A 56,009-nucleotide genomic window follows, 5' to 3' on the forward strand; every position below is an offset into this window, starting at 1 on the left:
CGACTCATCCACTACGTTATCAATTTCATCCCCGGCCTGACGAGCGGGCTGGCCCTGCTGAATATCCAGCGCCAGCGCCATTTTAAATTCGTTATATCCCTTACAGCCGAGCGTCCGGCACAGGCGCGTCACGCTGGCCTCGCTGGTCTGACTTTCGCGCGCCAGCTCGGTGATCGTCAGGTACAGCACACGGGAAGGATCGCTGAGAACAAACTCCCCCAGTTTCTGTTGCGTAGGGCTATACCCGGAAGCCTCCTGGCGTAACTTCAGCAGCAGGTTTTCATGGTCTGACATGCTAGATCCTTAATGCGTTTCTCTGCCGACTAGTGTGGCGGAAAGCAGGGGAGGGATGCCAGTGATTTCGAAAAAGTATGATCCGCCTCCTGGTTTTTGATGATAATTTTCACTTTTGTTTATTCATATGGTAAAAATTTTCATCATTACACCAGGGGATGAAAAAAATGATGCAAATGTTCAGCGGAGCGTCTTCCGGCGGATGGTTTGAAAAAGCGCAGCGCTTCGGCAAATCCTTTATGTTGCCCATCGCCGTTTTGCCGGCTGCGGGGCTTTTACTGGGAATTGGCGGAGCGCTGTCGAATCCCAATACCCTCACGGCCTATCCTTTCCTAAACGTTGGCTGGCTTCAGGCCATCTTCACCATCATGAGCAGTGCGGGTTCGATTGTGTTTGCGAACCTTTCCGTGCTGTTCGCCGTTGGGGTTGCCGTCGGGTTAGCTAAAAATGATAAAGGCACGGCGGGTCTGGCGGCTCTGCTCGCGTTTCTGGTAATGAACGCCACCATCAACGCCCTGCTGATCCTGACCGGAAAGCTGGCCTCAGAAAATCCGGGGGCAGTGGGGCAGGGGATGACGCTGGGCATTCAGACGCTGGAAACCGGCGTGTTTGGCGGCGTGGTGATTGGCCTTGTGACCTGCGCGCTGCACCATCGGTTTAACAAAATCGCGCTTCCGCAATTTCTGGGCTTCTTTGGCGGCTCGCGCTTTGTGCCGATTATCAGCTCGCTGGCGGCGATACTCGTCGGGGCCCTCATGACCGTCGTCTGGCCGCATTTCCAGAAGCTGATCTTTGGCCTCGGCGGACTGGTGGATGCCACCGGCTATCTGGGCACCCTGCTGTACGGCTTCATCCTGCGCATGCTTGGCCCGTTTGGCCTGCACCACATCTTTTATTTGCCGTTCTGGACCACCGCGCTCGGCGGCAGTGAAATCGTCAACGGTCATCTGGTAGAGGGCACGCAGCGGATCTTCTTCGCCCAGCTCGCCGACCCGAGCACGCAGCACTTCTATGAGGGCACGTCGCGCTTCATGTCCGGGCGCTTTATTACGATGATGTTTGGCCTGCTCGGCGCCTGCCTTGCGATGTACCACACGGCAAAACCAGAGAATAAAAAGCGCGTAGCGGGGCTGCTGCTTTCAGCGGCGTTAACCTCTTTCCTGACGGGCATTACCGAACCCATCGAGTTCTCATTCCTGTTTATCGCGCCGGTGCTTTACGTCATTCATGCGCTGTTTGACGGACTGGCATTTATGCTCGCGCACGTGCTGCACATCACCATCGGACAGACGTTCTCCGGCGGCTTCATTGACTTCGTGCTGTTCGGCATTCTTCAGGGGGAGGCTAAAACCAACTGGATGTTCGTCCCGCTGGTGGGCGTGCCGTGGTTCTTCCTTTACTACTTCACCTTCCGCTATCTGATCAACCGCTTTGATTTCGCCACGCCGGGCCGTGAAAAGGAGGCGGTGGCTGACGCGAATACCTTGCCGCAAAGCGAGCGCGCCGCGGCGGTGATCGCCGGGCTTGGCGGCAGAGAAAACCTGGATGACGTTGATTGCTGCGCCACGCGCCTTCGCGTCACGGTAAGGGATGGCAGCAAAGTCAATGAAGCGGCACTGAAGGCAACCGGCGCTCGCGGCGTCATCGTGCGCGGTAACGGGGTTCAGGTCATTTATGGCCCGCACGTCACAATTATCAAAAACGAAGTGGAAGAGATTTTATCGTAATGAAAACCGTACTGGATACCCTGAAGGGAAAGCTGGTCGTCTCCTGTCAGGCGCTGGAAAACGAACCCTTACACAGCCCGTTTATTATGTCCCGAATGGCGCTGGCGGCTGCGCAGGGCGGTGCCGCCGGGATCCGCGCCAACAGCGTGGTGGACATCAAGGCCATCAAAGGGCTGGTCTCGCTGCCGGTCATCGGCATTATCAAGCGGGACTACCCGGGGAGCGAGGTGTTTATCACCGCGACGATGAAGGAGGTGGATGAGCTGATGGCGGTCGCGCCGGAGCTCATCGCGCTGGATGCCACCGCCCGCAGGCGTCCCGGCGGGGAGTCTCTGGAAGCGCTGATTGCGCAGGTTCGCGCCCGTTACCCTTCGCTGCTGCTGATGGCAGATATTTCCTCCGTGCAGGAGGCCGTGACCGCGCAGGCGCTTGGGTTTGACTGCATCGGGACCACGCTTTACGGCTATACGGCGGAAACGGCGGGCCATTCGCTTCCGGAGAATGACTGCGCGTTCCTGAAAGCGGTGCTGGCAGCCGTTTCGGTTCCGGTGATTGCCGAAGGCAACGTGGACACCCCCGAGCGTGCGGCAAGATGCCTGGCGCTTGGAGCGCATACGGTCGTTGTCGGGGGCGCGATCACCCGCCCACAGCAAATTACCGGGCGTTTTATGGCGGCGATAGGCGCGCAAAGCACCGATGGAGCATGACCATCCGGCGGGGATCTGCGATACTTATCGTTTATCCCCTTAACTGAGATGACTATGCAGTACCCGATTAACGAGATGTTCCAGACCCTGCAAGGCGAGGGTTACTTTACCGGCGTTCCCGCTATTTTCATTCGCCTGCAGGGATGCCCGGTTGGCTGTGCCTGGTGTGACACCAAACATACGTGGGATAAACTCGCCGATCGGGAAGTGTCGCTGTTTAGTATCCTGGCGAAAACCAAAGAGAGCGATAAGTGGGGCGCGGGCAGTGCAGAAGATCTGCTTGCCATTATTGGTCGCCAGGGCTGGACGGCGCGTCACGTGGTGATCACCGGTGGGGAACCGTGCATTCACGATCTGATGCCGCTAACCGACCTGCTCGAGAAAAACGGCTATAGCTGCCAGATCGAAACCAGCGGCACCCATGAAGTGCGCTGCTCCCACACAACCTGGGTAACGGTGTCGCCAAAGGTGAACATGCGCGGCGGCTATGACGTGCTGTCTCAGGCGCTGGAGCGTGCTGATGAGATTAAGCATCCCGTGGGTCGCGTGCGCGATATCGAAGCGCTGGATGAACTGCTGGCGACGCTGAAGGACGAAAAGCAGCGGGTTATCGCTTTACAGCCGATCAGCCAGAAGGACGATGCAACCCGCCTGTGCATTGAAACCTGCATCGCCCGCAACTGGCGGCTGTCGATGCAGACGCACAAATATCTGAACATTGCCTGATACTGCCTGGCCCCGCCTATCGCGGGGCTTTTGATGGTGGCAGTAAGGCCCAGGTCACTACGGCCGACCCAAGGCAAATCGCACTGTTGAACAGTAAGGCATACTGCGCGGCGCTGGCCGTTCCCACCGGCAGCCATAGCGCGTACAGCGATGCGGTGACCGCGATCCCCATCGCTCCGCCCAGGGAACTGCCCATCTTATAGATCCCTGAAGCCACACCCACCTTGTTTTCAGGGGCATTCATCACCGCCGTGTCCGTTGAGGGCGTGGCGTAACACCCGAGCCCCAGCCCGAATAAAATATTGCTCAGAAAAACGGTGACAATGTAGACCTCTTTGCTTAAGAAGGTGCATGAAATCAGCGTAATACCCGTTGCGGTCAGCAGCGGTCCGGTCATCATCGGCAGCCTGGCGCCATAGCGCTGAAGCAGTTTTTCACCCACCCGGATCATCGCCAGCACGGTTACCAGATACCCCAGCGTCATCATGCCGGTCTGTAGCGGCGACAGATGATGGCCTTGCTGCAGCCAGATGCTGGCGATCATCATGGTGCCAATGCAGCCGTTGAGCAGGAAATTAGAGAATACCGAGGCGCTGTAGGCCCGGTTTTTAAACAGGGCAAAGTCGATCAGCGCCGCATCGCCTTTGCGTCGTCCGGTAATGACAAAGCACATCAACGCAGTCACGGCTCCACACAGCACGAGAAGCGATAAGCTACTGCTCCAGCCCCAGGCGTGTCCTTTGCTTATAAACAGATTGAATAGCACCAGCATAACGACAAAGCTCGCCAGGCCGCTGATATCCAGCTTGTGTTGACCTGCATCAGGGCTGCGGCTTTCCGGGGTGGCGCGGATAAGCAGTAGCGCGGCCAGGGCTACCGCCATCGATAAAATAAAAATCCAGCGCCAGCCCAGCGTGGTGGCGATGGCGCCTCCGACAAACGCGCTCAGGCCGCTCCCGCCCCATGAACCGATAACCCAGAAGCTGATTGCGCGCTGGCGTGCTTTACCTTCATACCAGGTCTTAATTAGCGCCAGCGTGGCGGGCATGATGCAGGCCGCTGACAGGCCCTGAATCGCCCTTCCCAGCAGAAACAGGACGGGCTCCCAGGAAATGAACAGCAGGCCGCTCCCAATAATGCTCAGGATCAGGCCAATTACGGTCAGGCGCATGCGGCCAAACTTATCGGCAAACCCACCGCAGGCCACGACAAAACAGCCGCTGAACAGCGCGCTCAGGCTGACGGCCAGCGTAAGGGTTTCGAGGGCAATATCGAGGCTATTCTGCATGGCCGGAACAACGTTGATAACCGACTGGGCAAACAGCCAGAATGTCAGAACGCTCATGACGATACCCGCCAGCAGCCGATCGTTACCGGCGTAGGCGGATGTGCCTGTCAGGGAAACGGTACTCATAATGCAGCCCTCCCGGGAAGGTGCGAATCAGCGCAGATAGCGTTCGGTCAGTGCAGCCCAAAGCGCCGCGCCGGTAAGGAGAATCGTGTCGTTAAAGTCGTAGCCCGGGTTATGTACCATGCAGCGGTCAGGCTCATCCCCGGCGCCAAGGGTGAAATAGCATCCGTCTGGATTTTTCTCGAGCATGAAGGCAAAGTCCTCGCTGCCCATAAACGCGTTAACCTCCGCGACCGCATCCTGACCGAACAGATCGGTGGCGACGCTGCGCACCATCTCATTGGCTTGGGGATTGTTTTTCAGCACCGGGCTGCCGTTAACGTGACGGATGGTGGCCGTAGCATTGAAGCTTTCCGCCTGTGCAACGGCAATATCATGGATGCGCTGTAGCACGGTCTGCCGCACGCTTTCGTCCAGCGTGCGCACGGTCAGCTTCATCAATACTTTGTCGTTGATAATGTTGGGCGCGTGCCCGGCCTGAATGCTGCCTACGGTAACGACGGCAGGCTGAAAAGGGGTGATATTGCGCGAAACAATTGACTGCAAAGCGATGGTGATATGGCAGGCAACCAGGGTCGCGTCAACCGTATGTTCCGGCACCGCACCGTGACCACCCACGCCGTTAACCTCAATATGAAGGGTGTCGGAAGAGGCCATCATGGCGCCATCGCGCAGACCAATTTTTCCGACGGGCTGTGACGGCATATTGTGCAGGCCAAAAATATGGTCGCAGGGGAACAGGTCAAACAGACCGTCCTCTACCATAACGCGTCCACCATACAGAAGCTCCTCCGCGGGCTGAAAAATAAGGTGTAGCGTGCCGTTAAAATTGCGGGTGCGTGCCAGGTACTCCGCTGCATACAGCAGCGTAGTGGTGTGGCCGTCATGGCCGCAGCCGTGGAATTTACCCTCAACGGTACTGCTCCACGCCTTGCCGCTGTTTTCCTGCATTGGCAGTGCATCCATATCGGCGCGCAGGCCCAGGCGCCTGTGTCCGTTCCCCACCTTCAGCGTGCCGACCACGCCGGTTTTCGCCAGGCCGCGGTGGACCTCATACCCCCATTCCTGGAGTAGCGCCGCAACGCGATCGCTGGTGTTATGCTCCTCAAAACCCGTTTCAGGGTGCTGATGAAAATAGCGGCGTAATTCCGTGAACCTGGCTTCGTTGCCACGCAGGGCTTCAATAATTGGATGTGTCATTTTTGTTATCCTTTTTCTGCCAAACGGTGATAATTTCGAGTCTATGACGATCGTACCGCCTGAAAATGCACTTTTTTGTTGTAAAGCGACGGTTTTGTTTTGATTGTTTTTCATACAATTCAGTTATGACAAAAAAGAGCAGGTCATTATTTGTCTTTGGTGAGGGATAAGATGGAGCAGCGGGGAGATGAATTTTGGGTAGAGATTCAGGACATTCGCCACTGCGTGGTGGATGAAGGCGATACGCTAACGCTGCTCTGGGTGCTGGAAGGGCGGGCAGAGCTGAGCACCGATGCGGGACGTGAAGTGCTGGAGGCCAATTCCCTTGCCATCATAAACCGTCACCGGCGCTGGCAGTTAACGAGCGAAACGGCAAACGTCACCCTGCGCGTAACCCTTTCCGGGCGCTGGGTCGTCCAGCTCTGCAATGATTTTTTTGCCCATGATTATGCGGTACCGGTTGAAGCCGGAGGCGTCTGGCCCCAGTGCGATGCGCTTCGCGATCTGTTGCGCCAGCTTCTTGTGGTCACGCTCATCAACGATCCGCGCCGCTACCGGCTGGAGGCGTACCGCTGGCTGAGCGAGATTTTGCTGCTGCTGACCAGCCGCTTTCAGCAGCCCGCCCGTTTGCCGTCCCGTGAACGTTCCACAGCGCACAGCAGGCGCATCGCCCGGGTAATAGAGCGGATCAACGCCAGCTATTCCCGCCGTATTACGCTTGCGGAAATCGCCGCGAGTGAATACGTCTCTGAAGCCTGGCTCTCTCGTCTCTTTCGAAAGGAGGTGGGGATCGGCTTCATGCAGTACATTACCACCCTGCGGCTGGAAAAGGCGGCTGACGCCCTCCGTCTGACGAATCGGCCGCTGCACCAGATTGCGCTTGAGCAGGGTTTCGCCAGCACGCGTATGATGAGCGATCGGTTTCGGCGCGTTCACAATATGTCCCCGGGTGAGTTCCGTAAGACCCGACGCCAGCACCCGGAGGCCGCGCGCGCACGCGCGGACGGGCGTGAGCAGCGCTATCCGGTGGCGGTGGATAAGCTGTTTAGCCTGCTCAATGAACCGGTGACGCGCGGCTGGGGAGCCTCGCCGCTCGTCGTTCACCCGCAGCAGGAGCAGAGGCTGGATCTTGAGCAGCTTAAACCTCTCTCCACCTCGCTGCGCCGTATGCGGGTGGTCATTACCCTGCGTGAGCTCGACGATTTGCTGCGTGAGGAGGTTCGTCATAATCTTGAGGAGATAAATAAGGCCATTCCCATTGAGGGAATTGATATCGCCGAGCCTTTTCTAAGCAGTCGTCTGTTTGCCACCGGCTGGGATGACCCGCAGATGGCGGGCTACGCCTGCTGGTACAATCTGCATCAGCTCTTCACCTGGCTGGCAAAAAAGCGGTGGACGGTGCTGCTGCACACCGGCGTAACGACCCGTCGCGATCTTCTTACCCGCTTTTTACAGCAGTCAGTCAATCATTTTTCGCCAGAGATCGCCGCGGGCTGGCACTTCGTCATGCACTGGTCATCACAGGCGAGTGAGGAGACCCGGGAGCAGGTCTGGCTGGCGCAGCGTAAGGTAATACAAACCTTTCTTCCGCAGGCAAAGTTTGGCTTATGGCACCGGTTTCCCCCCGTCAGCGCGGGCGTGGGCGACGACCCCCTGTTCCGTTCAGCGATCCTGATGCAGGCCGATTTTCTTGCCTGTTCCGCCGATGCCAACGAGCTTCTCAATCCCGCGCAGCCGGAGCCTGCCGATCTCTCCTCGACGGAAAATTACCCGATACTGAAGATCCGCCAGATCCTCGCCACCCTTCGCCTGCACAAACGTTCGCTTCCAGTCTGGCTTCTCTCCTGGAATACCCTCACCGGAAGCACGCGGGCGACAAACGGCTGGTTTTTTCGGGGGGCGCTGCTGATGCAGAACCTGCTCGGGCTTTCGGAGCTGGTCTGGCTGGCGGGATTCTGGCTAAATTCGGGTCTTCAGGGGGAAGCCCGTGCGAACAACACCATCGATACATCAAGCCTGGCGCTACAGTATAACCACGGCCTGCCGCGTCCGGTTTACTGGGCGCTCTGGCTCTGGCAGCGCCTGCGGGGCGAGGTGCTGGTCAATGACGGGCGAGTCCTGCTTACGCGACATCTGAATGGCTACCAGCTGTTGCTGCGTAACGTGGTGGTTTTTAATCCGCTGCTTTCCAGTGAAGAAGCCTTCATCCAGCGTTTTCGCCAGCAGTATCATTTACACCTGAAGGGAATGCGCGGGAAATGGCGCATTAAATGCCATCTTTTCGATCGGTATAACGGGGCGCTTTATCCTTTGCTTGAAGGCGTCGGCAGCGAAACCGGCCCTGACGAAGAGGTGTGGTGCTGGATAGGACATAAAGCGCGTCCAACGCTTTCCGTACGCGATGAACGCCTTTATGACGGCTGGCAGCTGACTGAATTACTGGAGAGTAACGCGCTGGTGCTCTACGAGTTTACGCCGATCGTGTCTCGTGAAGACGACGCGGAGGAGATTCACTCCCCGCGGTAGATGCAGCCTGCCGTGCAGGTCTCTTTGATCATCACCGCGCTCAGCAGCGGCACCAGCGGCTTCATCTGATCCCAGATCCATTTCGCCAGCACTTCGCTGGTCGGATTTTCAAGGCCCGGGATCTCATTCAGATAGAAGTGGTCAAGACGATCGTAGGTTGGCTTAAACGCGGCTTTCAGTTCGGCGAAGTCCATGATCCAACCGGTATGGGGATCGACTTCACCCGTGATCTCAAGACGCACCATGAACGAGTGCCCATGCAGGCGGCCACATTTATGCCCGGCAGGAACGTGCGGAAGGTGGTGTGCGGCTTCGAAGGTGAAATCTTTAAACAGTGTGGTGGACATCATAGCTCTCAGGAATGCGGAAAAAACCGCCGCATAGTACCGGAAAGCACAATTTTTATCATTAACTAAAACGGCTCTGAACGTCTCGCGCACCGTATTCAGAGCGTTTATGGATGTTTTTTGTTGTATTTCATGCAGTTATTTAATCACTTTTATCGTTAAGAACGATAGCTAAAACAGGTTAGTCCATTTGGTTATTTATTATTTCCAACCCTTCTTTAATTGTTATTATCCCCGCCGTTAACCTTATCTTCAGTTTGGATTTATTCGCTTAAAGTCCGCTTTGCTACTGGAACATAACGACGCATGACAACACAGGCCCCACCTTCAAATTTGCTTCCCCTGAACCCGGAGCAGCTGGCGCGCCTACAGGCCGCGACATCCGATTTTTCACCTACCCAGCTCGCCTGGGTCTCCGGCTATTTCTGGGGAATGCTAAACCAGCAGCCGGGCGCCGTGGCTGGCGTACCGCCAACTGCCGTTGAAATTCCTGCCATCACGCTTATCTCTGCTTCGCAGACGGGTAATGCCCGCCGCGTGGCCGAAGCGCTGCGTGATGACCTGCTCGCCGCGAAGCTGAACGTAAACCTGGTGAACGCCGGGGATTATAAATTCAAACAAATCGCGTCAGAAAAGCTGCTGGTGGTGGTTGCCTCGACGCAGGGAGAAGGTGAGCCTGCGGAAGAGGCCGTCGCGCTGCATAAGTTCCTGTTCTCGAAAAAAGCGCCAAAGCTTGAAGGCACCGCGTTTGCCGTGTTTGGCCTCGGCGATACGTCCTATGAATTTTTCTGCCAGTCCGGTAAAGACTTCGACAGCAGGCTGGCGGAGCTGGGCGCAGAGCGCCTGCTGGACCGCGTGGACGCTGATGTGGAATACCAGGCTGCCGCCGCTGAATGGCGCGCGCGCATCGTTGAGGTGCTGAAAGCCCGCGTGCCGAAAGAGACCCCGGCGCAGGCCGCCGTTACCGCAGCCGGCACCGTCAATGCGATCCACTCCAGCCCATACACCAAAGAGGCACCGCTGGCGGCGAGCCTGTCGGTGAACCAGAAAATCACGGGCCGCGATTCGGAAAAAGACGTGCGCCATATCGAAATCGATCTCGGCGATTCCGGACTGCGTTACCAGCCCGGCGATGCGCTGGGCGTCTGGTATCAGAACGATCCGGCGCTGGTGCAAGAGCTGGTCGAGCTGCTGTGGCTGAAAGGCACGGAGCCGGTTCAGGTGGAAGGCAAAACGCTGCCGCTCTCCGAAGCGCTCCAGTGGCATTTTGAACTGACGGTGAACACCGCCAACATCGTTGAAAACTACGCCACCCTAACCCGCAGCGAGTCCCTCCTGCCGCTGGTTGGGGATAAGGCGAAGCTGCAGCATTACGCGGCGACAACGCCGATTGTCGACATGGTGCGTTTCTCTCCGGCACAGCTGGACGCCGACGCGCTGATCGGCCTGCTGCGCCCGCTCACGCCGCGCCTTTATTCCATCGCCTCCTCGCAGGCTGAAGTGGAAAACGAAGTCCACGTCACCGTCGGGGTGGTGCGTTACGATATCGAAGGCCGCGCGCGTGCGGGTGGGGCATCGAGCTTCCTGGCCGACCGCGTGGAAGAAGAGGGCGACGTGCGCGTCTTTATCGAGCATAACGATAACTTCCGCCTGCCGGCGAACCCGGAAACGCCGGTCATTATGATTGGCCCCGGCACCGGCATTGCACCGTTCCGCGCCTTTATGCAGCAGCGTGCGGCAGACGAGGCGCCGGGCAAGAACTGGCTGTTCTTCGGCAACCCGCACTTTACGGAAGATTTCCTCTACCAGGTTGAGTGGCAGCGCTATGTGAAAGAGGGCGTGCTGACCCGCATCGATCTGGCCTGGTCCCGCGATCAGAAAGAAAAAGTATACGTACAAGACAAACTGCGCGAACAGGGCGCAGAGCTGTGGCGCTGGATCAATGACGGTGCCCACATTTATGTCTGCGGCGACGCCAGTCGTATGGCGAAGGACGTCGAGCAGGCGTTGCTGGAAGTGATTGCCGAATTCGGCGGTATGGATGCCGAAGCGGCGGATGAATTTTTAAGTGAGCTGCGCGTAGAGCGCCGTTATCAGCGAGATGTCTACTAATGAGCGAAAAACACCCTGGCCCACTGGTGGTCGAAGGCAAACTGTCTGATGCCGAGCGCATGAAGGTAGAGAGCAACTACCTGCGCGGTACCATTGCCGAAGATTTAAATGACGGTCTGACCGGCGGCTTTAAAGGCGACAACTTCCTGCTGATCCGCTTCCACGGCATGTATCAGCAGGACGACCGCGATATCCGCGCCGAGCGTGCTGAACAGAAGCTGGAGCCGCGTCACGCGATGCTGCTGCGCTGCCGTCTGCCGGGTGGGGTCATCACCACGACACAGTGGCAGGCGATTGATAAATTCGCCGGTGAAAACACCATTTACGGCAGCATTCGTCTGACCAACCGTCAGACCTTCCAGTTCCACGGCATTCTGAAGAAGAACGTGAAGCCGGTTCACCAGATGCTGCACTCCGTTGGCCTGGACGCGCTGGCGACCGCCAACGACATGAACCGTAACGTGCTGTGCACCTCGAACCCGTACGAGTCCGAGCTTCACGCGCAAGCCTATGAGTGGGCGAAGAAGATCTCCGAGCACCTGCTGCCGCGCACCCGCGCCTATGCGGAGATCTGGCTCGATCAGGAAAAAGTCGCGACCACGGACGAAGAGCCGATCCTCGGCCAGACCTACCTGCCGCGTAAGTTTAAAACTACGGTGGTGATCCCGCCGCAGAACGATATCGATCTGCACGCCAACGACATGAACTTCGTGGCGATTGCCGAAAACGGCAAGCTCATCGGCTTTAACCTGCTGGTGGGCGGCGGCCTGTCCATCGAGCACGGTAACAAGAAAACCTACGCCCGCACCGCGAGCGAATTCGGCTTCCTGCCGCTGGAGCATACGCTGGCCGTGGCGGAAGCGGTGGTTACTACCCAGCGCGACTGGGGTAACCGTACCGACCGTAAAAACGCGAAAACCAAGTACACGCTTGAGCGCGTGGGCGTAGAGACCTTCAGGGAAGAAGTGGAGCGTCGCGCGGGGATTAAGTTTGAGCCGATCCGCCCTTACGAATTCACCGGTCGCGGCGATCGCATCGGCTGGGTGAAAGGCATCGATAATAACTGGCACCTGACGCTGTTTATCGAAAACGGACGTATTCTGGATTACCCGGGCCGTCCGCTGAAAACCGGCCTGCTGGAAATCGCGAAGATCCACAAAGGCGAATTCCGCATTACCGCTAACCAGAACCTGATCGTGGCCAGCGTGCCGGAAAGCGAAAAGGCGAAAATTGAGGCGCTGGCGCGCGAGCACGGGCTGATGAATGCGGTGAAGCCGCAGCGTGAAAACTCGATGGCCTGCGTGTCGTTCCCGACCTGCCCGCTGGCGATGGCCGAAGCAGAGCGTTTCCTGCCGTCGTTCACCGATAAGGTGGAGGCGATTCTGGAAAAACACGGCATTCCGGACGAGCATATTGTTATGCGCGTTACCGGCTGTCCAAACGGCTGCGGGCGCGCGATGCTCGCCGAGCTGGGGCTGGTGGGGAAAGCGCCGGGTCGCTACAACCTGCATCTGGGCGGCAACCGCATCGGCACGCGTATTCCGCGTATGTTCCGCGAGAACATCACCGAGCCGGAAATTCTCGATTCCATCGACGTGCTTGTCGGGCGCTGGGCAAAAGAGCGCGAAGCGGGTGAAGGCTTCGGCGACTTTACGGTGCGTGCGGGCATTATTCGCCCGGTGCTCGATCCTGCAAGGGATTTCTGGGAGTAACCACGAGAGGTAATTATGTCCGTACTCGATCTAAACGCCCTTAATGAACTGCCAAAAGTCGAACGTATTCTGGCACTGGCAGAAACCAACGCCCGGCTGGAAAAGCTCGACGCCGAAGGGCGCGTGGCCTGGGCGCTGGAAAACCTGCCGGGTGACTATGTGCTCTCCTCGAGCTTTGGCATTCAGGCGGCGGTAAGCCTGCATCTGGTGAATCAGATCCGTCCGGACATACCGGTGATCCTCACCGATACCGGCTACCTGTTCCCGGAAACCTACCAGTTTATCGACGAGCTGACGGACAGGCTCGGGCTGAACCTGAAGGTCTACCGCGCGACGGAAAGCGCGGCCTGGCAGGAGGCGCGTTACGGCAAGCTGTGGGAACAGGGCGTTGAGGGCATTGAGAAATACAATGAGATCAACAAAGTCGAGCCGATGAACCGCGCGCTGAAAGAGCTGAACGCTCAGACCTGGTTTGCCGGCCTTCGCCGCGAGCAGTCCGGAAGCCGCGCGACGCTACCGGTGCTGGCGGTGCAGCGCGGCGTGTTTAAAGTGTTGCCGATTATCGACTGGGACAACCGGACGGTGTATCAGTACCTGCAAAAACACGGTCTGAAATACCATCCGCTGTGGGATCAGGGCTATTTGTCGGTCGGTGATACCCATACCACGCGTAAATGGGAACCGGGCATGGCGGAAGAAGAGACGCGATTCTTTGGGCTCAAGCGCGAGTGCGGGCTGCACGAGGGGTAATTCCTTATCCACCCCCTCACCCTAACCCTCTCCCCAAAGGGGAGAGGGGATCGCCCGGAGCCGTCTTTTCTCCCTCGCCCCTTTGGGGAGAGGGCTGGGGTGAGGGGAAAATACCGCTCTACGCTTTCCCCGCTTTCGCCAGCTCCTTCACCAGCGGCAGCATCACTTTCACCACGTCGCGGCTGCGGTGTTCAATCCGCTGCGGCAGCGCGCTGTCTATATGCTGCTGGTTATCCAGCCTCACATCATGCCAGCTGGTTCCGTCCGGGAACGCTTTTGATTTGCTGCGCTGCTGATAGCCATCTTTTTTGCCCAGCGCCCAGTTGGTCGCCTCGACGTAAAGCACCGGAATACCGGCTTTATCAAACACTTCCCCGTCATTACAGCAGCCAGTGCCTTTTGGATAATCCGGATTACCGCCCGGGTTTGTCGCGGCATAAACGCCGTGCGCACGGGCAAGCGCCAGCGCGCGGTCGCGGGTGAGTTTACGCACGCTGCTCGGCGTGCTCTGTCCGCTGTTAAAATAGAGCTTATCGCCAACGATCAGATTATCGAGGTTAATCACCAGCAGCGTATTTTTCTTCTCCTCAGCGCTCATGCGTTTAAGGAGATTCTCAGCACCGAGTTTGCCCTCTTCTTCGCCGCTGGTTGCCACAAAGCGGATACCGTATTTCGTCGGGATATTCTTCAGACGTTCGGCCAGCTCAAGCATCACCCCCAGCCCCGCCGCATTGTCGTCCAGCCCCTGTAGCGTCAGCCCGCCGAGGTTATTATCGCTGTCGGCATCGCTCAGCGGGGCGTAGGTATCGAGGTGCGCCATTATAATAATCTGCTCAGCCGCTTTCCCTTCGTGCGCCGCAATCACCGTGCTGCCGGTCACGTTGTGCCAGTTCTGCGTATTATTACGTGAGGTATAGATATAGCGGCTATGGAAAGCGCGAATGTCGCTCTGATAGCCCATCTGAGCAAACTGCTGGCGAATATAGTCTGCGGAGAGCATTTCGGCAGGCGTGCCGGTCATGCGGCCCGGAAAGACCGTCGCAATATGCCGCGCCTGCATACTGGCTATTTCACCGTAAGACTGATTTTTTGCCTGAGCCGGAAGAATAAAGCAAACGCCGAGCGCCAGGGCTGCACATCGGTGGCGCATTGCGGAAAACATAGTGAGTCCTTAAAAAAACAGAGCAAAATTTTAACCCGCTTAGTATGAAACTGCGATCGGGCAGACACAATTTGAATTGCTCTTAATTGCCCGAAATTTCGCGTGTTAAGCACTTTTTGATATTAGCTTTTTCACGGCGTTATTCCATTGAGTAACTACTCATTCCAATTCGTAATTTCATTCGATCTAAGCCGCCCCCTATAGTCCCCTTATTCCTGATTGTTAGTGAGTTGTTGCCTGTGGACTATCTCCCCCTTTTTGCCGCCCTGAAAGACCGACCGGTACTGGTTGTCGGTACGGGCGAAATTGCCGATCGCAAAATCGCGTTTCTGCAACGCGCCGGGGCGCAGGTGCTGAATGTTGAAGAGGCGGACTTTGACGAGTCTCAAATCGACGGCGTGGTGCTGGTCATTGCGGCTACCGAAAATCGTCAGCTTAACCAGCGCATCTCCGGTGCCGCACAGGCCCGTCACCGTCTGGTGAACGTGGTGGACGACCAGCCGCTGTGCTCGTTTATCTTCCCGTCGATTGTTGACCGCTCGCCGCTGCTGGTGGCGATCTCCTCCGGCGGCACCGCGCCGGTGCTGGCGCGGGTGCTGCGGGAAAAAATTGAAGCGCTGCTGCCGACCAGCCTCGGACGCATGGCGGAGAAAGCCAGCTACTGGCGCACGCATCTGAAAACGCGTCTGACCAGCGTGACGGAGCGCCGTCGCTTCTGGGAGCGTATGTTCCGCGGCCGCTTTGCCAGCCTGATGCATGCCGGTAACGAGACGGCGGCGCAGCAAATTCTCGAGGACGAACTGGATAACCCCGGCAGCGGCGGTGGGGAGATCGTTCTGGTGGGTGCCGGGCCGGGCGACGCCGGGCTGCTGACCCTGCGCGGGTTGCAGGTATTGCAGGATGCGGACGTGGTGTTTTACGACCACCTGGTTACCGACGGCGTGCGCGAGCTGATCCGCCGGGATGCGGAGCAAATTTGCGTCGGCAAACGCGCCGGGGAGCACTCCGTGGCGCAGCACGATACCAACCAGATGCTGATTGCCGCTGCGAAAGCGGGCAAGACCGTGGTGCGCCTGAAAGGGGGCGACCCGTTTATTTTCGGTCGCGGAGGCGAAGAACTCCAGGCGGCAGCCGAGGCGGGCGTGCCGTTCCAGGTGGTGCCCGGCATCACGGCGGCGTCAGCCGTGACGGCCTACGCGGGTATTCCGCTGACCCACCGCGATTACGCCCAGAGCGTCACCTTTGTGACCGGACACTACAAAGCCGACAGCACGCCGTTTGACTGGTCGCATCTTGCCCAGAGCCGACAAACCCTGGCGATTTATATGGGCACGATGAAAGCGGCGGATATCAGCGAACAGCTTATTCAGCACGGTCGCGAAGCGACGACGCCGGTTGCCGTCATCTCTCGCGGCACGCGCGTCGATCAGCACGTCGCCATCGGCACGTTACAAAACCTTGCAACCCTGGCGAAAGATGCCCCTATGCCCGCCCTGATCGTGGTGGGAGAGGTGGTGCAGCTGCACGACACCCTCGCCTGGTTCCAACACACAACCGATACGGAAGGCTTTGGTTCTTCTGTTATAAATTTGGCTTAAGGAACGGTTATGGACCAAAAACGACTTACTCACCTGCGGCAGCTCGAAGCGGAAAGTATCCATATTATCCGCGAAGTGGCCGCCGAGTTCTCTAACCCGGTGATGATGTACTCCATCGGTAAAGATTCCAGCGTCATGCTGCACCTGGCGCGTAAAGCGTTTTACCCGGGTACGCTGCCGTTCCCGCTGCTGCACGTGGATACCGGCTGGAAATTCCGCGAGATGTATGAATTCCGCGACCGTACCGCCAAAGCCTACGGCTGCGAGCTGCTGGTGCATAAAAACCCGGAAGGGGTGGCGATGGGCATTAACCCGTTCGTGCACGGCAGCGCCAAGCATACCGACATCATGAAAACCGAAGGGCTGAAGCAGGCGCTGAATAAATACGGTTTTGATGCCGCCTTCGGCGGCGCGCGCCGCGATGAAGAGAAATCCCGTGCGAAAGAGCGTATCTACTCCTTCCGCGACCGCTTCCACCGCTGGGACCCAAAAAACCAGCGTCCGGAGCTGTGGCACAACTACAACGGCCAGATCAACAAGGGCGAAAGCATCCGCGTCTTCCCGCTCTCCAACTGGACCGAGCTGGATATCTGGCAATACATCTATCTGGAAAATATTGAGATCGTTCCGCTGTATCTGGCCGCCGAGCGCCCGGTGCTGGAGCGCGACGGCATGCTGATGATGATCGACGACGATCGCATTGATTTACAGCCGGGCGAGGTAATCAAAAAACAGATGGTCCGTTTCCGTACCCTCGGCTGCTGGCCGCTGACCGGCGCGGTGGAGTCCAGCGCGCAGACGCTGCCGGAAATTATCGAAGAGATGCTGGTGTCGACCACCAGCGAGCGACAGGGGCGCGTGATTGACCGCGACCAGGCCGGCTCCATGGAGCTGAAGAAACGTCAGGGTTATTTCTAAGGAGCCGCCATGAACACGACTATTGCCCAACAAATTGCCGATGAAGGCGGCGTGGAAGCTTATCTGCACGCCCAACAGTACAAAAGCCTGCTGCGTTTTCTGACCTGCGGCAGCGTTGACGACGGCAAAAGCACCCTTATTGGCCGCCTGCTGCACGACACGCGTCAGATTTACGAAGATCAGCTCTCTTCCCTGCACAACGACAGCAAGCGTCACGGTACTCAGGGCGAAAAGCTGGACCTGGCGCTGCTGGTGGACGGCCTGCAGGCGGAGCGCGAGCAGGGCATCACCATCGATGTGGCCTATCGCTACTTCTCTACCGAGAAGCGCAAATTTATTATCGCCGACACGCCGGGGCACGAGCAATACACCCGCAACATGGCGACCGGCGCGTCCACCTGCGACCTGGCGATCCTGCTGATCGACGCGCGCAAGGGCGTGCTGGATCAAACCCGTCGTCACAGCTTTATCTCCACGCTGCTGGGGATCAAACACCTGGTGGTGGCGGTGAACAAAATGGATCTGGTGGACTACAGCGAAGCGCGGTTCGACGAGATCCGCCAGAGCTACCTGACCTTTGCCGAACAGCTGCCGGGCAGCCTGGATATCCGCTTCGTGCCGCTGTCGGCGCTGGAAGGGGATAACGTTGCCTCCCAGAGCGCAAACATGCCCTGGTACAGCGGTCCGACGCTGTTGGAAGTGCTGGAGACCGTTGAGATCCAGCGCGTGGTGGATACTCAGCCGATGCGCTTCCCGGTGCAGTACGTTAACCGTCCTAACCTCGATTTCCGCGGCTTCTCGGGCACCCTTGCCTCCGGCTCGGTGAAGGTGGGGCAGCGCGTGAAGGTGCTGCCGTCCGGCGTGGAATCGGCCATTGCCCGTATCGTCACCTTTGACGGCGATCTGGAAGAGGCCGGGGCAGGCGAAGCGGTGACCCTGGTACTGAAGGACGAAATTGATATCAGCCGCGGCGATCTGCTGGTCGACGCGCGGGAGACGCTGGCGGCAGTGCAGGGCGCGGCCGTGGATGTGGTATGGATGGCCGAACAGCCGCTGACCGCAGGCCAGAGCTACGACATCAAGATCGCCGGAAAGAAAACCCGCGCCCGCGTGGACGGCATTCAGTTCCAGGTGGACATCAACAACCTGACCCAGCGCGAGGTGAGCGAACTGCCGCTGAACGGCATCGGGCTTGTGGATCTCACCTTCGACGAACCGCTGGTGCTGGATCGGTATCAGCAGAATCCGGTAACGGGCGGGATGATCTTTATCGACCGCCTGACGAATGTCACCGTCGGTGCCGGGATGGTTCGTGAGCCAAACGCGCAGGCTACCGTGGCCTCTGAGTTCAGTGCCTTTGAGCTTGAGCTGAACGCGCTGGTGCGTAAGCACTTCCCGCACTGGGGCGCACGCGATCTGCTGGGAGGCAAGTAATGGCCGCCCATGATGAGAACGTCGTCTGGCATCCTCATCCGGTCACCGTCGCCCAGCGTGAACAGCTCCACGGCCACCGTGGGGTTGTGCTGTGGTTTACCGGGCTGTCCGGCTCCGGTAAATCGACGGTGGCGGGCGCGCTGGAAGAGGCGCTGCATCAGCAGGGCGTGAGCACCTACCTGCTGGATGGCGACAACGTGCGCCACGGCCTGTGCAGCGATTTGGGCTTCAGCGATCAAGACCGTAAAGAGAATATCCGTCGGGTAGGGGAGGTGGCCAGCCTGATGGCGGATGCCGGGCTGGTGGTGCTGACGGCGTTTATCTCGCCGCACCGCGCCGAGCGCCGGATGGTGCGCGAGCGCGTCGGCCAGGAGCGCTTTATAGAAGTGTTTGTCGATACGCCGCTGGAGATCTGCGAAGCGCGCGATCCGAAAGGGCTGTACAAAAAAGCCCGCGCGGGGGAACTGCGAAACTTCACCGGCATCGACTCGGTTTACGAAGCGCCTGAATCCCCTGAGATTCATCTGGAAGGTCAACAATTGGTAACAAATTTAGTAAGCCAATTATTAGACCTGCTCAGACGGGACGATATTATCAGATCCTGAGACGGTATCGTTCGGGAGCTGTCTTCCCGAACGATGAGTCACGGTCACAGGATTAGCTATGCGCAACAGTGAAAACTACATGATTACCACCGGGTCGGAGCCGTTATCCGCCGACGACGAGACGACCTGGTCCTTCCCCGGGGCGATTGTCGGCTTCGCGGCGTGGTTAATGGCGCTGGGCATCCCGTTTTTACTCTACGGTGGTAACACCCTCTTCTTCTTCCTCTATACCTGGCCCTTCTTCCTGGCGCTGATGCCCGTTGCGGTCGTGGTAGGCGTTGCGCTGCACTCCCTGTTTAACGGCAGGCTCCTGTATAGTACGGTTATCACTATCGCCACCGTTGTGGTCATCTTCGGCCTGCTGTTTTTATGGCTGATGGGCTAACTTACGACATAATTAAAACCCCGCAGTAGAGTCCAGCGGAAAGTTATGGGATGATGATGCCGTTTTTTCAGGGGGCAGGATGGGTAAACTAACGCTGCTGTTGCTGGCTTTGCTGGTCTGGCTGCAATATTCGCTGTGGTTCGGTAAGAACGGGCTCCACGACTATAGCCGGGTAAGCGATGACGTCGCGGCACAGCAGGCAACAAACGCCAAACTTAAGGCGCGTAACGATCAACTTTTTGCTGAAATTGATGACCTCAATGGCGGCCAGGAGGCGATTGAGGAGCGCGCACGCAACGAACTCAGTATGACTAAGCCGGGCGAAACGTTTTATCGTCTGGTTCCGGATGCGTCTAAACGCAATCAGGGCTCCGCACAAAACAATCGATAATCAGGCCCAGGATTACGACATGGCAGCAACTTTTTCGGACGTCTGTGCCGTGGTGCCGGCCGCAGGTTTTGGCCGGCGCATGCAGACAGAATGTCCAAAGCAGTATCTCTCAATCGGTGATAAAACGATCCTCGAGCACGCCGTGGCGGCGCTGCTGGCGCATTCTCGGGTGAAGCACGTTGTTATTGCCATCAGCCCCGGCGACGCGCGTTTTGCGCAGCTTCCGCTGGCAAACCATCCTCAGATTACGGTTGTTGACGGCGGCACCGAGCGGGCCGACTCCGTTCTGGCGGGCATTCAGGCTGCCGGAAACGCGCAGTGGGTACTGGTTCACGATGCCGCGCGCCCCTGTCTGCATCATGACGATCTGTCGCGTCTGCTGGCGCTGAGCGAAACCAGCAAAGTGGGCGGCATTCTGGCGGCCCCGGTGCGTGACACCATGAAGCGTGGCGAACCGGGCAAGCCGGCGATCGCGCATACCGTCGAGCGCGTCGATTTATGGCACGCGCTGACGCCACAATTTTTCCCCCGCGAATTACTCCACGACTGCTTAACGCGTGCGCTTAAAGAAGGTGCGACCATTACGGACGAAGCCTCGGCGCTGGAGTATTGCGGTTTTCACCCCGAACTGGTTGAAGGGCGCGCTGATAATATAAAAGTGACGCGCCCGGAAGATTTACGGCTCGCGGAATTTTATCTTACCCGTACGACCCATCAGGAGAAGGCATAATGCGTATTGGACACGGTTTTGATGTACACGCCTTTGGAGGCGAAGGCCCAATTATCATTGGCGGCGTGCGCATTCCTTACGAAAAAGGTCTGCTGGCGCATTCTGATGGCGACGTAGCGCTGCATGCGCTCACCGACGCGCTGCTGGGCGCCGCCGCGCTGGGCGACATCGGCAAGCTGTTCCCGGACACCGATCCCGCTTTTAAGGGCGCAGACAGCCGCGAACTGCTGCGCGAAGCCTGGCGCCGTATTCAGGCCAAAGGCTACACCCTCGGCAACGTTGACGTGACGATTATCGCCCAGGCGCCGAAAATGCTGCCGCATATTCCGCAGATGCGCGTGTTTATCGCCGAAGATCTGGGCTGCCATATGGACGACGTTAACGTTAAAGCGACCACCACGGAGAAGCTGGGCTTTACCGGCCGCGGTGAAGGCATCGCCTGTGAAGCCGTGGCGCTGCTGGTAAAGGCGGCCAAATGACGGATTTCGACAATCTGACGTACCTGCACGGTAAGCCGCAGGGCAATGGCCTGCTGAAGGCCAGCCCGGAAGATTTCGTGGTGGTGGAAGATCTCGGATTTGAGCCAGACGGCGAAGGCGAGCACATCCTGGTGCGGATCCTGAAAAACGGCTGCAACACCCGGTTCGTGGCCGATGCGCTGGCAAAATTCCTCAAAATCCATGCTCGCGAGGTGAGCTTCGCCGGGCAGAAAGATAAGCACGCCGTCACCGAACAGTGGCTCTGCGCCCGCGTGCCCGGCAACGGGATGCCCGATTTGAGCCAGTTTGAGCTTGAGGGCTGTAAGGTGCTGGAGTTCGCCCGCCACAAGCGCAAGCTGCGCCTGGGCGCCCTGAAAGGCAACGCGTTTACCCTGGTGCTGCGCGAAGTAACCGACCGCGAAGACGTTGAAAAACGCCTGAAGGCTATCGGTGAACGCGGCGTGCCGAACTACTTTGGCGCGCAGCGCTTCGGCATCGCTGGCAGCAATTTGCAGGGCGCGCTGCGCTGGGCGCAAAGCGATGCGCCGGTGCGCGACAGGAATAAACGCAGTTTTTGGTTGTCGGCGGCCCGCAGCGCGTTGTTTAATCAGATGGTGAGCGAACGGCTGAAAAAACCGGACGCGAATCAAGTTGTTGTCGGCGATGCGCTACAATTAGCGGGACGCGGAAGCTGGTTTGTGGCAACGGCCGAAGAGATGGCCGATGTCCAGTCGCGCGTGGACGCTAAAGCGCTGATGATTACCGCAGCCCTGCCGGGCTCCGGCGACTGGGGAACCCAGGGCGAGGCGCTTGCCGCCGAGCAGTCAGCGGTGGCGGATGCGCCGGAATTACAATCCTTGCTGGTGCGGGAAAAGGTTGAGGCGGCACGCCGTGCGATGCTGCTCTACCCGCAACAGCTGAGCTGGAACTGGTGGGATGACGTAACCGTTGAGTTACGCTTCTGGCTGCCGGCAGGTAGCTTTGCCACCAGTGTTGTCAGGGAACTTATCAACACGTCGGGTGATTATGCGAATATTGCTGAGTAACGATGACGGGATCCACGCGCCAGGTATTCAGACGCTGGCGAAACACCTCCGCGACTTTGCGGACGTGCAGGTCGTGGCTCCCGATCGTAACCGCAGCGGCGCGTCTAACTCATTGACGCTGGAGTCTTCACTTCGCACCTTTACCTTTGAGAATGGCGATATTGCCGTGCAGATGGGGACGCCGACCGACTGCGTATTTCTGGGCGTGAATGCGCTGATGCGCCCGCGACCGGATGTTGTGGTCTCCGGCATCAATGCCGGACCAAATCTTGGCGATGATGTGATTTACTCTGGTACCGTGGCCGCGGCGATGGAAGGCCGTCACCTGGGGTTCCCGGCGCTGGCGGTCTCGCTAAACGGCCACACGCACTATGACACCGCCGCTGCGGTGACCTGCTCAATTCTCCGCGCGCTTGGCCGCGAGCCGCTGCGTACCGGACGCATCCTCAATATCAACGTGCCGGATCTCCCCCTGAATGAAATTAAGGGGATCCGCGTCACGCGCTGCGGCAGCCGCCATCCCGCCGATCAGGTCATTCCGCAGCAGGATCCGCGGGGCAACACCCTGTACTGGATCGGCCCTCCGGGAGAGAAATGCGATGCGGGGCCAGACACCGACTTCGCTGCGGTGGACGAAGGCTACGTTTCCGTTACGCCACTGCACGTGGATTTAACCGCCTATAGCGCGCATGATGTGGTGTCGGACTGGTTAGATCGGGTCGGAGTGAACGCGCAATGGTAAGTAAACGTGTACAAACTCTTCTGGAACAACTACGCGCTCAGGGGATCGCGAATGAGCAGGTGCTGAACGCGCTCGCTCAGGTTCCCCGTGAGAAGTTTGTAGATGAGGCGTTTGAACACAAAGCGTGGGAAAACGTGGCGCTGCCCATCGGGCAAGGCCAGACGATTTCGCAGCCCTACATGGTGGCGCGCATGACGGAGCTTCTGGAGCTAACGCCGGAATCCCGCGTGCTGGAAATTGGCACCGGTTCAGGCTATCAAACCGCGATCCTGGCCCATCTTGTGCACCATGTCTGTTCCGTTGAGCGGATTAAAGGCCTGCAGTGGCAGGCGCGTCGTCGCCTGAAACAGCTTGATTTACATAATGTATCGACACGTCACGGTGATGGATGGCAAGGTTGGCAGGCTCGCGCCCCGTTTGATGCCATCATCGTAACGGCTGCCCCACCTGAAATTCCCGTGGCGCTTCTGTCGCAGCTGGATGAAGGGGGGATCCTTGTTTTGCCCGTGGGGGATGAGCAGCAGCTTTTGAAGCGCGTTCGTCGACGCGGCGGCGAGTTTATTATCGATACCGTAGAAGCCGTGCGCTTTGTGCCCCTGGTTAAGGGCGAACTGGCCTGAGACTCGGATTTTTCCAGGGTTATTAAGGCAAATTCAGCGTATGGTGTGGCGCGATAGGTTCGTGCCATCACGGTTATTTTTAAGTCACTGGTAGTTAACACATTCCTGGGGGATAAATGAGCGCGGGAAGCCCAAAATTCACCATCAGCCGTGTTGCGGCATTATCACTGGTTTCGCTCTGGCTGGCAGGCTGTACAAGTTCGAATAACGCGCCTGCGCCCGTCAGTTCCGTCAATGGAACCAGCGGCTCGGGTAACACGTCCAGCGGAATGTTGATCACGCCTCCGCCTAAAATGGGGACGTCGGCGGCGCAGCAAACACCACAGATCCAGCCAGTTCAGCGTCCGGTCACGCAGCCTACACAGATTCAGCCAGTGGAACAGCCTGTTCAGACCGAAAATGGCCGCATAGTGTATAACCGCAAGTATGGGAACATTCCGAAAGGTAGCTATACCGGCGGCAGCACCTATACCGTGAAGCGCGGCGATACGCTGTTCTATATCGCCTGGATCACCGGGAACGATTTCCGCGATCTGGCACAGCGAAACAACGTCCAGGCCCCGTATGCTCTGGAAGTCGGGCAAACGCTTCAGGTTGGCAACGCAACGGGTACACCGCTCACGCCAGGGAACACCGTTTCGGCCGCTGACGTGACCGCGCAAAATAACAGCGTTACTCCTGCACAAAAAACCACCACGGCAGTTGCTTCACAACCTGTAATTACGTATTCTGAGGATTCAGGTGATCAGACTGCTAACAAAATGTTGCCGAATAATAAAGGTACTGCGACTGTTGTCACAGCACCGACTACGGCACCTGTGGTTAGCTCTACTGTACCGACTGCAAGCAGTCAGAATGCCAGCTCGTCAATTAACACCTGGCGCTGGCCAACTGACGGCAAGATTATCGAGAACTTCGCTACCTCTGAGGGTGGGAACAAAGGGATCGATATCGCAGGCAGTAAAGGACAGGCAATCATCGCGACCGCTGACGGACGCGTTGTCTATGCCGGTAACGCACTGCGCGGTTACGGTAATCTTATTATCATCAAACATAATGATGATTACCTGAGTGCCTACGCCCATAACGACACGATGCTGGTCCGGGAACAACAAGAAGTTAAGGCGGGGCAAAAAATCGCTACCATGGGTAGCACCGGAACCAGTTCTACACGCTTGCATTTTGAAATTCGTTACAAGGGGAAATCCGTAAACCCGCTGCAGTATTTACCGCAGCGATAAATTGACGGGGCATGCCAGCCAGGGTGTCTCGTTCAGGGATCACGGGTAGGAGCCACCTTATGAGTCAGAATACGCTGAAAGTTCATGATTTAAATGAAGACGCGGAATTTGATGAGAACGGAGCAGAGGCTTTTGACGAAAAAGCCTTAGTAGAAGAGGAACCCAGTGATAACGATTTAGCTGAAGAAGAGCTGTTATCGCAGGGTGCCACACAGCGTGTGCTGGACGCGACTCAGCTTTACCTTGGGGAGATTGGTTACTCCCCACTGCTAACGGCCGAAGAAGAAGTCTATTTCGCACGTCGTGCTTTGCGTGGTGATGTTGCCTCGCGTCGTCGCATGATCGAAAGTAACCTGCGACTGGTCGTGAAAATTGCCCGCCGTTACGGCAATCGTGGTCTGGCTCTGCTGGATCTGATTGAAGAGGGCAACTTAGGTCTCATCCGCGCAGTTGAGAAGTTTGACCCGGAACGCGGGTTCCGTTTCTCAACCTACGCGACCTGGTGGATTCGTCAGACCATCGAACGGGCAATTATGAACCAGACCCGTACGATTCGACTGCCGATTCACATCGTCAAAGAGTTGAATGTTTATCTGCGTACCGCGCGCGAGTTGTCCCATAAGCTGGACCACGAGCCAAGTGCGGAAGAAATTGCAGAGCAACTCGACAAACCGGTTGATGACGTAAGCCGCATGCTGCGTCTCAACGAGCGCATTACCTCAGTTGACACCCCTCTGGGTGGCGACTCCGAAAAAGCGCTGCTGGACATCCTGGCCGATGAAAAAGACAACGGCCCGGAGGACACCACGCAGGACGATGACATGAAACAGAGCATCGTCAAATGGCTGTTCGAACTGAACGCCAAACAGCGTGAAGTGCTGGCACGTCGTTTCGGTTTACTGGGGTATGAAGCTGCGACACTGGAAGACGTCGGCCGCGAAATTGGCCTGACCCGTGAACGTGTTCGTCAGATTCAGGTAGAAGGTCTGCGTCGCCTGCGTGAAATTTTGCAGGGGCAAGGTCTGAATATCGAAGCGCTGTTCCGCGAATAAGCAACCTTTCGTCAAAAAAGGCCCGTCGTGAGACGGGCCTTTTTCTTATGCGCTACGGCTGTGCCGTTTCATGCAGCAGACGCCAGGTTATCACAGCGCCTTCCTGATTAAGCACGGCGGTTGACCAGCGCACGTTTACCGGCTGATCCGGGCGGGTCTGCGTTTCACGGTAATGGAGTACCGCGCCGTTGTCCCAGGTTTGTCGCGTGGTTAGCTCGTCAATCACGATCTTCAGGCCGGGGCGGCTACCGCCCTGGCTCGTAAAGAAAGCCGCCAGCCCCGTGTAGTCCAGGTGAGCGCCGCCAGGCGTAACCATTAAAAAATCCTGCCGGAAACGGGCAAGCAGGGCGTCATAATCCCCTTCGCTGCGGCTTAACCAGCTTTCTATTGCGACGTGCGCGTCGATAATCTCTTTCTCAAAGTGGGTCACGGTTTCTCCTTCGTCATCATTTTGCCGATCAGGGCCGCAAACTGCTTGCGTTCATCAGCCGTCAGGCGTCCCAGGAACGCTTCATCCACGCCGTAACTTACCGGTTGGGAGCGTTCAAGCAGCGCCTCGCCTTCAGGGGTCAGAAAGACAAACCGGCGGCGTTTGTCCGCGGGATCGTGCTCGCGTTTTACCAGCCCACGCTTCTCCATGCGGCTAAGCATTTCCGCCAGCGTCGCTTTCGTGCTGACCGCCACTTCAGTTAACGCCACCTGTTCAATGCCCGGGTGCTCGGCAATTGAGCGCATAACCGCGTACTGCGGCTTGGTCAGCTCCGGTAAGGCATGCTGCCACTGCGCGGTATGCTGTTGAAAAAGCTGACGTAACAGGTGAAACGCTTCTTGTCTCAGTTCCATGAACGCTCCGGTGGAAAAATTCTCCCTCTATGATAGCCCCTATTGCGCCGGATTATAACGCGGCGATTTTTAGCAATTAGTGTGATCGTGTACGAACAATCTTGTCAGATAAACGTTGGGGGAGTACTTTAACGATAATGTTCGTGTACGAACAAATTCATTGAGGTGCTGAATGCGATTAATAGTGGGAATGACGGGGGCGACGGGCGCGCCGCTGGGCGTGGCGTTGCTGCAGGCGCTGCGGGAAATGCCGGAGGTCGAAACCCATCTGGTGATGTCGAAGTGGGCGAAAACAACCATTGAGCTGGAAACGCCGTTTACCGCGCAGGATGTTGCTGCCCTGGCAGACGTTGTCCACAGCCCGGCCGATCAGGCTGCCACCATTTCTTCCGGCTCGTTTCGCACCGACGGCATGATCGTTATCCCGTGCAGCATGAAAACGCTGGCGGGGATCCGCGCGGGCTATGCCGAAGGGCTGGTAGGCCGTGCGGCAGACGTTGTGCTGAAAGAGGGACGCAGGCTGGTGCTGGTCCCCCGCGAAACGCCGCTCAGCACTATTCATCTGGAGAATATGCTCGCGCTTTCCCGCATGGGCGTGGCGATGGTGCCGCCCATGCCTGCCTATTACAACCACCCGCAAACCGCTGATGACATCACCCAGCATATCGTGACCCGCGTTCTGGACCAGTTTGGTCTGGAACACAAAAAGGCGCGCCGCTGGAACGGTCTGCGGGAGGCAAAACATTTTTCACAGGAGAATCACGATGGCATTTGATGATTTGAGAAGCTTTCTGCAGGCCCTCGACGCGCAAGGGCAACTGCTGAAAATTGAGGAAGAGGTGAACGCCGAGCCGGATCTGGCGGCAGCCGCCAACGCGACCGGACGCATTGGCGAAGGGGCTCCCGCGCTGTGGTTTGACAACATCCGCGGGTTCACCGATGCCCGGGTAGTGATGAATACCATCGGCTCCTGGCAAAACCACGCCATCTCTCTGGGGCTGCCCCCAAACACGCCGGTGAAAAAGCAGATCGATGAATTTATCCAGCGCTGGGATAAATTCCCCGTTACGCCTGAGCGGCGTGCGAATCCGGCATGGGCGGAAAATACGGTGGACGGTGAAGATATCAACCTGTTCGATATTTTGCCCCTGTTCCGTCTGAACGACGGCGACGGCGGTTTTTATCTCGATAAAGCGTGCGTTGTCTCGCGCGATCCGCTCGACCCGGATAACTTTGGCAAGCAGAACGTCGGGATCTACCGCATGGAAGTGAAGGGCAAGCGCAAGCTCGGCCTGCAGCCGGTGCCGATGCACGATATCGCGCTGCATCTGCACAAGGCGGAAGAACGGGGCGAAGATCTGCCCATTGCCATTACGCTGGGTAACGATCCGATCATCACCCTGATGGGCGCCACGCCGCTGAAATACGATCAGTCCGAGTACGAAATGGCCGGCGCGTTACGCGAAAGCCCGTATCCGATTGCCACCGCGCCGCTCACCGGGTTCGACGTGCCGTGGGGGTCGGAAGTGATCCTGGAAGGGGTGATTGAGAGCAGAAAACGTGAAATTGAAGGGCCGTTCGGCGAGTTTACCGGGCACTATTCTGGTGGACGCAACATGACGGTCGTGCGCATTGATAAAGTCTCTTATCGCACCAAACCCATTTTCGAATCTCTCTACCTGGGGATGCCGTGGACCGAGATTGACTATCTGATGGGGCCGGCCACCTGCGTGCCGCTCTACCAGCAGCTGAAGGCGGAATTCCCGGAAGTGCAGGCGGTGAACGCCATGTACACCCACGGGCTGCTGGCGATCATCTCCACTAAAAAGCGTTACGGCGGGTTTGCCCGCGCCGTCGGGTTACGCGCCATGACCACGCCACACGGCCTGGGCTACGTGAAAATGGTGATCATGGTGGATGAAGATGTCGATCCGTTCAACCTGCCGCAGGTGATGTGGGCGCTGTCATCGAAGGTGAACCCGGCCGGGGATCTGGTGCAGTTGCCGAACATGTCGGTGCTGGAGCTTGACCCCGGATCCAGCCCGGCGGGGATCACTGACAAACTGATCGTTGATGCCACCACGCCCGTTGCCCCGGACAACCGTGGCCACTACAGCCAGCCGGTACAGGATCTCTCTGAAACCAAAGCCTGGGCCGAGAAGCTGACCGCGATGCTGGCGGCACGTCAATAAGGAGGAAAAGATGATTTGTCCACGTTGTGCCGATGAGCATATTGAAGTGATGGCAACATCACCGGTGAAGGGTGTCTGGACGGTATACCAGTGCCAGCGCTGTCTTTATACCTGGCGCGATACCGAGCCGCTGCGCCGCACCAGCCGGGAGCACTATCCCGAAGCGTTCCGCATGACGCAGAAGGATATTGACGAGGCGCCGCAGGTGCCAACGGTTCCACCGTTGTTATAAGCAAAACGGCAACTTACGTTGCCGTTTTCGTGCTTACACCCTCTTTCGTGGAAGAGGGATGGGTAATGGCGTCAGCGGAGCCTTAAACCAGGCTCTTCAACCGATAAATCCACTCCAGCGCCTGGCGCGGGGTGAGTGAATCCGGATCGAGGTTCTCCAGCGCTTCAACGGCCGGAGAGGTCTCTTCTGGCTGCGCCAGCAGCGACATCTGCGTGCCATCGATCTGTGTCGCAGCCGCATTCGGTGACAAGCTTTCCAGCTCGCGCAGCTTCTGACGCGCGCGTTTAATAACCTCTTTCGGCACGCCCGCCAGCGCGGCAACGGCCAGACCATAACTCTTGCTTGCCGCACCGTCCTGCACCGTGTGCATAAAGGCAATCGTATCGCCGTGCTCCAGCGCATCAAGGTGGACGTTAGCCACGCCTTCCATTTTCTCCGGAAGCTGCGTCAGTTCGAAGTAGTGGGTGGCGAAGAGGGTCAACGCTTTGATCTTATTCGCCAGACTTTCCGCACAGGCCCAGGCCAGAGACAGGCCGTCATAGGTAGAGGTACCGCGTCCCACTTCGTCCATCAGCACCAGGCTGTTCTCTGTCGCGTTATGCAGGATGTTGGCGGTTTCGGTCATCTCCACCATAAAGGTTGAGCGACCGCTTGCCAGATCGTCCGCCGCCCCCACGCGGGTGAAGATACGATCGATTGGCCCAATCTCCACCTTCTGTGCCGGAACGTAGCTGCCGATATAGGCGAGCAGGGCGATAAGCGCCGTCTGGCGCATATAGGTACTTTTACCGCCCATGTTAGGGCCGGTAATGATCAGCATTCTTCGCTGCGGTGAAAGGTTAAGCGGGTTGGCAATAAACGGTTCATTCAGTACCTGTTCAACCACCGGGTGTCGGCCTTCGGTAATGCGAATCCCGGGTTTGTCGGTAAAGGTCGGACAGGCGTAATTCAGCGTCTCGGCGCGTTCGGCCAGGTTCACCAGAACATCCAGCTCGGCCAGCGCGGCGGCACTAAGCTGCAGGTCCGCCAGGTGCGGCATCAGCATGTCGAACAGCTCGTCATACAGCTGTTTTTCCAGCGCCAGCGCTTTCCCTTTCGAGGTAAGCACTTTGTCCTCGTACTCTTTCAGTTCGGGGATAATGTAGCGCTCGGCATTTTTCAGCGTCTGGCGACGAACGTAGTGAATAGGCGCCAGGTGGCTCTGCCCGCGGCTGATTTGAATATAGTAGCCGTGCACCGCGTTATAGCCCACCTTCAGGGTGTCGAGCCCCAGACGCTCACGCTCGCGGATTTCCAGCTTATCCAGATAGTCCGTTGCGCCATCGGCCAGCGCGCGCCATTCGTCCAGCTCTTCGTTGTAGCCCGGAGCGATGACGCCGCCATCGCGCACCAGAACCGGAGGCGCGTCTATGATGGCGCGTTCAAGCAGTTCGCGAAGCTCGGTAAACTCGCCCATCGTCTCGCGCAGCTTCTGCACCGGCGCGCTGTCTACCTCGCCCAGCTGAGCGCGCAGTTCCGGCAGCTGCTGGAAAGCGTGGCGCATACGGGCCAGATCGCGCGGGCGCGCGGTGCGCAGCGCCAGGCGCGCCAGGATACGCTCAAGATCGCCCACCTGGCGCAGCACCGGCTGCAGCTCGGTATAACGATCCTGTAAAGCGGCGATGGTTTGCTGACGGCTGATAAGCGTTTCGGTATTGCGAACCGGCATATGCAGCCAGCGCTTAAGCATACGGCTGCCCATCGGGGTAACCGTGCTGTCGAGAACCGACGCCAGCGTGTTTTCAACGCCGCCAGCGAGGTTTTGCGTGATCTCAAGGTTACGGCGCGTGGCGGCATCCATGATGATGCTGTCCTGCTGGCGCTCCATGGTAATCGAACGGATATGGGGCAGGGCGGTACGCTGCGTATCTTTGACATACTGCAACAGGCAGCCCGCCGCACACAGCCCGCGCGGCGCGTTTTCCACGCCAAAGCCAATCAGGTCCCGCGTGCCGAATTGCAGGTTCAGCTGCTGGCGCGCGGTATCAATTTCGAACTCCCACAGCGGACGGCGGCGCAGGCCGCGGCGGCCTTCAATCAGAGCCATCTCCGCGAAATCCTCGGCGTATAGCAACTCTGCCGGGTTGGTGCGCTGAAGTTCGGCCGCCATGGTCTCACGGTCGGCAGGTTCACTCAGGCGAAAACGACCGGAGCTGATGTCCAGCGTGGCGTAGCCAAAGCCCTTGCCATCCTGCCAGAGCGCCGCCAGCAGGTTATCCTGGCGCTCCTGCAACAGGGCTTCATCGCTGATCGTACCCGGCGTGACGATGCGCACCACTTTGCGCTCAACCGGCCCTTTCGAGGTCGCCGGGTCGCCAATTTGTTCGCAGATGGCGACGGACTCGCCCTGATTCACCAGCTTCGCCAGGTAGTTTTCAACCGCGTGATGCGGAATGCCCGCCATGGGAATCGGCTCGCCTGCCGACGCACCGCGTTTCGTCAAGGAAATGTCGAGCAGCTGGGACGCGCGTTTCGCATCGTCATAAAATAGCTCGTAAAAATCGCCCATGCGGTAAAAGAGCAGGATTTCCGGATGCTGCGCTTTCAGCTTCAGGTATTGCTGCATCATTGGCGTGTGGGCGTCAAAATTCTCAAGTGTGCTCATAAAATCCTGGTGTCCATGTTCTTAAATTTCAATGAGTTGTATTTTTTTTGTTGTCTGGTTACATATCCGCTCATTGGAACTCATGAATCCTGCGTTTCATTCATCGATGTATGGCGACCATGATAACGAAGTCTGTATGGCAGGAAAACAGCAGGGAAGGGCTCATTCTGTAAAATGCGTACCTCATTCCATCCTTGTAGCTAATCCGGCACTCAAGGTGCTATCGCGCTGTACAGCGTTAATCCACGCATACATCGCATTTAGCGTCCGTTTCTCGTTATTACGTTCAGCCCGCGGGTGAATATACTTTAAAAAGAGGCCCGGCTATTAAATATTGCGATTTACTGTAAATCTGGTCCTTATCCGCGGCATTAATGTTCTGTCGGAACAGGTAAATGCGGAAGGAAAAAGTGATAACCCCCTGCTTTGACAAGGGTTGACCGCAGAGTATAATTACACTTCACCCCGGCAGTTAACTATTCTGTTTATCGTAAGCGAGCGGCATATGTTCTGGATAATTAACGATAAAATTAAATTTTGTCCAGAGAGAAATTTGCTGATTTCGTTGACCCGTCCTGACTTAAATGTAATTCTGACAACCCCTGCCAGCCGTTGTCTGAACCTTCTTTTAGAATCATTTCCAGAAGTCGTTACGCAGAAATACTTCTTTGATAAAGTCTGGGGCGAGGACGGCATGCTGGTTCCGGCAAATACGCTTTATCAGAATATCTCTATAATTCGACGCGGGCTCCGGACCACAGGAGAGACGGACGATACGCTGGTGGCGACGGTGCCGAGAAAAGGATTCCAGATAGAGAAAAATGTCAGGGTAACCCGCGTTGACACGGACTGTGTTGATGACGGAAAAAAAGCGGCAGCGACGGTAATGGAAACCTCTCCGGTTGAAACAAAGGATAAACCTGTCGAAAATATTCCCGTTATGCCGGGTGGAAAGAAAAAACAGCGTCAATTACGCCAGTATATTTTCCCGACAGCTTTAATGGTAATCGCGTTTTGCGCCGGTTTCTTTGCGTTTCAATACCTTTTACATGATAACCCGGAAAAAGATTTTTTCAGGGATTATCCAATTACTCTTACACAGAACGGCTGTCATTTTTCCTCGCAAAACGATGATATTCGTGGCGTCGGCAACTTCAGGCGATTTATAAAAATCATTTTAGACACGGGGCTTGATTGTAAAAAATATCCGTGGGTCTATTTTTCCTCATCCAGCCATGCTCCGGCGCTTTCCGTTCTTGCTTGCAGAGAACCCTTTGAAATAAAAGCAAATGCCGGATGTATTTCGCTCTATTTTAGAGGACATCTCTGATGACCAAAAAGGCAACCGTTCTGTTGTTTCTGGTATTCTTCCTCGCTGGCGCACTGGCCGCATGGCTATACCGTCTACACCAGCAAAACAGTGAAAATACGGAGGCCTGTTCAGCGTCAATCGTCGTCTATCATGAGGATATTCGCGCTAACCTGACGATGGACTTCATGTACACGATGAAGAAGCAGACTGGCGTCATTGCGCTAAGCGGAGCCTATTATAAAAATGACAAACTTGCCGGCGTTATCCGCAGAGATGTCTCCTATGTATGGACAGAAAATAAAGACTCATTCCATTTTACATCGGTAAATATACATGACATTAATGGTCAGCAAACCGCGCCAAATGAGATTATGAATGAAATTCTCCCAGACTTCTTTCTGTATCCGAAGAAAAACCTGAATTATTCCATTACGCAGCAGGGGCCCCGAGGGTTTATGTTTTCTGTCGGAAAACGCCCTATTTTTTACTGCTCTCGCTGAACGACATGGCCGGGATGTCCATCATCCGGCTCTTTAATGAGTTCGATAATTATCTTACCCGGCCCGACCTCCACCCGAACCTGCGAATGGGTTAAAAAGCCTGCTTTTTCGAGCCAGTCCCCTTTCAGATTCAGGGCTGCGTGTACGCTGTAACGCGTTGGGATCTTGGTTTTACGATCTTCATGACGCTTTCTGAAATAACCCACTTTTAAGTGACGATACGGTTTGGTGATAGCCATTCCTTGCATAGATCCTCCGGTAACTGTTGGCAACGTGTGTTCAGACTGCCTGTATAAAATAACAGTAAAAACGCGTCAGGAAAGAGCGAAGACTGGAAGGCGCCTTCAGAAAACAGAATGCAACGACTGAAATCCCTTTTTTAAAATGGTATTCTGAATGCGTGTTATTGAGGGGGATGAAAATGGCGGGGAAACGCATTGCGCGCGAAAAAGAGACGATCGCGAAAATGATCGCCCTGTATGAAAAAAACTGTCCGCAGGCGGTAAAGGATGAGGGCCATTATCAGGCGCTGAATGCCTACGCGGATAAGCGCCTGGATAAATGCGTCTTTGGTGAGGAAAAACCCGCCTGCAAACAGTGCCCGGTGCACTGCTATCAGCCCGCCAGGCGTGAGGAGATGAAGCAGGTGATGCGCTGGGCGGGGCCACGAATGCTATGGCGTCATCCGATTCTGACTCTTCGCCACCTTATCGACGATCGCCGTCCGGTTCCGGAACTGCCTGAAAAGTATCGACCCAAAAAATAGGCGCTTCAGCGCCGCAGCGGGCGGCAAATCACGCTCAGCGCGACCGCGCTGCACAGTGGAAACACCGCCAGCAGCAGCCACGGGTAAATGGCCTCCGTCGAGGGCACCAGCGCCTTGTCCAGCAGGCTGCCTAAACCTAAATTCCCCACCAGCACCGCGATGCCGCCGGCGGTTGAGAGTGCGCCATAGTGCGCTCCAAGCGTTGACTCCTCGGCAAAGCGCGGGATCAAATCTTTAGCCGACGGCACCAGCAGCATTTGTCCGAGCGTCAGCAGCGTGACAAGGCTTGCAGAGGGCAGCAGGCGCAGCCAGCTTTCCGGTGGCTCCGTCGCGGCAAAGAGCGCCACGCTTGCAAACGAGGCGGAAAGCAGCAAAAAGCCCACCGGTAAGATCCGGACCGCGCCGACGTTTCGGGCGAAACGGGCAAGGGGCAACTGCAGAACAATAATCAGCACCGAGGCCAGCATAAACAGCGGCCCCAGATCTTTTTCGTTCCCGCCGGCGCGCTGGATCTCCACCGGCAGCGCCAGATAGAGCTGGTTATAGCTTAACAGCCACGAACTGTAGGCGATGATAAAGGCGACGAAACGCGGCTGGCGGAACGTCGTCCACCAGGGCAGAATTTTCAGCGGCTTCGTGCTGTGGTGCGCAGCGGGCAGGCAGAAATAGAGCACCACGAGCGCAACGATAAATATTCCCGCCCCCGCGAGCGCAACCTGGCGGAAACCCAGCCCCGTCAGCAGCGCACCCATCACCGGGCCAAGCACGGCGCCGAGTTCCCCGCATACCGCAAACAGCGCAAACCACTCCGCGCGGCTGCGTTTACCCTTTGCCTCACTTTGCGTTCCCGCTTTTGCCAGCAGGGCCTCTATCGACGGTGAGAACAGCGCGCCGCCAACGCCCGTCAGACAGGCCCCCATAATGATGGGCCACAGGGATTGCCCAAAGGCCAGCAGTAAATACCCCACCACGCGGACGATGCAGCCGCTGAGGATTATGCTCTTCGCCCCAAACCGGTCTGAAAGCGCGCCGCCAACAATAAACATCCCCTGCTGGGAAAAGGTGCGCAGTCCAAGCACCAGCCCAATCAGCCCGCCGGAGAGCAGCATATCGTCACGCAAGAAGATCGCGAGGAAGGGGACGACCGCGTAAAAGCCAATGTTAAACACGAACTGGCTGCCCAGCAGAACGGGCGGCCATAGCGTGGTGGCAGTGCGAAGGGGCATCATTTTAATTCACCCTACACGATGAAATGTATGTGTTTTTTCCCGTGGAAAGGGGAGATCTCGATTTTGGTTTTGACTCTGAAGACGTCCCAGAGCAGCTCCTCGGATAAGATCTCCTGCGGGGTGCCTGTCGCCACGATTTGCCCTTTCTGCATCACGATCAGCGAATCGCAAAACATAGACGCGTGGTTGAGATCGTGAATGGCCACGATGCTGGTCACCGGCAGCTCGCTGATGAGATGCATAAGCTGTATCTGATGATGAATGTCCAGGTGGTTGGTCGGTTCATCCAGCAGGATTTCGGTTGGCGCTTGCGCCAGCGCGCGGGCGATATGCACCCGCTGACGCTCGCCGCCGGATAAGCTCAGCCAGCCCTGTTCGCTGCGGTCCAGCATATCCACGCGTTGCAGGGCGGCAGTGACGGTTTCGTCATCCTGCGCGCTCCAGTTTGAGAAGGGCGAATGGTGGGGAATACGCCCCAGCCTGACCACGTCACGCACGCGCATGTTGGCATCGGTCATCCCGTGCTGTTCAACAAACGCCACGCGGCGCGCCAGCTGCTTTTTGGCAATACGGGCAATGTCCTGCCCGTCCAGCGTGACGCGTCCGACATCCGGGCGACGCAGGCCCGCCAGAATGCGCAGCAGAGAGGATTTGCCGCAGCCGTTAGGACCAAGCAGACCCACCGTTTCGCCCCGGGAAACCGTCAGCGAAACATTATTCACAATGATCTTTTTACCTACCTTCCAGGTGATGTTGTCGGCGCAGATGCTCATTACTTATTCCTTGAGCGGTAGATAATAACGGCGAAAAACGGTACGCCAACCAGCGCGGTAACGACCCCAACCGGCAGACTTTGCGGTGCAATCAGCATCCGCGAGGCAATGTCGGCCAGCACCATCAGGATCGCCCCCGCCAGCGCGCTGGCAATCAGCAGCGTGCGGTGCAGCGGCCCGAAGAGAAAACGCATGACGTGCGGCACGACCAGCCCCACAAAACCAATCGAGCCCGCCATGCTGACGATGGTCGCGGTGATGAGGGCGGTGGTGGTAAATAAGGCCAGGCGCACCCAGGGCACCGCAATGCCCAACGAGGCGGCGGCATCATCACCAAAGGTAAAGGCGTCCAGCGCGCGGGAATAGTAAAGGCAGACGACAAGACCCGCCAGCACGACCACCAGCGCCAGCTGGAATTCCGGCCAGCGGACGCCGCTAAAGCTGCCCAGCAGCCAGAACATGACGTCGCGCGCCTGCTGCGCGCTGGCAGAGGTGCTGATGGTATAGGCGGTAATGGCGTTAAACAGCTGGGAAGCGGCCACGCCCGCCAGTATGGTGCGCTCATTGCCGCCGCGCGCGCCGTTCGTCAGGAAGGCGACGAAGGCAAAGGCCGCAAACGCGCCGGCAAACGCGCCCGCAGAGAGCGATACCGCTCCGGTGCCAAGACCCAGTACCACGACCGACACCGCCCCGGTTGAGGCCCCCGCCGACACGCCGAGCACGTAAGGTTCCGCCAGCGCGTTCTTCAGCAGGCTTTGCAGCACGGCTCCGCAAATGGCTAACCCGGCCCCGCAGCACGCGGCCACCAGCGCGCGGCTGAGGCGAAAGTCCCAGATGACGCTCTCATAGATGCGGTTGAGGGGAACGTCGGTCAGCCCCAGCTTGTTGCCGATGGCGTAAAACACGTTATTCAGCGGGATAGCGAGCTCACCGACGCTGACGCCGAGGGCGATGACAAGGAACAGCAGCGCCACGGCGAGCAGGCATGATGTGGTCAGGAGCACGCCCTGCCGCATCTGGAGTACGGCTGAGGACATCAGTTCAGTCCCAGCTTTCTGAGCTGTTCACCGACCTGCTCGGCGCCGTAAAGCGTGCGGATCGTCGGGTTCATGGCCTGGCCGTCCATCACCACAATGTGGCCCTTCTTCACCGCGTCCAGCTGGCTGACGGCAGGATCGCTTTTCAGGAATTTAATTTTTTCTTCGGCGCTGTCCAGCGCCCAGCGGTTACGATCGAGGCTTGAAACCACAATCACGTCCGGGTTAGCGGCAATAATGCTTTCCCAGCCCACGGTCGGCCATTCGGTCTCGGAGGTAATGGCGTTGTGGCCGCCCAGCACGTTAGCAATAAAGCCGGAGGCGCTGTTTTTACCGCCTACATAGGCGTCAGCCGAAGGCGAGGAGCTTGAGAACCAGAAAACAAAGGAGAGGTCTTTTTTGTTTTTGCCAAATTCCTGGCGCAGGTCCGCCTCACGCTTTTTAAAGTCGGCGATAACGGCCTGGCCGCGCGCTTCCACGTTGAAAATCTTAGCGAAATCTTCAATCTCTTTATAAAGGTAGGTCATGTCCCACAGCTTCTGGCGGCTGCCGTACATGTCGCCTGCGGCTTTTTTAGTGGCGCACATGCCCGGGGACAAGTAGCTGTTTACCCCAACGGTTGCCAGATCTTCACGCTTTGCGACCTTACTTTCAGGCCCGAGCAGCAGCGGTAGTTGTGCAGGTACAAAGTCAGGGTTTTGCGCAAGGATGGATTCCAGCGTAGGAATTTCAACGGTGAGCGTTTTGATTTTGGCGTTCTGCCCGGCCAGCTGCGGCAGCACTTTGGTCGGCCAGAAGGCGCTGGCTTTCACCTTATCTTCCAGACCCAGCAGCAGCAAAATCTCAACGGTGTTCTGCCCCAGGGCCACGACGCGCTCGGGCGCGCGGGTAAACGTCTCTTTATAGCCGCAGTTTTCAATGGTCAGTGGATACGTCGTTGCCAGAGCCGAGCTGACCGACGCAACCGCCAGGCCTAACGCGCAGAGAACCTTTTTCATTAAACGCTACCCTTCACAAGAATTGTTTGATGCAAATGAAACGCATTATTAAGGCGGAATTTTATACAGAGGAAAATATATTGTGTCAATGTGGGACAATTACGTAGGGTGATAAAAGGCGATGCCGGAAGGCACCGCCGGGACAGGGGCTAAGTGAGGCTCTCTTTATCAATTCCGAGCCGCTTCATGCGCGAGAGCAGGGTGGTGCGCTTCAGCCCGAGCCGTTGCGCCGCGCCTTTCGGCCCGGCCACCACGCCGTTGGTCTCCCTGAGCACGCGCAAAATGAGCTGATATTCATCCTCTCCCTCTTTCGCAACCTCGGTTGCGGCCACGGTCGTTTCCGCAAGAGAAACCTCCGGCAGGGACAGCTGAAGCACGTTCCCGCGCGTCAGCAGCACCGCGCGCTCGATGACGTTTTCCAGCTCGCGCACGTTGCCCGGCCACTCCATCGCCGAGAGGGTGCGTAGCGTTTCGGCAGGGATACTGTCGATGTTCCGCCCCATCCGGCGGGCAATCTTCGCGGTAAAGGCTTTCACCAGCAGCGGAATATCTTCCGGGCGCTCGCGCAGCGGCGGCAGGCAGATCGGGAACACGTTCAGGCGATAGTAGAGATCGCTTCTGAACTCACGATCTGCGACCATTTTTTTCAGATCGCGGTTGGTAGCGGCGATCAGGCGCACGTCGGTCTGGATCAGCTTGTTGCTGCCCAGACGCTCAAACTCCTGCTCCTGCAGCACGCGCAGCAGTTTGGGCTGGAGCTCCAGCGGCATATCGCCCACTTCGTCGAGGAACAAAGAGCTTTTATCCGCCAGCTCAAAACGGCCCAGCCGCTGGCTGCTGGCGCCGGTAAAGGCACCGCGTTCGTGGCCGAACAGGTCGCTTTCCAGTAAGCCAGCAGGCATCGCCGCGCAGTTCATCTTCACCATCCGGCGGCTGTTGCGGTTGCTCAGGTTGTGGATCGCCCGGGCAATCAGCTCTTTCCCGGTGCCGGTTTCGCCGAGGATCAGCACCGTGCTGTCGCTTTGCGCCACCATCTCCACCTGCTTGAGCACGCTGTACATGGCATCGCTGCGCCCGATGATTTCGCCAAACTCGCTGTCTACGTTGTTGAGCTGCTCGGTCAGCGCCAGGTTCTCGTCCACCAGCCGCTCCTTCAGGCGGTGGATCTCCTGATAGGCGAGGGCGTTATCCAGGGCAATGGAGATACGCTCGGCAATCTGGCGCAGCAGCTTGAGGTTGGCGGTGGTAAATACCGCCTCGTCGCACTGCGCCAGTTTGAGCACGCCGAGCATGGTGTTGCCGGACATCAGCGGCAGCAGGCACAGGGTCTGGATCTTATTGCCCCAGGTGTTGAACAGCATGCGCTCGTACGGCGCCAGCGGATCCTGCTCGCTGAGATTCAGCAGCAGGATCTCTTTGCTTTTAAATACCCGCTCAGAAAGGGTGCCCGCTTCGTCCACCTCGCTCTGCTCGTGCGCCGGATTAGCCTCATCGAGGTAGTGGGTGGAGTAAATGTTGAGCTTGCCTTTACGGTTCCCGCGCAGCGCAATGCTGATGGCGTCGATCTTGAAGTAGTGGTGGATCTCTTTGGCGACCTCGCTGACCAGCTCATCCATATCGAGCCGCGACAGAACGGCATTGGTGATCGCCACCAGAATGCGGAAGTTATCGCGCTCGCGGCTCAGCAGGTCGTAATCCACGTTATTGGTGACGCGGCTTTGGATCTGCTCGGCGACGACGGCCACAATCTGGGTAAAGGTATGCAGGCGCTCGTACTCCGCCTCGCTCCAGGGCTGGTCGGTATTGCGGATAAACTCGCAGCCGCCAAAAATATGCCCCTCCACCGCCAGCGGCAGCATGCTGTAGTGGCCGAACGGGTGGTAAAGGTTGCTCTCTGCAAGCTTAGGCCAGGCCTGGCGGAACTGGTCAAAGTTGCAGTGCAGGGCTTCCGGACGGGAGAGGATACGGCGCACCGGGCCGTGCGCCAGGAACGTTTCATCTTCATACTCGAAGACCTTGCCGTTATCACGCGTTGAGAAATAGCTCGCGCGCTGGGTTGCGCTATGCCAGAGCACAATGGCGGCACTGTCCGCCAGCGCGGATTGCCTGACCAGCCGCGTCAGGGCATCGCTCAGCGCGCCGAGATCGGGCTGTTGTAAAAGAGTGCGCGTGATGTCAAACAGGCCCTGCTGTCCAAGATCGCTCATCGGTGTGTACGGCATTGTTGCTTTCCAATAGAAACTGGCAAAAAGAGACGTTCGGCGCTGACCGCTATTGATGCGGTCTAGCAAATACGGGGTAACGGTTCAGCGTGCGGCAGATCCAGCGTGCGCTTCACGCCGTAAAGCCCGGTCAGGCGCACCCCTTTGCGCTCAACCACTTCACCTATGATGGCGGCCTCTTTCCCTGAAGGATGCGCACGCAGCTTCTCCAGCACGGCTTCGGCAGCCTGGCGCTCCACGCCGATCAGCAGCTTGCCCTCGTTGGCAAAGTTCAGCGGGTCGAGCCCCAGCAGTTCGCACAGGCCGCGAACGGCAGGCCTGACGGGCAGGCTGCGCTCGTTAAGCTCGATACCACAGCCACTGCTGGCGGCAAACTCATGCACCACGGCATTCACGCCGCCGCGGGTGGCATCGCGCAGCGCTTTCACGCCGGGAACGGTCCGCAGCGTCTGGATCAGCGGCGTGAGTACCGCGCAGTCGCTGCACAGCTCGCCGTCCAGCCCCAGGCCTTCGCGCAGGTTAAGGATCGTCGCGCCGTGACAGCCCAGCGTGCCGGTCACCAGCAGCACGTCGCCCGCGCTGAGCCGCTGCGCGCCCCAGTGAACGTCGGCGGGGATCGCCCCCATACCGGCGGTGTTGATGAACAGCTTATCAGCCGCGCCGCGCTGCACTACCTTGGTATCCCCGGTGACGATGGCGATACCCGCCTCGCGGGCGGTGTGCGCCATGCTGTTCACCACCGCCGCGAGCGTCTCCATCGCCAGACCTTCTTCGAGGATAAACCCGCAGGAGAGGTAGCGGGGGATCGCCCCGCTGACGGCCACGTCGTTGGCCGTGCCGCAGACGGCGAGCTTGCCGATATCGCCGCCCGGGAAGAACAGCGGATCAATCACGTAGCTGTCGGTGGAGAACGCCAGCCGGTCGCCCTGGGCGGTGAGCGTTGAGAGCGCGATGCGCGCCTGATCCTCCTGCTCGGCGAGCCAGGGGTTATTAAAGGCTTCCATGAACAGCCGGTTAATCAGCTGCTGCATCGCTTGTCCACCGCTTCCGTGCGCCATTTCCACCGTGTTCATGCTTCACACTCCTGGTTGCGATATTGATACCACGCGGCGCATGCCCCTTCGGAGGAGACCATCAGCGCGCCAAACGCGGTTTGCGGGTTACAGGCGTTGCCGAATAACGGGCAGTGATGAGGTTTGCACCTGCCGGTGAGCACGTCGCCGCAGCGGGCGCGGGGATCGTCACACACCTGCTGCGGGCGCGGGCGGAAGTGCGTTTCGGCATCAAAGGCGTGATACGCGGGCGTCAGGCGCACGCCGGAGTTGGCAATCAGCCCCAGCCCGCGCCACTCGCTGTCGCCCTCAACGCTAAACGCGTCGGCTATTGCCCGCTGCGCCCGTATATTTCCCGCATCGGGCACCACGCGGCGATACTGATTTTCTACCGCGCTCAGGGCTGCTATTTTCTGCTCAACCAGCATGGTCACGCCTTGCAGTAGATCAAGCGGTTCGAAACCAGCCACCACTAACGGACGATTGTACCGTTCGGCGATAAAACCGTAGGCTTCTGTGCCAATCACCATGCTGACGTGGCCCGGGGCCAGAAACGCGTCAATGCCGTTATCCGGCGCCTCCAGCAGGCTGCGCAGCGTGGGGATGAGGGTGATGTGCTGACAGAAAAAGAAAAAGTTAGTGACGTGGCGGGCCTTCGCCTGCTGAAGGGTGATGGCGGTGGCGGGCATGGTGGTTTCAAAACCCAGCCCGAAGAAGACGACCTTGCGGTCGGGGTTATTCATGGCAAGCGTCAGGGCGTCCATCGGCGAGTAGACGATCCGCACGTCCGCGCCGCGCGCCTTCGCCTGGAGCAGCGAGCCATTTTTCCCCGGTACCCGCATGGCGTCGCCAAAGGTGCAAAAAATCACGCCGGGCCGGCTGGCGATGTCGATACAGCTGTCGATGCGGCCCATCGGCAGAACGCACACCGGGCAGCCGGGGCCGTGGATAAACTCGATATTCTCCGGCAGCAGCTGGTCGAGGCCAAATTTAAAGATGGCGTGCGTATGTCCGCCGCACACCTCCATGATCCGCAGCGGCCTCTCCCGGGTGTAGTTCAGCAGCGCCGCGCGCGCTTTCAGGCGCTCGATAAGCTGTAGCACCTGCTCCGGCGAGCGGTATTCATCAACGTATCGCATATGCTAGCGCTCCTCGCCGTACAGCAGGGCGCCCACGTCCGGCTCGACGTCGAACATATTCTGCAGGGCGTCCAGCGTGTCGCGGGCGTCTGCTTCATTAATCACGCTCATGGCAAACCCCACGTGCACCAGCACCCACTGGCCGAGGCGCGAGGCCCCCGCTTCATCGTGGCTGCCCACCAGCGTCAGATCCACGTCGCGCAGAATGCCGCAGACCTCCACTTTGGCCTGATTCCCGTCAATGGAATGGATTTGTCCGGGTACGCCTATGCACATCGTTCACTCTCCAGCCAGTCCAGCCAGGCGTCCATCCCGTCGCCGCGCGTGGCGGACACCAGCAGGATATGAATGTCCGGATTTACCTCCCGCGCGTAGGCCAGACAGGTATCCACGTCAAAATTCAGGTACGGCAGCAGGTCGATCTTATTTAGCAGCATGACGGAGGCGGCGGCGAACATGTGCGGGTACTTCAGCGGCTTGTCCTCCCCTTCGGTAACGGAGAGTACCGCCACTTTGTGCCGTTCGCCGAGATCGAAGCTTGCCGGGCACACCAGGTTACCGACGTTTTCAATAAACAGGATGCCGCTATCCGCCAGCGGCAGGCGCGGGGCGGCGTCGGCAATCATCTGCGCGTCCAGATGGCAGCCTTTGCCGGTGTTAACCTGAATCGCCGGGGTGCCGGTTTCGCGGATGCGCGCCGCGTCGTTAACGGTTTGCTGGTCGCCTTCAATCACCGCGCAGGAGACGCGCTCGTTCAGGCGCCTGAGGGTTTCGGTCAGCAGGGTCGTTTTACCGGAGCCGGGGCTGGAGACCAGGTTCAGCACCAGCTGTTTGCGCGCGGCAAAGCGCGCGCGGTTGCGGGCGGCGAGCCGGTTATTTTTGTCCAGCACGTCGATCTCTACCTCCAGCATCTGGCGCTGGCTCATGCCCGGTGCGTGAGTGCCCGCTTCGCCGCGGCCGTAGTGCAGGTCGCCCGCGGCGGAACGCTGCGGCGCAAAGGTAATACCGGACAGGGGCGCCGCAGGGCGCGGGGCAGGGGAAAAGGGGGCGGAGCGAAACGCGGAGTGAGGACGATGTTCATCCCCTTCTATATACAGGTTGCCTTCGGCGCAACCGCAGGTACTACACATACATTACTCCTTCTCGATTTCGAGGCGTTGGATCTGCATCCCGTCATCCGCCACGATGCGTAGTCCGGCGCTCTGGCACTGCGGGCAGCGCTGCACCTTCGAAGACAGCAGCGTGACGTACTGCTGGCACTGCTCGCACCAGCACTCCGCCTGCTGCTCGTCGATATGCAGCTCGCAGCCTTCTGCCAGCGTGCCGCGGCACACCAGTTCAAAACAGAAGGTCAGGGCGCTGGTCTCGACGCAGGAAAACGCGCCGACCTTCAGCCAGACGCCGGTCACGCGCTTCGCGTGGTTCAGTACCGCCTGCTGTTCGATAAGTTCCAGTGCCCGCTGGCAGAGGGTGATTTCGTGCATGACGCCTCCTTAATGAATTGCCCGTTCAATGCAATAACGGTGCCAGCTTGATTTCCGTTACGGCGTGACGATGTCAACGCTGTCGAAATGACACGTCGACACGGCGACAGTGGCAGCGTCTTTGTAATTAAAAGCTATATAAATCAATTAAATAAAAACTGGCACGGAATCTGCTTTACAGCCGCTATCTCCATTAACCGGATACCTTTTATGACTATTTGGGAAATTAGCGAAAAAGCGGATTACATCGCGCAACGTCATCAGCAGCTTCAGGAGCAGTGGCACCTGTACTGCAATTCACTGGTCCAGGGGATCACGCTGTCGAAGGCCCATCTGCACCACGCCATGAGCTGTGCGGCACAGGGAGACATGCGCTTCGTGTTATTCGGCCACTTTACGATTTACGTCACCCTGGCGGACATCTTCAACAGCCACACGATTGAGTACTACGTTGAGACGAAAGAGGGCGACAGGCACTGCATCGCCCGGGCGCAGCTGATGGCGGACGGCATGGTGGACGGTCACGTCAGCAACCGCGATCGCCAGCAGGTGCTGGAGCACTATCTGGAGAAGATCGCGCCGGTTTACAACGGCCTCTATCACGCCGTTGAGCATGATTTGCCGATCAACCTGAAACAGCTGATCGACGGAAAATCCGCGGCGAACGTGGCCTGAAAAGCGAGTGTCGAGAAGTGTCGATAAGACAGCTTTTTCGTCAAAAATGACCATCACCAGAGGATGACCCGGTGAACCGTTTTGTAATTTCTGACTCGACGGTCTGTATTGGCTGTCGAACCTGTGAGGCGGCGTGTTCGGAAACGCACCGCCAGCACGGGCTGCAGTCCATGCCGCGCCTGCGCGTCATGCGTAATGAGAAAGAGTCTGCCCCGCAGCTCTGTCACCACTGTGAAGATGCCCCGTGCGCGGGCGTCTGTCCGGTAAACGCTATTACCCGCGTCGATGGCGCGGTGCAGCTGAACGAAAGCCTGTGCGTAAGCTGCAAGCTGTGCGCCATCGCCTGCCCGTTCGGCGCCATTGAATTTTCCGGCAGCCGTCCGCTCCACATTCCGGCGAACGCCAATACCCCGAAAGCGCCGCCTGCGCCACCGGCTCCGGCACGGGTGAGCACGCTGCTCGACTGGGTCCCGGGCGTGCGGGCCGTTGCGGTGAAGTGCGACCTGTGCAGCTTCGATGAGCAGGGTCCGGCCTGCGTGCGGACCTGCCCGACGAAGGCGCTCATTCTGGTCAACATTCGCGATATTGCCCGCACCAGCAGGCGCAAGCGCGAACTGACCATTAATACCGACGTCGGCGATCTGTCGCTGCTGCGGGCGCTTAACGAGGGGGCGAAATGAACGCGATATTCATGATTAACAGCGCCGTGGCGTACTTCACCGCTGCTGCGGTGCTGGCGTTACTGTTCTCTTTCCATAAAACCCTGAGCGGCTGGATCGCCGGTATCGGCGGGGCGGCGGGCAGCCTGATGACGCTGGCGGCGGGCGCGGTGGTGTTACTCGGCGGCCAGACCGCCGAAGCCGTGATTCCGCTCGTTCGCCATGCCGTTCAGCTTACGCCGCTGAACGCCGTCTGGCTGGTGACCTTTGGCCTGTGCGGGCTGTTTATCAGCCTGTTTAATATTGACTGGCACCGTCATCAGCACACCAGAGTGAACGGCCTGCTGGTAAACCTGCTGATGGCGGCAGCGGTCTGCACCGTTATCGCCAGCAACCTCGGCGCGCTGGTGGTGATGGCGGAGATCATGGCGCTGTGCGGCGTGTTCCTGACCGGATGCAGCGCCTCCGGCAAGCTGTGGTTTGCGCTCGGCCGCCTCGGCACGCTGCTGCTGGCCGTGGCCTGCTGGCTGGTGTGGCAGCGTTTCGGCACCCTGGATTTTGCCGCGCTTAACGGCCAGCCGCTGGGGAACGACGTCTGGCTGCTCGGCGTGGCGGGCTTTGGCCTGCTTGCCGGGATCATCCCCCTGCACGGCTGGGTGCCGCAGGCGCACGCCAGCGCCTCTGCGCCGGCCGCGGCGCTGTTCTCCACCGTGGTGATGAAGGTCGGCCTGTTCGGCATGCTGACCATCACGCTCACCGGCGGCCTGCCGCCGCTGTGGTGGGGCGTGGTGCTGCTGATTGCGGGCATGGTTACCGCGTTTGTCGGCGGGCTGTACGCGCTGATGGAGCACAACATTCAGCGCCTGCTGGCGTACCACACCCTGGAAAACATCGGCATCATCCTGCTGGGGCTGGGCGCGGGCGTCACCGGGCTGGCGCTCGGCCAGCCGGCGCTGATTGCCGCCGGGTTTATCGGCGGTCTGTATCACCTCATCAACCACAGCCTGTTTAAAAGCACCCTGTTCCTCGGGGCGGGCAGCGTCTGGTTCCGCACCGGCCATCGGGATATTGAAAAGCTCGGCGGCATCGGCAAAAAAATGCCCGTCATTTCGCTTGCGATGCTGGTCGGGCTGATGTCGATGGCCGCGCTGCCGCCGCTGAACGGCTTTGCCGGGGAGTGGGTGATTTACCAGTCGTTCTTCGCGCTCGGCCAGAGCGACGCGTTTATCGGCCGCCTGCTGGGGCCGCTGCTGGCGGTTGGCCTGGCGATTACCGGCGCGCTGGCGGTGATGTGCATGGCGAAGGTCTACGGCGTCACCTTCCTCGGCGCGCCGCGCACGCGGGAAGCGGAAAACGCCTGCTGCGCGCCGGTGCTGATGGCCACCAGCGTGGTGGCGCTGGCGCTGTGCTGCATTGCGGGCGGGGTTGCCGCGCCGTGGCTGCTGCCGCTGCTGGGCCACGCCATTCCGCTGCCGCTGGCGACGGCGCATACCGGCGTCTCCCAGCCGATGATGGCGCTGCTGCTGGTTGCCGCACCGCTGCTGCCGTTTGTCCTCATGCTGTTCTTCAAACGCGACCGTCTCGCCTCCCGCTCGCGCGGCGCGGCGTGGGCCTGCGGTTACGAACACGAGCAGTCGATGGTCATTACCGCTCACGGTTTCGCCATGCCGGTGAAGGAGAACTTTGCCGCCGTTCTCAAGCTGCGCCACTGGCTTAACCCGCAGGGCCGGGTGCCGGGCTGGCAGAATGCCGCCGTGCCCGTGCTGTTCCGCCGTCTGGCGCTGATCGAGCTGGCGGTGCTGGTGGTGATTGTGATTTCCCGAGGAGCCTGACATGAGTCTGTTACTGGCATTACTTCAGGCGCTGGTGCTGTTCGCCGCTGCGCCGCTGCTTTCCGGGGTGAGCCGCGTGGCGCGAGCCCGGATGCACAACCGTCGCGGGCCTGGCGTGCTCCAGGAGTACCGCGATCTCTTTAAGCTGCTCTCCCGCCAGAGCGTGGCGCCGGACGCCGCAGGCTGGGTCTTCCGCCTGACGCCGTTCGTGATGGTGGGCGTGATGCTGACCATCGCCACCGCGCTCCCGGTGATCACGGTAGGCTCGCCGCTGCCGGCGCTCGGGGATCTGATTACGCTGATTTACCTCTTCGCCATCGCCCGCTTCTTCTTTGCGATTGCGGGCCTGGACACCGGGAGCCCGTTTACCGGCATCGGCGCCAGCCGCGAGGCAATGCTCGGCGTGCTGGTTGAGCCGATCCTGCTATTGGGGCTGTGGGTCGCCGCGCAGGTTGCTGGCTCAACCCACATCAGCTTTATCACCCATACCGTTTACCACTGGCCGGTGGACCGCTCCGTTCCGCTGGTGCTGGCTCTGTGCGCCTGCGCGTTCGCCACCTTTATCGAGATGGGCAAGCTGCCGTTCGATCTCGCGGAGGCGGAGCAGGAGCTACAGGAAGGGCCGCTCACCGAGTACAGCGGCTACGGCTTTGCGGTGCTCAAGTGGGGCATCAGCCTCAAGCAGCTGGTGGTATTGCAGATGTTCCTCGGCGTCTTTTTCCCGTGGGGGCAGATGACGCATTTCTCCGCAGGCGGCCTGATCCTGGCCGTGGTGGTTGCCGCACTCAAGCTGCTTATCGGCGTGCTGGTGATTGCCCTGTTTGAAAACAGCATGGCGCGCCTGCGCTTTGTCGCGACCTCGCGCATCACCTGGGCCGGTTTTGGTTTTGCATTTTTAGCGTTCGTCTCCTTGCTGGTGGCGTGATTAAAGAGAGTATTTATGTCTGAAGAAAAGAAAGGTCAGCAGTATCTCGCCGCGCTGCATCAGGCTTTCCCCGGCGTGGTGCTGGAGGAGTCCTGGCAGACCAAAGACCAGGTAACCGTCACCGTGAAGGTGAACTATCTGCCGGAAGTGGTGGAGTTTCTTTACTACCGGCAGGGCGGCTGGCTGTCGGTGCTGTTCGGCAACGACGAGCGCCAGCTGTGCGGCAGCTATGCGGTGTACTACGTGATGTCGATGGAGCAGGGCGAGAAGTGCTGGCTTACCGTGCGCGTCGAGGTCGACCCGAACAAGCCGGAATACCCCTCCGTGACGCCGCGCGTGCCTGCCGCCGTCTGGGGCGAGCGCGAAGTTCGCGACATGTACGGCCTGGTGCCGGTCGGCCTGCCGGACGAGCGCCGCCTGGTGCTGCCGGACGACTGGCCGGACGAGCTCTACCCGCTGCGCAAGGACAGCATGGACTACCGCCAGCGTCCGGCTCCGACCACCGACAGCGAAACCTACGAGTTCATCAACGAGCTGGGCAGCAAGAAGAACAACGTGGTGCCGATCGGCCCGCTGCACGTCACCTCTGACGAACCGGGCCACTTCCGCCTGTTCGTTGACGGCGAGAACATCATCGACGCCGACTACCGCCTGTTCTACGTCCATCGCGGCATGGAAAAGCTGGCGGAAACCCGCATGGGCTACAACGAGGTCACGTTCCTCTCTGACCGGGTGTGCGGCATCTGCGGCTTTGCCCACAGCACCGCCTACACCACCTCGGTGGAGAACGGCATGGGGATCGTGGTGCCGGAACGCGCGCAAACGATCCGCGCCATTCTGCTGGAGGTAGAGCGCCTGCACTCGCACCTGCTGAACCTCGGCCTGGCCTGCCACTTCGTTGGCTTTGACTCCGGGTTTATGCAGTTCTTCCGCGTGCGCGAAGCGTCAATGAAGATGGCGGAGATCCTCACCGGGGCGCGTAAAACCTACGGCCTGAACCTGATCGGCGGGATCCGCCGCGACCTGCTGAAGGATGACATGGTCCAGACCCGCCAGCTTGCCCAGCAGATGCGCCGCGACGTGCAGGAGCTGGTGGATATGCTGCTCAGCACGCCAAACATCGAGCAGCGCACCGTCGGCATCGGTCGTCTTGACCCGGAAATTGCCCGCGACTTCAGCAACGTTGGCCCGATGGTGCGCGCCAGCGGTCACGCCCGCGACACCCGTGCCGATCACCCGTTCGTCGGCTACGGCCTGCTGCCGATGGAAGTGCACAGCGAGCAGGGCTGCGACGTCATCTCCCGCCTGAAGGTGCGTATCAACGAGGTATTCACCGCGCTGAACATGATCGACTTTGGGCTCGATAACCTGCCGGGCGGCCCGCTGATGGTGGAGGGCTTCACCTACATTCCGAACCGCTTTGCGTTGGGCTTTGCCGAAGCGCCGCGCGGGGACGACATCCACTGGAGCATGACCGGCGACAACCAGAAGCTCTACCGCTGGCGCTGCCGCGCGGCCACCTACGCCAACTGGCCAACCCTGCGCTACATGCTGCGCGGCAACACCGTCTCTGACGCGCCGCTGATTATCGGCAGCCTCGACCCGTGCTACTCCTGCACCGACCGCATGACCGTGGTGGACGTGCGCAAGAAGAAAAGCCAGGTGGTGCCGTACAAAGAGCTTGAGCGCTACAGCATCGAGCGTAAGAACTCGCCGCTGAAATAAGGATTCGCCATGTTTACCTTTATCAAAAAAGTAATCAAAACCGGCACGCAGACCAGCCGCTATCCGCTGGAGCCGATGCCGGTGGATAAAAACTTTCGCGGCAAGCCGGAGCACAACCCGCAGCAGTGCATCGGCTGCGCGGCCTGCGTCAACGCCTGCCCGTCGAATGCCTTAACGGTGGAAACGGATCTGAAAACCGGCGAGCTGGCCTGGCAGTTTAACCTCGGGCGCTGCATCTTCTGCGGCCGCTGCGAAGAGGTCTGCCCGACGGTCGCCATTCGTCTTTCTCAGGAGTACGAGCTGGCGGTGTGGAGGAAAGAGGACTTTTTACAGCAGTCGCGCTTTGACCTGTGCAGCTGCCGCGTCTGCAACCGCCCGTTCGCCGTGCAAAAGGAGATCGACTACGCCATTGCCCTGCTGCAGCACAACGGCGACGCCCGCGCGGAGCACCATCGTGAAAGCTTTGAAACCTGCCCGGAGTGCAAGCGGCAGAAATGCCTGCTGCCGTCTGACCGCATCGATTTAACCCGCCATATGAGAGAGGCCAGCTGATGGAAAACTTACTCGGCCCGCGCGACGATAACGGCATCCCGGTGCCGATGACGGTGGAAGAGTCCATCGCCAGCATGAAGGCGTCGCTGCTGAAAAAAATCAAACGCTCGGCCTACGTTTACCGCGTGGACTGCGGCGGCTGCAACGGCTGCGAGATCGAGATCTTCGCCACGCTGTCGCCGCTGTTTGACGCCGAACGCTTCGGCATCAAGGTGGTGCCGTCCCCGCGCCATGCGGACATCCTGCTGTTTACCGGCGCCGTTACCCGCGCCATGCGATCGCCCGCGCTGCGCGCCTGGCAGTCCGCGCCGGATCCGAAAATTTGCATCTCCTACGGGGCCTGCGGCAACAGCGGCGGTATCTTCCACGACCTCTACTGCGTCTGGGGCGGTACCGACAAAATCGTGCCGGTGGACGTCTACATTCCGGGCTGCCCGCCGACGCCTGCCGCCACGCTGTACGGCTTTGCGATGGCGCTTGGCCTGCTGGAGCAGAAAATCCACGCCCGCGAACCGGGTGAGCTCGACAACCAGCCTGCGATGCTCCTGCACCCGGACATGGTGCAGCCGCTGCGGGTGAAGGTCGACCGCACGGCGCGGAAGCTGGCGGGCTATCGCTATGGCCGCCAGATTGCCGACGATTATCTGCGCCTGCTGAGCCAGGGCGAGCATCAGGTGGCGCGCTGGCTGGAGGCGGAGAACGATCCGCGCCTCAATGAGATTGTGGCGAACCTGAACAGCGTAGTGGATGAGGCGCGTATCCGATGAGTGAAACGGTGGTGTTCAGCCAGCTGAGCCGTAAATTTATTGATGAGAACGACGCCACGCCGGATGCGGCGCAGCAGGTGGTCTATTACAGCCTGGCGATTGGGCATCACCTCGGGGTGATCGACTGCCTCGAAACGGCGTTAAGCTGCCCGTGGCCCGAGTACCTGGCGTGGATCGCCACGCTGGAGGAGGGCAGTGCGGCGCGGCGTAAAATGGAGGGCGTGCCGAAATATGGCGAGATCGTTATCGACGCCAACCACATCACGATGCTCGCCAACGCTTTTGACGCGGCGCTGAGCGTGCAAACCCCGGCGCAGCAGGCGTGGAGCAAAACGCTGCTCGGCATGCTGCACGATATTCATCAGGAGAGCGCCATCTACCTGATGGTGAGGAGATTACGTGACTGACGTTTTACTGTGTGTCGGCAACAGCATGATGGGCGACGACGGCGCGGGCCCGCTGCTGGCGGAAATGTGCGCGGCCAGCCCGCAGGGGAGCTGGACCGTGATCGACGGCGGCAGCGCGCCGGAAAACGACGTGGTTGCCATTCGCGAGCTTCGCCCGGACAGGCTGTTAATCGTCGACGCCACCGATATGGGGCTGAACCCGGGGGAAATCCGCCTGATCGATCCGGACGATATCGCGGAGATGTTCATGATGACCACCCACAACATGCCGCTTAACTATCTGGTGGATCAGATTAAAGAGGATGTTGGCGAGGTGCTGTTTTTGGGCATCCAGCCGGACATCGTCGGGTTTTATTACCCGATGACGCCGCCGGTGAAAGCGGCGGTGGAGGTGGTCTATTCACGGCTTGCGGGATGGGTTGGAAAGGGTGGTTTTGAACCCCTCTCCCTATAGGGGAGAGGGTGTGTTTTGTCCCCTCTCCCCGTGGGAGAGGGTGTGTTTTGTCCCCTCTCCCCGTGGGAGAGGGTTAGGGTGAGGGCAACAGGCTACGCCAGATCCCCCCCGTTACTCGCAATCACCTTCTTGTACCACCAGAACGATTTCTTGCGCTTTCTGTCCAGCGTGCCGTTACCGGCGTCGTCGCGGTCAACGTAGACAAACCCGTAGCGCTTGCTCATCTCCCCGGTTGAGGCCGAGACCAGGTCAATGCAGCCCCAGGTGGTGTAACCCATCAGCGGCACGCCGTCCTCGATGGCGTCGCCCATCGCGCGGATGTGCTCGCGCAGATAGCTGATGCGGTAGTCGTCGTTAATCTCGCCGTTTTCATCAATGACGTCCTTTGCGCCGAGGCCGTTTTCCACCAGGAACAGCGGCTTCTGGTAGCGGTCGTACATCATGTTCATGGTGATGCGCAGGCCGAGCGGGTCAATGCCCCAGCCCCACTCGCTCACCTGAATGTGCGGGTTGCGTAAAGACTTCACGATGTTCGCCGCGCTGGTGTTGCCCGCGTTCATGTCCGCCGACGCGCAGCGCGAGGCGTAATAGCTGAACGAGACAAAGTCGACGGTGTTTTTCAGCAGTTCGTCGTCGCCAGGGTCTTTTACAATCACCACCCCTTTTTCGCGGAACACGCGGGCGGAGTAGGCCGGATAGCTGCCGCGCGCCTGCACGTCGATGAAGAACAGGTTCTCGCGGTCCTTCTCCAGCGCCATCCACACGTCTTCCGGCTTGCAGGAGTAGGGGTAGAAATTCCCGCCCGCCAGCATGCAGCCGACCTGGTTTTCCGGGTTCACCTCGTGGGCGATTTTGGTCGCCAGCGCGCTCGCCACCAGCTCGTGGTGCGCGGCCTGGTATTTCACCTGATCCTCGTTTTCACCGTCCTCAAACACCAGCCCCGCGCCGGAGAACGGGCTGTGCAGCATGATGTTGATTTCGTTAAAGGTCAGCCAGTATTTCACCAGCCCGTTAAATTCTTCAAAGCAGGTGCGGGCGTAGCGGGCGAAGAAATCCACCATCTTACGGTTGCGCCACGAGCCGTATTCCGTCACCAGATGCATCGGCACGTCGAAGTGGCAGAGCGTGACCAGCGGCTCGATGTTGTACTTTTTGCACTCCTCGAACACCGCGCGGTAGAAGGCGATGCCCTCTTTATTCGGCAGCGGCTCGTCCCCGTTCGGATAGAGGCGGCTCCAGGCAATCGAGGTGCGGAACACCGTAAAGCCCATCTCCGCCATCAGGGCGATGTCTTCCTTGTAGCGATGGTAAAAATCAATCGCCTCGTGGCTCGGGTAAAATTCGTCGTCACGCAACGAAAACCGTTTTTCCTTGCCGACCTTTACCGCCAGACGGTGTGCGCCGTGGGGGATCATATCGACCGTTGTCAGCCCTTTACCGCCTTCACGGTAAGCTCCTTCACTCTGGTTGGCGGCAAGCGCGCCGCCCCATAAAAATCCTTGTGGAAAAACAGACATTCTTACCTCGCTTTCAATTTATGCTTCTGCTGCTTTGTTCTGAACCGGTGCGGTTTGCAGGGCGCGCGCTTTTTCGGCTTCGTCTTCTACCGGAATATCCTCAAACCCTAAGAGCAGGGTCAGAACAAACGACAGCACTACCGCCAGCCCCATCACGCCGAACACCCAGACGATGGTCATCGGGTTAGCCGGGTCGAAGAACTGCACGCTGGTGAATAGCCCCGGTGCCGCCATCGAGTGGCTGGCAAGACCGGCCATGCCGGCCACCGCGCCGCAGATAAAGCCGCTGATCAGGCTCGCAATCAGCGGGCGCTTCAGGCGTACCGCCACGCCGTAGAGGGCCGGTTCAGAGATCCCCGCCATGATGGCGGAGGCCGCCGCCGCCAGCGCCGTCTGGCGCAGCTCCGGGTTTTTGGTTTTCCACGCCACCGCCAGCGACGAGCCGCCGAGGGACAGGTTAGCGCCGATTTCCGACGGCATCACCATCCCTTCTTTACCCGTTTCGGCAATGGTCTGGATGATGGTTGGGGTAAAGACGCGGTGCATCCCGGTCATCACCAGTAGCGGCCAGAGCGCGCCCATAATGGCAACGGAGAGCCAGCCCAGATAGCCGTGAATGGTATAGACCAGCGCGGAGATGGCGCTGCCGATCCAGATCCCCAGCGGGCCAATCAGCACGATGGCGAGCGGGGCGGCAATCAGCACGATCAGCATCGGCTTCAGGAAGTTTTTGGTTACCGCCGGGGTAATACGATCCACCCAGCGCTCGATATACGACAGGCACCAGGTCATGACCAGCGCCGGGATCACCGTGTAGGTGTACTTCACCGCCGTCACCGGAATCAGCGCGAACTCAACGTGCTCGCCCTGCGCGGCCTTCGCCATCAGCTCGATAAAGCTCGGGTGAACCAGCACGCCCGCGATGGCAATGGCCAGCGACATGTTGGTTTTGAACTTCACCGCCGCGGACGCCGCCACCATCAGCGGCAGGAAGAAGAACGCGCCGTCGCCGATAACGGTCAGGATCGTCAGCGTCGGGTCGCCTTTGCCCAGCACGCCGGTCATCTCGAGGATCATCGCCAGCAGCTTGACCATCGACCCGCCGATGATCGCCGGGATCAGCGGGGACATGGTGCCGATCAGCGCATCGAGGATCCCGGCGCCAATCCGCCGCAGGGTCAGCTTCTGTGGACCTTCCGGTACGGCTGGCTGCAGGTTAGCCGGCAGCAGGTTGACCACTTCGCGGTACGCCTGGGAGACGGTGTTGCCAATAATCACCTGGCACTGGTTGTCGTTGCGCACCACGCCGAGCACGCCGCTGATGCTTTTCAGGCGCGGGGCGTCGGTGAGGCTTTCGTCCTTCAGAACGAAGCGCAGGCGCGTCATGCAGTGGGTGACGGCGACGATGTTGTCTTTGCCGCCAAGCGCGCTAACCACCTCGTTCGCCAGCGCAGCGTAATTTTTTGCCATCGGATGTGATCCTGTTATCGTTGTGAGAAATGTAGGAAACCGGTTTCACATAATCATCATTAGTTTCTATGAATGAAACAAGATCGCTTTTTGTACATTTTTTTGTTTCGTGATGCAGATCGCAATGGGGTGTCGGAAGCGTGACAACGCCGCTGCGACAATTTTTCCGCGGTGCAGTACACTGCGGCTCATCAGTTTCACATGGAATAACAATATGACCACGATGCTGGAAGTGGCGAAGCGGGCAGGCGTTTCGAAAGCGACGGTCTCCCGGGTGTTGTCGGGAAACGGCTACGTTAGCCAGGAGACCAAAGACCGGGTATTTCAGGCAATCGAAGAGAGCGGCTATCGCCCTAATTTGCTGGCGCGAAACCTTGCGACCAAACGTACCCGGACCCTGGGGCTGGTGGTGACGAACACCCTTTATCACGGCGTCTACTTTAGCGAGCTGCTGTTCCACGCCGCGCGCATGACGGAGGAAAAGGGCCGCCAGCTGATACTGGCCGATGGCAAGCACAGCGCCGAAGAGGAGCGCGAGGCGATCCAGTATCTGCTGGATATGCGCTGTGATGCGGTGATTATCTACCCGCGTTTTCTGAGCGTGGATGAGCTGGACGAGATCGTCGACAAATGCGAGCAGCCGATCGTGGTGCTCAACCGCCGTTTACGTAAAAACAGCAGCCACAGC

At 58.8% G+C, this 56,009-nt stretch carries 58 protein-coding genes (2 of these 58 cut by a window edge); 36 read left to right on the forward strand and 22 right to left on the reverse strand.

Annotated elements, in window-relative coordinates:
* Positions 1-294, reverse strand: partial view of a MurR/RpiR family transcriptional regulator gene (locus IM304_RS14455; protein WP_193356098.1) — the beginning only. Its footprint begins 531 nt before the window's first position; the window shows 294 of its 825 coding nt (coding positions 1-294); its start codon is at positions 292-294; the stop codon falls past the left edge of the window.
* Between the two features lie 167 nt (positions 295-461).
* On the opposite strand from IM304_RS14455, the gene IM304_RS14460 reads away from it, so the two are divergent.
* Genes IM304_RS14460 through queE form a run of 3 tightly spaced genes read left to right on the forward strand, consistent with a single transcriptional unit; the run spans position 462 to position 3,454 of the window.
* Entirely contained in the window at positions 462-2,021 is a 1,560-nt protein-coding gene (locus IM304_RS14460) for a maltose/glucose-specific PTS transporter subunit IIC (protein WP_193356097.1), read from the forward strand.
* Positions 2,021-2,728, forward strand: a complete 708-nt coding sequence (locus IM304_RS14465; RefSeq protein WP_193356096.1) for an N-acetylmannosamine-6-phosphate 2-epimerase — start codon at positions 2,021-2,023, stop codon at positions 2,726-2,728. Before IM304_RS14460 ends, IM304_RS14465 begins: the two co-directional genes overlap by 1 nt.
* 54 nt (positions 2,729-2,782) lie before the next feature.
* Complete coding sequence (queE, locus tag IM304_RS14470; RefSeq protein WP_193356095.1) at positions 2,783-3,454, forward strand: 7-carboxy-7-deazaguanine synthase QueE; 672 nt, start codon at positions 2,783-2,785, stop codon at positions 3,452-3,454.
* Between the two features lie 16 nt (positions 3,455-3,470).
* On the opposite strand, the gene IM304_RS14475 is transcribed toward queE, so the two are convergent.
* Together IM304_RS14475 and IM304_RS14480 are read right to left on the reverse strand one after the other, a co-directional pair.
* Positions 3,471-4,868, reverse strand: a complete 1,398-nt coding sequence (locus IM304_RS14475; RefSeq protein ID WP_193356094.1) for an MFS transporter — start codon at positions 4,866-4,868, stop codon at positions 3,471-3,473.
* A 27-nt stretch (positions 4,869-4,895) separates the two neighbouring features.
* Entirely contained in the window at positions 4,896-6,065 is a 1,170-nt protein-coding gene (locus IM304_RS14480; protein WP_193356093.1) for a M20 aminoacylase family protein, read from the reverse strand.
* Positions 6,066-6,236: 171 nt separating this feature from the next.
* On the opposite strand from IM304_RS14480, the gene IM304_RS14485 reads away from it, so the two are divergent.
* Positions 6,237-8,591 carry a helix-turn-helix domain-containing protein gene (locus IM304_RS14485; protein ID WP_193356092.1) on the forward strand — a complete coding sequence of 785 codons (2,355 nt, stop codon included), beginning with the start codon at positions 6,237-6,239 and terminating at the stop codon, positions 8,589-8,591.
* On the opposite strand, the gene queD is transcribed toward IM304_RS14485, so the two are convergent.
* The gene (gene queD / locus IM304_RS14490) at positions 8,576-8,941 is read right to left on the reverse strand and encodes a 6-carboxytetrahydropterin synthase QueD (protein WP_148421211.1); all 366 of its coding nucleotides are present in this window, start codon (positions 8,939-8,941) and stop codon (positions 8,576-8,578) included. The genes IM304_RS14485 and queD overlap by 16 nt on opposite strands.
* A gap of 303 nt (positions 8,942-9,244) precedes the next feature.
* Here queD and cysJ point away from each other — a divergent pair, with 303 nt between their 5' ends.
* From cysJ to cysH, 3 genes are read left to right on the forward strand one after another with little or no spacing between them, the layout of a single operon-like run.
* A complete protein-coding gene (gene cysJ / locus IM304_RS14495; protein WP_193356091.1) occupies positions 9,245-11,050 on the forward strand; it encodes an NADPH-dependent assimilatory sulfite reductase flavoprotein subunit in 1,806 nt (601 codons plus the stop codon).
* The gene (gene cysI / locus IM304_RS14500) at positions 11,050-12,762 is read left to right on the forward strand and encodes an assimilatory sulfite reductase (NADPH) hemoprotein subunit (protein WP_193356090.1); all 1,713 of its coding nucleotides are present in this window, start codon (positions 11,050-11,052) and stop codon (positions 12,760-12,762) included. The genes cysJ and cysI overlap by 1 nt, the downstream gene beginning before the upstream one ends.
* Before the next feature lie 15 nt (positions 12,763-12,777).
* Positions 12,778-13,512 (forward strand): phosphoadenosine phosphosulfate reductase, encoded by a 735-nt coding sequence (cysH, locus tag IM304_RS14505; protein ID WP_176609605.1) that lies wholly within the window; start codon positions 12,778-12,780, stop codon positions 13,510-13,512.
* Positions 13,513-13,630: 118 nt separating this feature from the next.
* Here the strand turns inward: cysH and IM304_RS14510 are convergent, their stop codons facing one another.
* A complete protein-coding gene (locus tag IM304_RS14510; protein ID WP_193356089.1) occupies positions 13,631-14,674 on the reverse strand; it encodes an aminopeptidase in 1,044 nt (347 codons plus the stop codon).
* Between the two features lie 239 nt (positions 14,675-14,913).
* On the opposite strand from IM304_RS14510, the gene cysG reads away from it, so the two are divergent.
* The 11 genes from cysG to IM304_RS14565 all read left to right on the forward strand — a co-directional run bounded on the left by cysG (position 14,914) and on the right by IM304_RS14565 (position 23,622).
* Positions 14,914-16,272, forward strand: a complete 1,359-nt coding sequence (gene cysG, locus IM304_RS14515) for a siroheme synthase CysG (protein ID WP_148421217.1) — start codon at positions 14,914-14,916, stop codon at positions 16,270-16,272.
* A gap of 9 nt (positions 16,273-16,281) precedes the next feature.
* Positions 16,282-17,190, forward strand: coding sequence for a sulfate adenylyltransferase subunit CysD (gene cysD / locus IM304_RS14520; RefSeq protein ID WP_006811770.1), 909 nt, complete (start codon positions 16,282-16,284; stop codon positions 17,188-17,190).
* A 9-nt stretch (positions 17,191-17,199) separates the two neighbouring features.
* Positions 17,200-18,624, forward strand: a complete 1,425-nt coding sequence (cysN, locus tag IM304_RS14525) for a sulfate adenylyltransferase subunit CysN (protein ID WP_148421219.1) — start codon at positions 17,200-17,202, stop codon at positions 18,622-18,624.
* On the forward strand, positions 18,624-19,229 hold the full coding sequence (gene cysC, locus IM304_RS14530; protein WP_193356088.1) for an adenylyl-sulfate kinase: 606 nt from the start codon (positions 18,624-18,626) through the stop codon (positions 19,227-19,229). Before cysN ends, cysC begins: the two co-directional genes overlap by 1 nt.
* Positions 19,230-19,287: 58 nt before the next feature.
* Positions 19,288-19,614, forward strand: a complete 327-nt coding sequence (locus IM304_RS14535; protein ID WP_176609609.1) for a DUF3561 family protein — start codon at positions 19,288-19,290, stop codon at positions 19,612-19,614.
* A gap of 79 nt (positions 19,615-19,693) precedes the next feature.
* A complete protein-coding gene (gene ftsB, locus IM304_RS14540) occupies positions 19,694-20,005 on the forward strand; it encodes a cell division protein FtsB (RefSeq protein ID WP_003862095.1) in 312 nt (103 codons plus the stop codon).
* 19 nt (positions 20,006-20,024) lie between these two features.
* A complete protein-coding gene (gene ispD / locus IM304_RS14545; protein WP_148421225.1) occupies positions 20,025-20,735 on the forward strand; it encodes a 2-C-methyl-D-erythritol 4-phosphate cytidylyltransferase in 711 nt (236 codons plus the stop codon).
* Positions 20,735-21,214, forward strand: a complete 480-nt coding sequence (gene ispF, locus IM304_RS14550) for a 2-C-methyl-D-erythritol 2,4-cyclodiphosphate synthase (protein WP_006811766.1) — start codon at positions 20,735-20,737, stop codon at positions 21,212-21,214. The genes ispD and ispF overlap by 1 nt, the downstream gene beginning before the upstream one ends.
* Entirely contained in the window at positions 21,211-22,260 is a 1,050-nt protein-coding gene (gene truD / locus IM304_RS14555; RefSeq protein WP_193356087.1) for a tRNA pseudouridine(13) synthase TruD, read from the forward strand. The genes ispF and truD overlap by 4 nt, the downstream gene beginning before the upstream one ends.
* Positions 22,241-23,002: a 5'/3'-nucleotidase SurE gene (gene surE, locus IM304_RS14560; protein ID WP_193356086.1), complete on the forward strand. Its 762-nt coding sequence runs from the start codon at positions 22,241-22,243 to the stop codon at positions 23,000-23,002. The genes truD and surE overlap by 20 nt, the downstream gene beginning before the upstream one ends.
* Positions 22,996-23,622 carry a protein-L-isoaspartate(D-aspartate) O-methyltransferase gene (locus tag IM304_RS14565; protein ID WP_148421232.1) on the forward strand — a complete coding sequence of 209 codons (627 nt, stop codon included), beginning with the start codon at positions 22,996-22,998 and terminating at the stop codon, positions 23,620-23,622. Before surE ends, IM304_RS14565 begins: the two co-directional genes overlap by 7 nt.
* 94 nt (positions 23,623-23,716) lie before the next feature.
* On the opposite strand, the gene IM304_RS22295 is transcribed toward IM304_RS14565, so the two are convergent.
* Positions 23,717-23,857, reverse strand: a complete 141-nt coding sequence (locus IM304_RS22295; RefSeq protein WP_227009712.1) for a peptidase — start codon at positions 23,855-23,857, stop codon at positions 23,717-23,719.
* Here IM304_RS22295 and nlpD point away from each other — a divergent pair.
* Entirely contained in the window at positions 23,790-24,863 is a 1,074-nt protein-coding gene (nlpD, locus tag IM304_RS14570; protein WP_227009715.1) for a murein hydrolase activator NlpD, read from the forward strand. The two genes, IM304_RS22295 and nlpD, sit on opposite strands and share 68 nt — an antisense overlap.
* Before the next feature lie 59 nt (positions 24,864-24,922).
* Positions 24,923-25,915 (forward strand): RNA polymerase sigma factor RpoS, encoded by a 993-nt coding sequence (gene rpoS / locus IM304_RS14575; protein ID WP_013098493.1) that lies wholly within the window; start codon positions 24,923-24,925, stop codon positions 25,913-25,915.
* Positions 25,916-25,967: 52 nt separating this feature from the next.
* Here the strand turns inward: rpoS and IM304_RS14580 are convergent, their stop codons facing one another.
* Both IM304_RS14580 and IM304_RS14585 read right to left on the reverse strand, forming a co-directional pair.
* Positions 25,968-26,345 carry a DUF4440 domain-containing protein gene (locus tag IM304_RS14580; protein WP_193356085.1) on the reverse strand — a complete coding sequence of 126 codons (378 nt, stop codon included), beginning with the start codon at positions 26,343-26,345 and terminating at the stop codon, positions 25,968-25,970.
* Complete coding sequence (locus IM304_RS14585; RefSeq protein WP_148421238.1) at positions 26,342-26,758, reverse strand: MarR family winged helix-turn-helix transcriptional regulator; 417 nt, start codon at positions 26,756-26,758, stop codon at positions 26,342-26,344. Before IM304_RS14585 ends, IM304_RS14580 begins: the two co-directional genes overlap by 4 nt.
* Before the next feature lie 172 nt (positions 26,759-26,930).
* Between IM304_RS14585 and IM304_RS14590 the strand changes: the two genes are divergently transcribed.
* Genes IM304_RS14590 through IM304_RS14600 form a run of 3 tightly spaced genes read left to right on the forward strand, consistent with a single transcriptional unit; the run spans position 26,931 to position 29,182 of the window.
* Positions 26,931-27,533 carry a non-oxidative hydroxyarylic acid decarboxylases subunit B gene (locus IM304_RS14590; RefSeq protein ID WP_148421240.1) on the forward strand — a complete coding sequence of 201 codons (603 nt, stop codon included), beginning with the start codon at positions 26,931-26,933 and terminating at the stop codon, positions 27,531-27,533.
* Positions 27,523-28,950 carry a non-oxidative hydroxyarylic acid decarboxylases subunit C gene (locus IM304_RS14595; RefSeq protein ID WP_193356084.1) on the forward strand — a complete coding sequence of 476 codons (1,428 nt, stop codon included), beginning with the start codon at positions 27,523-27,525 and terminating at the stop codon, positions 28,948-28,950. Before IM304_RS14590 ends, IM304_RS14595 begins: the two co-directional genes overlap by 11 nt.
* A 10-nt stretch (positions 28,951-28,960) precedes the next feature.
* Positions 28,961-29,182, forward strand: a complete 222-nt coding sequence (locus IM304_RS14600; protein WP_193356083.1) for a non-oxidative hydroxyarylic acid decarboxylases subunit D — start codon at positions 28,961-28,963, stop codon at positions 29,180-29,182.
* Positions 29,183-29,264: 82 nt separating this feature from the next.
* Here IM304_RS14600 and mutS read toward each other — a convergent pair whose 3' ends face one another.
* Entirely contained in the window at positions 29,265-31,826 is a 2,562-nt protein-coding gene (mutS, locus tag IM304_RS14605; protein WP_193356082.1) for a DNA mismatch repair protein MutS, read from the reverse strand.
* A 505-nt stretch (positions 31,827-32,331) separates the two neighbouring features.
* Here mutS and IM304_RS14610 point away from each other — a divergent pair.
* Positions 32,332-33,156 carry a transcriptional regulator gene (locus IM304_RS14610; protein ID WP_193356081.1) on the forward strand — a complete coding sequence of 275 codons (825 nt, stop codon included), beginning with the start codon at positions 32,332-32,334 and terminating at the stop codon, positions 33,154-33,156.
* Positions 33,156-33,638, forward strand: coding sequence for a hypothetical protein (locus IM304_RS14615; protein WP_023314733.1), 483 nt, complete (start codon positions 33,156-33,158; stop codon positions 33,636-33,638). Before IM304_RS14610 ends, IM304_RS14615 begins: the two co-directional genes overlap by 1 nt.
* Here the strand turns inward: IM304_RS14615 and IM304_RS14620 are convergent.
* On the reverse strand, positions 33,623-33,886 hold the full coding sequence (locus IM304_RS14620) for a SymE family type I addiction module toxin (protein ID WP_023314732.1): 264 nt from the start codon (positions 33,884-33,886) through the stop codon (positions 33,623-33,625). The genes IM304_RS14615 and IM304_RS14620 overlap by 16 nt on opposite strands.
* Before the next feature lie 173 nt (positions 33,887-34,059).
* On the opposite strand from IM304_RS14620, the gene IM304_RS14625 reads away from it, so the two are divergent.
* The gene (locus IM304_RS14625; RefSeq protein ID WP_023314731.1) at positions 34,060-34,404 is read left to right on the forward strand and encodes a nitrous oxide-stimulated promoter family protein; all 345 of its coding nucleotides are present in this window, start codon (positions 34,060-34,062) and stop codon (positions 34,402-34,404) included.
* Between the two features lie 5 nt (positions 34,405-34,409).
* Here the strand turns inward: IM304_RS14625 and IM304_RS14630 are convergent, their stop codons facing one another.
* The 10 genes from IM304_RS14630 to hypA form a co-directional block, all read right to left on the reverse strand.
* Positions 34,410-35,630 carry an MFS transporter gene (locus IM304_RS14630; RefSeq protein ID WP_227009714.1) on the reverse strand — a complete coding sequence of 407 codons (1,221 nt, stop codon included), beginning with the start codon at positions 35,628-35,630 and terminating at the stop codon, positions 34,410-34,412.
* Positions 35,631-35,644: 14 nt separating this feature from the next.
* The gene (locus tag IM304_RS14635) at positions 35,645-36,406 is read right to left on the reverse strand and encodes an ABC transporter ATP-binding protein (protein WP_193356080.1); all 762 of its coding nucleotides are present in this window, start codon (positions 36,404-36,406) and stop codon (positions 35,645-35,647) included.
* On the reverse strand, positions 36,406-37,443 hold the full coding sequence (locus tag IM304_RS14640; protein WP_193356079.1) for an iron ABC transporter permease: 1,038 nt from the start codon (positions 37,441-37,443) through the stop codon (positions 36,406-36,408). The genes IM304_RS14635 and IM304_RS14640 overlap by 1 nt, the downstream gene beginning before the upstream one ends.
* The gene (locus IM304_RS14645; RefSeq protein WP_148421272.1) at positions 37,443-38,441 is read right to left on the reverse strand and encodes an ABC transporter substrate-binding protein; all 999 of its coding nucleotides are present in this window, start codon (positions 38,439-38,441) and stop codon (positions 37,443-37,445) included. Before IM304_RS14645 ends, IM304_RS14640 begins: the two co-directional genes overlap by 1 nt.
* Positions 38,442-38,590: 149 nt before the next feature.
* Positions 38,591-40,663, reverse strand: coding sequence for a formate hydrogenlyase transcriptional activator FlhA (flhA, locus tag IM304_RS14650; protein WP_176609624.1), 2,073 nt, complete (start codon positions 40,661-40,663; stop codon positions 38,591-38,593).
* Positions 40,664-40,725: 62 nt separating this feature from the next.
* Positions 40,726-41,736 (reverse strand): hydrogenase expression/formation protein HypE, encoded by a 1,011-nt coding sequence (hypE, locus tag IM304_RS14655; protein ID WP_148421276.1) that lies wholly within the window; start codon positions 41,734-41,736, stop codon positions 40,726-40,728.
* A complete protein-coding gene (gene hypD, locus IM304_RS14660; protein ID WP_193356078.1) occupies positions 41,733-42,854 on the reverse strand; it encodes a hydrogenase formation protein HypD in 1,122 nt (373 codons plus the stop codon). Before hypD ends, hypE begins: the two co-directional genes overlap by 4 nt.
* A gap of 3 nt (positions 42,855-42,857) precedes the next feature.
* Complete coding sequence (locus IM304_RS14665; RefSeq protein ID WP_193356077.1) at positions 42,858-43,130, reverse strand: HypC/HybG/HupF family hydrogenase formation chaperone; 273 nt, start codon at positions 43,128-43,130, stop codon at positions 42,858-42,860.
* Complete coding sequence (gene hypB, locus IM304_RS14670; protein WP_193356076.1) at positions 43,121-43,984, reverse strand: hydrogenase nickel incorporation protein HypB; 864 nt, start codon at positions 43,982-43,984, stop codon at positions 43,121-43,123. Before hypB ends, IM304_RS14665 begins: the two co-directional genes overlap by 10 nt.
* A gap of 3 nt (positions 43,985-43,987) precedes the next feature.
* The gene (gene hypA, locus IM304_RS14675) at positions 43,988-44,338 is read right to left on the reverse strand and encodes a hydrogenase maturation nickel metallochaperone HypA (RefSeq protein ID WP_193356075.1); all 351 of its coding nucleotides are present in this window, start codon (positions 44,336-44,338) and stop codon (positions 43,988-43,990) included.
* A 210-nt stretch (positions 44,339-44,548) separates the two neighbouring features.
* Here hypA and hycA point away from each other — a divergent pair, with 210 nt between their 5' ends.
* The 9 genes from hycA to hycI all read left to right on the forward strand — a co-directional run bounded on the left by hycA (position 44,549) and on the right by hycI (position 52,334).
* The gene (hycA, locus tag IM304_RS14680) at positions 44,549-45,013 is read left to right on the forward strand and encodes a formate hydrogenlyase regulator HycA (RefSeq protein WP_148421286.1); all 465 of its coding nucleotides are present in this window, start codon (positions 44,549-44,551) and stop codon (positions 45,011-45,013) included.
* A 71-nt stretch (positions 45,014-45,084) separates the two neighbouring features.
* Positions 45,085-45,693, forward strand: a complete 609-nt coding sequence (locus IM304_RS14685) for a 4Fe-4S dicluster domain-containing protein (RefSeq protein WP_193356074.1) — start codon at positions 45,085-45,087, stop codon at positions 45,691-45,693.
* Positions 45,690-47,504: a formate hydrogenlyase subunit 3 gene (gene hycC, locus IM304_RS14690; protein WP_193356073.1), complete on the forward strand. Its 1,815-nt coding sequence runs from the start codon at positions 45,690-45,692 to the stop codon at positions 47,502-47,504. The genes IM304_RS14685 and hycC overlap by 4 nt, the downstream gene beginning before the upstream one ends.
* Before the next feature lies 1 nt (position 47,505).
* On the forward strand, positions 47,506-48,429 hold the full coding sequence (locus tag IM304_RS14695) for a respiratory chain complex I subunit 1 family protein (RefSeq protein WP_193356072.1): 924 nt from the start codon (positions 47,506-47,508) through the stop codon (positions 48,427-48,429).
* A 15-nt stretch (positions 48,430-48,444) separates the two neighbouring features.
* Entirely contained in the window at positions 48,445-50,154 is a 1,710-nt protein-coding gene (gene hycE / locus IM304_RS14700) for a formate hydrogenlyase subunit HycE (protein WP_193356071.1), read from the forward strand.
* A 9-nt stretch (positions 50,155-50,163) separates the two neighbouring features.
* Complete coding sequence (locus tag IM304_RS14705; protein ID WP_193356070.1) at positions 50,164-50,706, forward strand: formate hydrogenlyase complex iron-sulfur subunit; 543 nt, start codon at positions 50,164-50,166, stop codon at positions 50,704-50,706.
* The gene (locus IM304_RS14710) at positions 50,706-51,473 is read left to right on the forward strand and encodes an NADH-quinone oxidoreductase subunit B family protein (RefSeq protein WP_148421297.1); all 768 of its coding nucleotides are present in this window, start codon (positions 50,706-50,708) and stop codon (positions 51,471-51,473) included. Before IM304_RS14705 ends, IM304_RS14710 begins: the two co-directional genes overlap by 1 nt.
* Positions 51,470-51,880, forward strand: a complete 411-nt coding sequence (locus IM304_RS14715) for a formate hydrogenlyase maturation HycH family protein (protein WP_023304315.1) — start codon at positions 51,470-51,472, stop codon at positions 51,878-51,880. The genes IM304_RS14710 and IM304_RS14715 overlap by 4 nt, the downstream gene beginning before the upstream one ends.
* Positions 51,873-52,334, forward strand: a complete 462-nt coding sequence (hycI, locus tag IM304_RS14720) for a hydrogenase maturation peptidase HycI (protein WP_193356069.1) — start codon at positions 51,873-51,875, stop codon at positions 52,332-52,334. The genes IM304_RS14715 and hycI overlap by 8 nt, the downstream gene beginning before the upstream one ends.
* A 92-nt stretch (positions 52,335-52,426) precedes the next feature.
* Here the strand turns inward: hycI and IM304_RS14725 are convergent, their stop codons facing one another.
* Both IM304_RS14725 and ascF read right to left on the reverse strand, forming a co-directional pair.
* Positions 52,427-53,851 carry a 6-phospho-beta-glucosidase gene (locus IM304_RS14725; RefSeq protein ID WP_193356068.1) on the reverse strand — a complete coding sequence of 475 codons (1,425 nt, stop codon included), beginning with the start codon at positions 53,849-53,851 and terminating at the stop codon, positions 52,427-52,429.
* Positions 53,852-53,869: 18 nt separating this feature from the next.
* Positions 53,870-55,321: a PTS cellobiose/arbutin/salicin transporter subunit IIBC gene (gene ascF, locus IM304_RS14730; protein ID WP_193356067.1), complete on the reverse strand. Its 1,452-nt coding sequence runs from the start codon at positions 55,319-55,321 to the stop codon at positions 53,870-53,872.
* 214 nt (positions 55,322-55,535) lie between these two features.
* Between ascF and IM304_RS14735 the strand changes: the two genes are divergently transcribed.
* Positions 55,536-56,009 carry the start of a LacI family DNA-binding transcriptional regulator gene (locus IM304_RS14735; protein WP_193356066.1) on the forward strand. Its footprint extends 540 nt past the window's final position, so 474 of the gene's 1,014 nt are visible here — the first part of the coding sequence; it begins with the start codon at positions 55,536-55,538; its stop codon lies beyond the right edge, outside the window.

The sequence above is a fragment of the Enterobacter cloacae complex sp. P40C2 genome, assembly GCF_014930695.1.
Lineage (GTDB): Bacteria > Pseudomonadota > Gammaproteobacteria > Enterobacterales > Enterobacteriaceae > Enterobacter > Enterobacter pasteurii.

Bases quoted from the DNA above. Each gene is read 5' to 3' on its own strand.
- IM304_RS14510 (WP_193356089.1), bottom strand. From the start codon at position 14,674: ATGTTTTCCGCAATGCGCCACCGATGTGCAGCCCTGGCGCTCGGCGTT.
- IM304_RS14625 (WP_023314731.1), top strand. From the start codon at position 34,060: ATGGCGGGGAAACGCATTGCGCGCGAAAAAGAGACGATCGCGAAAATG.
- IM304_RS14565 (WP_148421232.1), top strand. From the start codon at position 22,996: ATGGTAAGTAAACGTGTACAAACTCTTCTGGAACAACTACGCGCTCAG.
- queD (WP_148421211.1), bottom strand. From the start codon at position 8,941: ATGATGTCCACCACACTGTTTAAAGATTTCACCTTCGAAGCCGCACAC.
- ftsB (WP_003862095.1), top strand. From the start codon at position 19,694: ATGGGTAAACTAACGCTGCTGTTGCTGGCTTTGCTGGTCTGGCTGCAA.
- IM304_RS14630 (WP_227009714.1), bottom strand. From the start codon at position 35,630: ATGCCCCTTCGCACTGCCACCACGCTATGGCCGCCCGTTCTGCTGGGC.
- mutS (WP_193356082.1), bottom strand. From the start codon at position 31,826: ATGAGCACACTTGAGAATTTTGACGCCCACACGCCAATGATGCAGCAA.
- IM304_RS14635 (WP_193356080.1), bottom strand. From the start codon at position 36,406: ATGAGCATCTGCGCCGACAACATCACCTGGAAGGTAGGTAAAAAGATC.
- IM304_RS14610 (WP_193356081.1), top strand. From the start codon at position 32,332: ATGTTCTGGATAATTAACGATAAAATTAAATTTTGTCCAGAGAGAAAT.
- ascF (WP_193356067.1), bottom strand. From the start codon at position 55,321: ATGGCAAAAAATTACGCTGCGCTGGCGAACGAGGTGGTTAGCGCGCTT.
- IM304_RS14640 (WP_193356079.1), bottom strand. From the start codon at position 37,443: ATGTCCTCAGCCGTACTCCAGATGCGGCAGGGCGTGCTCCTGACCACA.
- queE (WP_193356095.1), top strand. From the start codon at position 2,783: ATGCAGTACCCGATTAACGAGATGTTCCAGACCCTGCAAGGCGAGGGT.
- IM304_RS14480 (WP_193356093.1), bottom strand. From the start codon at position 6,065: ATGACACATCCAATTATTGAAGCCCTGCGTGGCAACGAAGCCAGGTTC.
- IM304_RS14615 (WP_023314733.1), top strand. From the start codon at position 33,156: ATGACCAAAAAGGCAACCGTTCTGTTGTTTCTGGTATTCTTCCTCGCT.
- hycC (WP_193356073.1), top strand. From the start codon at position 45,690: ATGAACGCGATATTCATGATTAACAGCGCCGTGGCGTACTTCACCGCT.
- IM304_RS14715 (WP_023304315.1), top strand. From the start codon at position 51,470: ATGAGTGAAACGGTGGTGTTCAGCCAGCTGAGCCGTAAATTTATTGAT.
- IM304_RS14645 (WP_148421272.1), bottom strand. From the start codon at position 38,441: ATGAAAAAGGTTCTCTGCGCGTTAGGCCTGGCGGTTGCGTCGGTCAGC.
- truD (WP_193356087.1), top strand. From the start codon at position 21,211: ATGACGGATTTCGACAATCTGACGTACCTGCACGGTAAGCCGCAGGGC.
- IM304_RS14535 (WP_176609609.1), top strand. From the start codon at position 19,288: ATGCGCAACAGTGAAAACTACATGATTACCACCGGGTCGGAGCCGTTA.
- IM304_RS14465 (WP_193356096.1), top strand. From the start codon at position 2,021: ATGAAAACCGTACTGGATACCCTGAAGGGAAAGCTGGTCGTCTCCTGT.
- IM304_RS14695 (WP_193356072.1), top strand. From the start codon at position 47,506: ATGAGTCTGTTACTGGCATTACTTCAGGCGCTGGTGCTGTTCGCCGCT.
- surE (WP_193356086.1), top strand. From the start codon at position 22,241: ATGCGAATATTGCTGAGTAACGATGACGGGATCCACGCGCCAGGTATT.
- hypA (WP_193356075.1), bottom strand. From the start codon at position 44,338: ATGCACGAAATCACCCTCTGCCAGCGGGCACTGGAACTTATCGAACAG.
- rpoS (WP_013098493.1), top strand. From the start codon at position 24,923: ATGAGTCAGAATACGCTGAAAGTTCATGATTTAAATGAAGACGCGGAA.
- cysI (WP_193356090.1), top strand. From the start codon at position 11,050: ATGAGCGAAAAACACCCTGGCCCACTGGTGGTCGAAGGCAAACTGTCT.
- IM304_RS14665 (WP_193356077.1), bottom strand. From the start codon at position 43,130: ATGTGCATAGGCGTACCCGGACAAATCCATTCCATTGACGGGAATCAG.
- cysD (WP_006811770.1), top strand. From the start codon at position 16,282: ATGGACCAAAAACGACTTACTCACCTGCGGCAGCTCGAAGCGGAAAGT.
- IM304_RS14585 (WP_148421238.1), bottom strand. From the start codon at position 26,758: ATGGAACTGAGACAAGAAGCGTTTCACCTGTTACGTCAGCTTTTTCAA.
- IM304_RS14600 (WP_193356083.1), top strand. From the start codon at position 28,961: ATGATTTGTCCACGTTGTGCCGATGAGCATATTGAAGTGATGGCAACA.
- ispF (WP_006811766.1), top strand. From the start codon at position 20,735: ATGCGTATTGGACACGGTTTTGATGTACACGCCTTTGGAGGCGAAGGC.
- IM304_RS14705 (WP_193356070.1), top strand. From the start codon at position 50,164: ATGTTTACCTTTATCAAAAAAGTAATCAAAACCGGCACGCAGACCAGC.
- IM304_RS14475 (WP_193356094.1), bottom strand. From the start codon at position 4,868: ATGAGTACCGTTTCCCTGACAGGCACATCCGCCTACGCCGGTAACGAT.
- hypB (WP_193356076.1), bottom strand. From the start codon at position 43,984: ATGTGTAGTACCTGCGGTTGCGCCGAAGGCAACCTGTATATAGAAGGG.
- cysH (WP_176609605.1), top strand. From the start codon at position 12,778: ATGTCCGTACTCGATCTAAACGCCCTTAATGAACTGCCAAAAGTCGAA.
- hypD (WP_193356078.1), bottom strand. From the start codon at position 42,854: ATGCGATACGTTGATGAATACCGCTCGCCGGAGCAGGTGCTACAGCTT.
- hypE (WP_148421276.1), bottom strand. From the start codon at position 41,736: ATGAACACGGTGGAAATGGCGCACGGAAGCGGTGGACAAGCGATGCAG.
- cysN (WP_148421219.1), top strand. From the start codon at position 17,200: ATGAACACGACTATTGCCCAACAAATTGCCGATGAAGGCGGCGTGGAA.
- IM304_RS14485 (WP_193356092.1), top strand. From the start codon at position 6,237: ATGGAGCAGCGGGGAGATGAATTTTGGGTAGAGATTCAGGACATTCGC.
- cysJ (WP_193356091.1), top strand. From the start codon at position 9,245: ATGACAACACAGGCCCCACCTTCAAATTTGCTTCCCCTGAACCCGGAG.
- IM304_RS14620 (WP_023314732.1), bottom strand. From the start codon at position 33,886: ATGCAAGGAATGGCTATCACCAAACCGTATCGTCACTTAAAAGTGGGT.
- cysC (WP_193356088.1), top strand. From the start codon at position 18,624: ATGGCCGCCCATGATGAGAACGTCGTCTGGCATCCTCATCCGGTCACC.
- hycE (WP_193356071.1), top strand. From the start codon at position 48,445: ATGTCTGAAGAAAAGAAAGGTCAGCAGTATCTCGCCGCGCTGCATCAG.
- IM304_RS14595 (WP_193356084.1), top strand. From the start codon at position 27,523: ATGGCATTTGATGATTTGAGAAGCTTTCTGCAGGCCCTCGACGCGCAA.
- IM304_RS14460 (WP_193356097.1), top strand. From the start codon at position 462: ATGATGCAAATGTTCAGCGGAGCGTCTTCCGGCGGATGGTTTGAAAAA.
- hycA (WP_148421286.1), top strand. From the start codon at position 44,549: ATGACTATTTGGGAAATTAGCGAAAAAGCGGATTACATCGCGCAACGT.
- flhA (WP_176609624.1), bottom strand. From the start codon at position 40,663: ATGCCGTACACACCGATGAGCGATCTTGGACAGCAGGGCCTGTTTGAC.
- IM304_RS14710 (WP_148421297.1), top strand. From the start codon at position 50,706: ATGGAAAACTTACTCGGCCCGCGCGACGATAACGGCATCCCGGTGCCG.
- ispD (WP_148421225.1), top strand. From the start codon at position 20,025: ATGGCAGCAACTTTTTCGGACGTCTGTGCCGTGGTGCCGGCCGCAGGT.
- IM304_RS14590 (WP_148421240.1), top strand. From the start codon at position 26,931: ATGCGATTAATAGTGGGAATGACGGGGGCGACGGGCGCGCCGCTGGGC.
- IM304_RS14725 (WP_193356068.1), bottom strand. From the start codon at position 53,851: ATGTCTGTTTTTCCACAAGGATTTTTATGGGGCGGCGCGCTTGCCGCC.